This is a genomic window from Pseudomonas sp. PDM19 (assembly GCF_014852215.1).
Classification (GTDB): Bacteria; Pseudomonadota; Gammaproteobacteria; order Pseudomonadales; family Pseudomonadaceae; genus Pseudomonas.
This window is the reverse complement of record NZ_JACVBG010000004.1, coordinates 109,866-167,536: the sequence shown is the minus strand read 5'-3', so window position 1 is coordinate 167,536 and position 57,671 is coordinate 109,866. Positions and strand designations below refer to the sequence as shown.

The 57,671-nt window shown below is 64.7% G+C and carries 49 protein-coding genes (2 of these 49 cut by a window edge); 13 read left to right on the top strand and 36 right to left on the bottom strand.

The genetic code is table 11. The features are described from left to right. The 3 genes from IB273_RS23050 to IB273_RS23040 all read left to right on the top strand — a co-directional run. Nucleotides 1-87: the 3' end of an extracellular solute-binding protein gene (locus IB273_RS23050; protein WP_192225109.1), read on the top strand. 963 nt of this gene lie to the left of the window's left edge; 87 of the gene's 1,050 nt are visible here — the last part of the coding sequence; the start codon falls outside the window, past its left edge; the stop codon is at nt 85-87. A gap of 387 nt (nt 88-474) precedes the next feature. Continuing rightward, nucleotides 475-1,872, top strand: a complete 1,398-nt coding sequence (locus IB273_RS23045) for an APC family permease (RefSeq protein ID WP_081515259.1) — start codon at nt 475-477, stop codon at nt 1,870-1,872. A 54-nt stretch (nt 1,873-1,926) separates the two neighbouring features. Further along, on the top strand, nt 1,927-2,958 hold the full coding sequence (locus IB273_RS23040; RefSeq protein ID WP_017520827.1) for a histone deacetylase family protein: 1,032 nt from the start codon (nt 1,927-1,929) through the stop codon (nt 2,956-2,958). A gap of 75 nt (nt 2,959-3,033) precedes the next feature. On the opposite strand, the gene IB273_RS23035 is transcribed toward IB273_RS23040, so the two are convergent. From IB273_RS23035 to IB273_RS23020, 4 genes are all read right to left on the bottom strand, one after another. Further along, nucleotides 3,034-3,411, bottom strand: coding sequence for a NirD/YgiW/YdeI family stress tolerance protein (locus IB273_RS23035; protein ID WP_138213752.1), 378 nt, complete (start codon nt 3,409-3,411; stop codon nt 3,034-3,036). A gap of 118 nt (nt 3,412-3,529) precedes the next feature. After that, nucleotides 3,530-4,447: an SdiA-regulated domain-containing protein gene (locus IB273_RS23030; protein ID WP_081515256.1), complete on the bottom strand. Its 918-nt coding sequence runs from the start codon at nt 4,445-4,447 to the stop codon at nt 3,530-3,532. 84 nt (nt 4,448-4,531) lie between these two features. Continuing rightward, nucleotides 4,532-5,197 carry a fumarylacetoacetate hydrolase family protein gene (locus IB273_RS23025; RefSeq protein ID WP_192225108.1) on the bottom strand — a complete coding sequence of 222 codons (666 nt, stop codon included), beginning with the start codon at nt 5,195-5,197 and terminating at the stop codon, nt 4,532-4,534. A 160-nt stretch (nt 5,198-5,357) separates the two neighbouring features. Continuing rightward, nucleotides 5,358-6,752, bottom strand: a complete 1,395-nt coding sequence (locus IB273_RS23020; protein ID WP_138213750.1) for an FAD-binding oxidoreductase — start codon at nt 6,750-6,752, stop codon at nt 5,358-5,360. Nucleotides 6,753-6,942: 190 nt separating this feature from the next. On the opposite strand from IB273_RS23020, the gene serA reads away from it, so the two are divergent. Next, complete coding sequence (gene serA / locus IB273_RS23015; RefSeq protein ID WP_081515253.1) at nt 6,943-8,172, top strand: phosphoglycerate dehydrogenase; 1,230 nt, start codon at nt 6,943-6,945, stop codon at nt 8,170-8,172. 62 nt (nt 8,173-8,234) lie between these two features. Here serA and IB273_RS23010 read toward each other — a convergent pair whose 3' ends face one another. Together IB273_RS23010 and IB273_RS23005 are read right to left on the bottom strand one after the other, a co-directional pair. Next, nucleotides 8,235-8,666, bottom strand: a complete 432-nt coding sequence (locus IB273_RS23010) for a DUF4399 domain-containing protein (RefSeq protein WP_151188682.1) — start codon at nt 8,664-8,666, stop codon at nt 8,235-8,237. 143 nt (nt 8,667-8,809) lie between these two features. Next, a complete protein-coding gene (locus tag IB273_RS23005; RefSeq protein ID WP_045215561.1) occupies nt 8,810-9,304 on the bottom strand; it encodes a DUF523 domain-containing protein in 495 nt (164 codons plus the stop codon). A gap of 266 nt (nt 9,305-9,570) precedes the next feature. On the opposite strand from IB273_RS23005, the gene IB273_RS23000 reads away from it, so the two are divergent. Next, nucleotides 9,571-10,119, top strand: coding sequence for a DUF6160 family protein (locus IB273_RS23000; RefSeq protein WP_151188683.1), 549 nt, complete (start codon nt 9,571-9,573; stop codon nt 10,117-10,119). Between the two features lie 11 nt (nt 10,120-10,130). Here IB273_RS23000 and IB273_RS22995 read toward each other — a convergent pair whose 3' ends face one another. Further along, nucleotides 10,131-10,754 (bottom strand): 2OG-Fe(II) oxygenase, encoded by a 624-nt coding sequence (locus tag IB273_RS22995; RefSeq protein WP_081515250.1) that lies wholly within the window; start codon nt 10,752-10,754, stop codon nt 10,131-10,133. Nucleotides 10,755-10,854: 100 nt separating this feature from the next. On the opposite strand from IB273_RS22995, the gene IB273_RS22990 reads away from it, so the two are divergent. Next, a complete protein-coding gene (locus IB273_RS22990) occupies nt 10,855-11,592 on the top strand; it encodes a hypothetical protein (RefSeq protein WP_081515249.1) in 738 nt (245 codons plus the stop codon). 157 nt (nt 11,593-11,749) lie between these two features. On the opposite strand, the gene IB273_RS22985 is transcribed toward IB273_RS22990, so the two are convergent. Then, entirely contained in the window at nt 11,750-12,688 is a 939-nt protein-coding gene (locus IB273_RS22985) for an alpha/beta hydrolase (protein ID WP_081515248.1), read from the bottom strand. Between the two features lie 123 nt (nt 12,689-12,811). Between IB273_RS22985 and IB273_RS22980 the strand changes: the two genes are divergently transcribed. Together IB273_RS22980 and IB273_RS22975 are read left to right on the top strand one after the other, a co-directional pair. Next, the gene (locus IB273_RS22980; RefSeq protein ID WP_192225107.1) at nt 12,812-13,387 is read left to right on the top strand and encodes a DUF6436 domain-containing protein; all 576 of its coding nucleotides are present in this window, start codon (nt 12,812-12,814) and stop codon (nt 13,385-13,387) included. 88 nt (nt 13,388-13,475) lie between these two features. Beyond that, nucleotides 13,476-13,988 carry a transcriptional regulator gene (locus IB273_RS22975; protein ID WP_081515246.1) on the top strand — a complete coding sequence of 171 codons (513 nt, stop codon included), beginning with the start codon at nt 13,476-13,478 and terminating at the stop codon, nt 13,986-13,988. Nucleotides 13,989-13,991: 3 nt separating this feature from the next. Here IB273_RS22975 and IB273_RS22970 read toward each other — a convergent pair whose 3' ends face one another. Next, nucleotides 13,992-15,041: an AraC family transcriptional regulator gene (locus IB273_RS22970; RefSeq protein WP_081515245.1), complete on the bottom strand. Its 1,050-nt coding sequence runs from the start codon at nt 15,039-15,041 to the stop codon at nt 13,992-13,994. Nucleotides 15,042-15,148: 107 nt separating this feature from the next. Here IB273_RS22970 and IB273_RS22965 point away from each other — a divergent pair, with 107 nt between their 5' ends. Beyond that, complete coding sequence (locus IB273_RS22965; protein ID WP_192225106.1) at nt 15,149-17,536, top strand: penicillin acylase family protein; 2,388 nt, start codon at nt 15,149-15,151, stop codon at nt 17,534-17,536. Between the two features lie 422 nt (nt 17,537-17,958). Here the strand turns inward: IB273_RS22965 and IB273_RS22960 are convergent, their stop codons facing one another. The 8 genes from IB273_RS22960 to IB273_RS22925 form a co-directional block, all read right to left on the bottom strand. Further along, nucleotides 17,959-18,831 carry an ABC transporter permease subunit gene (locus IB273_RS22960; RefSeq protein ID WP_081515243.1) on the bottom strand — a complete coding sequence of 291 codons (873 nt, stop codon included), beginning with the start codon at nt 18,829-18,831 and terminating at the stop codon, nt 17,959-17,961. Then, nucleotides 18,828-19,709, bottom strand: a complete 882-nt coding sequence (locus tag IB273_RS22955; protein WP_138214270.1) for an ABC transporter permease subunit — start codon at nt 19,707-19,709, stop codon at nt 18,828-18,830. Before IB273_RS22955 ends, IB273_RS22960 begins: the two co-directional genes overlap by 4 nt. 26 nt (nt 19,710-19,735) lie before the next feature. Continuing rightward, nucleotides 19,736-20,890 carry an ABC transporter ATP-binding protein gene (locus tag IB273_RS22950; protein WP_081515241.1) on the bottom strand — a complete coding sequence of 385 codons (1,155 nt, stop codon included), beginning with the start codon at nt 20,888-20,890 and terminating at the stop codon, nt 19,736-19,738. A gap of 149 nt (nt 20,891-21,039) precedes the next feature. Next, nucleotides 21,040-22,110, bottom strand: coding sequence for a polyamine ABC transporter substrate-binding protein (locus IB273_RS22945; RefSeq protein ID WP_225594893.1), 1,071 nt, complete (start codon nt 22,108-22,110; stop codon nt 21,040-21,042). 251 nt (nt 22,111-22,361) lie between these two features. Next, complete coding sequence (locus IB273_RS22940) at nt 22,362-23,462, bottom strand: polyamine ABC transporter substrate-binding protein (RefSeq protein WP_081515239.1); 1,101 nt, start codon at nt 23,460-23,462, stop codon at nt 22,362-22,364. A 117-nt stretch (nt 23,463-23,579) separates the two neighbouring features. Beyond that, a complete protein-coding gene (locus IB273_RS22935; RefSeq protein WP_045215532.1) occupies nt 23,580-24,947 on the bottom strand; it encodes an aspartate aminotransferase family protein in 1,368 nt (455 codons plus the stop codon). 61 nt (nt 24,948-25,008) lie between these two features. Continuing rightward, complete coding sequence (locus IB273_RS22930) at nt 25,009-26,367, bottom strand: glutamine synthetase family protein (RefSeq protein WP_081515238.1); 1,359 nt, start codon at nt 26,365-26,367, stop codon at nt 25,009-25,011. 40 nt (nt 26,368-26,407) lie between these two features. Next, nucleotides 26,408-27,157: a gamma-glutamyl-gamma-aminobutyrate hydrolase family protein gene (locus IB273_RS22925; RefSeq protein WP_081515237.1), complete on the bottom strand. Its 750-nt coding sequence runs from the start codon at nt 27,155-27,157 to the stop codon at nt 26,408-26,410. Between the two features lie 278 nt (nt 27,158-27,435). Here IB273_RS22925 and IB273_RS22920 point away from each other — a divergent pair, with 278 nt between their 5' ends. From IB273_RS22920 to aguA, 4 genes are all read left to right on the top strand, one after another. Continuing rightward, nucleotides 27,436-28,815, top strand: a complete 1,380-nt coding sequence (locus IB273_RS22920; RefSeq protein WP_024762139.1) for a glutamine synthetase family protein — start codon at nt 27,436-27,438, stop codon at nt 28,813-28,815. Nucleotides 28,816-29,064: 249 nt separating this feature from the next. After that, nucleotides 29,065-30,126: a polyamine ABC transporter substrate-binding protein gene (locus IB273_RS22915; RefSeq protein ID WP_081515236.1), complete on the top strand. Its 1,062-nt coding sequence runs from the start codon at nt 29,065-29,067 to the stop codon at nt 30,124-30,126. A 55-nt stretch (nt 30,127-30,181) separates the two neighbouring features. Then, nucleotides 30,182-30,823, top strand: coding sequence for a TetR/AcrR family transcriptional regulator (locus IB273_RS22910; protein ID WP_081515235.1), 642 nt, complete (start codon nt 30,182-30,184; stop codon nt 30,821-30,823). A 274-nt stretch (nt 30,824-31,097) separates the two neighbouring features. After that, the gene (gene aguA / locus IB273_RS22905) at nt 31,098-32,207 is read left to right on the top strand and encodes an agmatine deiminase (RefSeq protein ID WP_192225105.1); all 1,110 of its coding nucleotides are present in this window, start codon (nt 31,098-31,100) and stop codon (nt 32,205-32,207) included. A gap of 181 nt (nt 32,208-32,388) precedes the next feature. On the opposite strand, the gene IB273_RS22900 is transcribed toward aguA, so the two are convergent. The 19 genes from IB273_RS22900 to desA form a co-directional block, all read right to left on the bottom strand. Further along, nucleotides 32,389-33,765 (bottom strand): OprD family porin, encoded by a 1,377-nt coding sequence (locus tag IB273_RS22900; protein ID WP_192225104.1) that lies wholly within the window; start codon nt 33,763-33,765, stop codon nt 32,389-32,391. Between the two features lie 527 nt (nt 33,766-34,292). Continuing rightward, the gene (locus tag IB273_RS22895) at nt 34,293-35,654 is read right to left on the bottom strand and encodes an OprD family porin (RefSeq protein ID WP_081515232.1); all 1,362 of its coding nucleotides are present in this window, start codon (nt 35,652-35,654) and stop codon (nt 34,293-34,295) included. A gap of 845 nt (nt 35,655-36,499) precedes the next feature. Next, entirely contained in the window at nt 36,500-37,621 is a 1,122-nt protein-coding gene (locus IB273_RS22890; RefSeq protein WP_192225103.1) for a polysaccharide biosynthesis/export family protein, read from the bottom strand. 31 nt (nt 37,622-37,652) lie between these two features. After that, entirely contained in the window at nt 37,653-39,053 is a 1,401-nt protein-coding gene (locus tag IB273_RS22885; protein WP_081515230.1) for an undecaprenyl-phosphate glucose phosphotransferase, read from the bottom strand. 102 nt (nt 39,054-39,155) lie between these two features. After that, entirely contained in the window at nt 39,156-40,031 is an 876-nt protein-coding gene (gene rfbA, locus IB273_RS22880; RefSeq protein ID WP_081515229.1) for a glucose-1-phosphate thymidylyltransferase RfbA, read from the bottom strand. Then, nucleotides 40,028-41,146, bottom strand: a complete 1,119-nt coding sequence (locus tag IB273_RS22875; protein WP_192225102.1) for a glycosyltransferase family 4 protein — start codon at nt 41,144-41,146, stop codon at nt 40,028-40,030. Before IB273_RS22875 ends, rfbA begins: the two co-directional genes overlap by 4 nt. Before the next feature lie 20 nt (nt 41,147-41,166). Next, nucleotides 41,167-43,782: a GH39 family glycosyl hydrolase gene (locus tag IB273_RS22870; RefSeq protein WP_192225101.1), complete on the bottom strand. Its 2,616-nt coding sequence runs from the start codon at nt 43,780-43,782 to the stop codon at nt 41,167-41,169. Continuing rightward, complete coding sequence (locus IB273_RS22865; protein ID WP_192225100.1) at nt 43,751-44,983, bottom strand: glycosyltransferase family 4 protein; 1,233 nt, start codon at nt 44,981-44,983, stop codon at nt 43,751-43,753. Before IB273_RS22865 ends, IB273_RS22870 begins: the two co-directional genes overlap by 32 nt. Continuing rightward, nucleotides 44,980-45,978, bottom strand: coding sequence for a glycosyltransferase (locus IB273_RS22860; protein ID WP_081515225.1), 999 nt, complete (start codon nt 45,976-45,978; stop codon nt 44,980-44,982). The genes IB273_RS22865 and IB273_RS22860 overlap by 4 nt, the downstream gene beginning before the upstream one ends. 44 nt (nt 45,979-46,022) lie before the next feature. Beyond that, nucleotides 46,023-46,550 (bottom strand): transcription/translation regulatory transformer protein RfaH, encoded by a 528-nt coding sequence (rfaH, locus tag IB273_RS22855; protein WP_192225099.1) that lies wholly within the window; start codon nt 46,548-46,550, stop codon nt 46,023-46,025. Then, nucleotides 46,547-47,296: a WbqC family protein gene (locus IB273_RS22850; protein ID WP_081515223.1), complete on the bottom strand. Its 750-nt coding sequence runs from the start codon at nt 47,294-47,296 to the stop codon at nt 46,547-46,549. The genes rfaH and IB273_RS22850 overlap by 4 nt, the downstream gene beginning before the upstream one ends. 28 nt (nt 47,297-47,324) lie before the next feature. Next, nucleotides 47,325-49,538, bottom strand: a complete 2,214-nt coding sequence (locus IB273_RS22845) for a polysaccharide biosynthesis tyrosine autokinase (RefSeq protein ID WP_151188693.1) — start codon at nt 49,536-49,538, stop codon at nt 47,325-47,327. 31 nt (nt 49,539-49,569) lie between these two features. Next, nucleotides 49,570-50,499 carry a glycosyltransferase family 2 protein gene (locus tag IB273_RS22840; RefSeq protein WP_192225098.1) on the bottom strand — a complete coding sequence of 310 codons (930 nt, stop codon included), beginning with the start codon at nt 50,497-50,499 and terminating at the stop codon, nt 49,570-49,572. Nucleotides 50,500-50,501: 2 nt separating this feature from the next. Beyond that, a complete protein-coding gene (locus tag IB273_RS22835) occupies nt 50,502-52,022 on the bottom strand; it encodes a lipopolysaccharide biosynthesis protein (RefSeq protein WP_081515220.1) in 1,521 nt (506 codons plus the stop codon). A gap of 10 nt (nt 52,023-52,032) precedes the next feature. Further along, on the bottom strand, nt 52,033-53,127 hold the full coding sequence (locus IB273_RS22830) for a DegT/DnrJ/EryC1/StrS family aminotransferase (protein ID WP_081515219.1): 1,095 nt from the start codon (nt 53,125-53,127) through the stop codon (nt 52,033-52,035). A 57-nt stretch (nt 53,128-53,184) separates the two neighbouring features. Further along, nucleotides 53,185-54,606, bottom strand: coding sequence for a hypothetical protein (locus tag IB273_RS22825; RefSeq protein ID WP_192225097.1), 1,422 nt, complete (start codon nt 54,604-54,606; stop codon nt 53,185-53,187). After that, nucleotides 54,606-55,073 carry a hypothetical protein gene (locus tag IB273_RS22820; protein WP_192225096.1) on the bottom strand — a complete coding sequence of 156 codons (468 nt, stop codon included), beginning with the start codon at nt 55,071-55,073 and terminating at the stop codon, nt 54,606-54,608. Before IB273_RS22820 ends, IB273_RS22825 begins: the two co-directional genes overlap by 1 nt. 576 nt (nt 55,074-55,649) lie before the next feature. Further along, nucleotides 55,650-56,618 carry a sensor domain-containing diguanylate cyclase gene (locus tag IB273_RS22815; RefSeq protein ID WP_081515216.1) on the bottom strand — a complete coding sequence of 323 codons (969 nt, stop codon included), beginning with the start codon at nt 56,616-56,618 and terminating at the stop codon, nt 55,650-55,652. A gap of 137 nt (nt 56,619-56,755) precedes the next feature. Beyond that, a protein-coding gene (gene desA, locus IB273_RS22810; RefSeq protein ID WP_081515215.1) for a delta-9 fatty acid desaturase DesA crosses the window boundary here: on the bottom strand, nt 56,756-57,671 show its 3' portion. The gene runs 266 nt beyond the window's last position; the window shows 916 of its 1,182 coding nt (coding positions 267-1,182); its start codon lies off the right edge, out of view; the stop codon is at nt 56,756-56,758.

Genomic DNA, 57,671 nt, shown 5'->3' with positions numbered 1-57,671 from the left:
AAGCTGGATCGTCTGAAGCCCTTCAAGCTGTGCTCGCCCAAGGCACTGCAACTGCGCTCCAAGGTCTGGACCAAGCTGAAGAAATGACCCGCAGGTCACCCGGCGCGGCGGTGCGCGCCGGGTGGCTCTGACAGCCAATTTGGCCATTTCGATCCCTTTTTGACCCTTTGCAGGGTTCTGCCCGGCACCCCCGGTTGCTAGAGTCGGGCGGCTCGCGCAGGGAGCGGCTGGAAAGGCGGCCAGCCCTTGCCCCATCACAGATGGCGCAAGGATTTCCCGAGGGAACGCGAGCGCGTTATCCACAAGAACAAATGCCCCGAGAACGCCCATGACCAGCTTTTGCGTCACCCTGCAGCAAACACCCTCATTCCTCGCGCGTCGTCAGCGCTGCGGCTGAGCCGTAGTCGACGACATCAGGACGGCCACCGAACGCCGCCCGCCCGCAAGATCACATAAAAATCGCGAGGAATCCCCATGGCCAGCCAACACAGCGCCAGCACCACACGCACTCCACAGAGCACCCAACAGGGCACCCCGGCCAACGCCGACGCCCGCCTGAAACGCGTCCTCGGCCTGCCCGCCCTGGTCTTCTTCGGCCTGGTCTACATGGTCCCGCTGACCATGTTCACCACCTACGGCGTGGTCACCGAAATGACCGGCGGCCGCACCGCCACCGCCTACCTGATCACCCTGCTGGCGATGCTGTTCACCGCAGCGTCCTACAGCTTCATGGTGCGCAAGTACCCGATTTCCGGCTCCGCGTACTCCTACACCAGCCTGAGCTTCGGCCCGGTGGTCGGCTTCCTGTCCGGCTGGTCGCTGCTGCTCGACTACCTGTTCCTGCCGATGATCAACTACCTGCTCATCGGCCTGTTCATGAACATCGCCTTCCCGGAAATCCCGGCCTGGATGTTCGTGGTCGCCTCCATCGCCCTGGTCACCGTGCTCAACGTGGTCGGCATCAGCCAGGTCGCCGGCATGAGCAACGTCATCGTCGGCGCGCAGCTGGTGTTCATCGTGGTGTTCGTGGTCATGTCGATCAAGAGCCTGGCCGGCGGCGCCGCGATCGACTTCTCCTTGCCCTTCGTCGGTGACGGCACCCAGCCCGGCTTCGCCCCGCTGATGGCCGGCGCCGCCGTGCTGTGCCTGTCGTTCCTGGGCTTCGACGCGGTCTCGACGATGGCCGAGGAAACCCGCGACGCCCGCCGCGACATCCCCCGCGCGATCATCATCACCACCGTCATCGCCGGCCTGATGTTCACCCTGCTGGCAATCATCAGCCAGCTGGTATTCCCCGGCAGCGTGTTCCAGAACGCTGACTCGGCGGCCAACGAAGTGATGCTCAAGGCCGGCGGCCAGTTCCTCGGCAACTTCTTCACCTCCGCCTACATCGCCGGCTGCATCGGCTCGGCGCTGGCATCCCAGGCTTCGGTGTCGCGCATCATCTTCACCATGGGCCGTGACGGCATCCTGCCGCGCAGCCTGTTCGGTGTCCTGCACGCACGCTTCCAGACCCCGGTCGTGGCGATCCTGGTGGTCTCCGCCGTGTCCCTGCTGGCGGTCGTGCTGGACCTGACCACCCTCGCCTCGATGATCAGCTTCGGCGCGCTGGTGGCCTTCTCCGTGGTCAACCTGGCGGTGATCCGCACCTATCTGGGCGTCGAGCGCCGCCGCGGCGCCAAGAACGTCCTGCTGTACGGAGCGATTCCGTTCATCGGCCTGTGCCTGACCCTGTGGCTGTGGACCAGCCTCTCGCAGCTGACGCTGGTCGTCGGCCTGAGCTGGTTCGCAGTCGGCTTCGCTTACCTGGCGGTGCATACCGGCGGCTTCCGTCGCAAGGCACCGAGTGTGAATTTCGAGGAAAACGCCTGACGGCAGAGCTACTAGAACCCAACGGGCGCCCGGAGGCGCCCTCAGGAGCGCGTGATGTTGACGATCTATACCGACGACCATCGCTTGCACCACGGTCAGCACGAGCTGATCGGCGGCCAGTTCACCCCCTGCTTCGAAAAGCCCAGCCGCGCCGACATGGTGCTGGACCGGGCCAAGGCGGTGAAACTGGGCGACATCCAGGCCCCGCGGGACTTCGGCCTGGAACCCATCCTGAGGGTGCACAGCGAAGGCTTCGTGCGGTTCTTGCAGCACGCCTGGCGTGACTGGCTGGCCACCGGCCGGACCCACGACATGCTGCCGATCTGCTGGCCTACCCGCCGCCTGCGGCAGAAGGAACCGGACAGCATCGACGGCCGGCTGGGTTACTACAGCCTGGACGCCGGCGCTCCGATCACCGCCGGCACCTGGCAGGCGGTGCTCAGCTCGGTGAACGTGGCGATGACCGGCCAGGCCGAACTGGCCAAGGGCGCGCGCTCGGTGTTCTCGCTGTGCCGCCCGCCGGGTCACCACGCCTCGGCGGACTTCATGGGCGGCTACTGCTTCTTCAACAATGCGGCCATCGCCGCCCAGTCGATCCTCGACCAGGGCGCCAACCGCGTGGCCATCCTCGACGTCGACTACCACCACGGCAACGGCACCCAGGACATCTTCTACGACCGCGCCGACGTGCTGTTCACCTCGATCCACGGCGACCCGCGCTTCGAGTATCCCTACTTCCTCGGCTATGCCGACGAAAAGGGCCAGGGCGTGGGCGAAGGCTTCAACTTCAACTATCCGCTGGCCTCGGGCAGCGACTGGTCGGTGTGGAGCCTGGCGCTGCAGGCGGCGATCCGGCAGATCTCGGCGTACAAGCCGGACGTATTGATCGTGTCGCTGGGCGTGGATACCTACAAGGAAGACCCGATCTCCCAGTTCAAGCTGGACAGCCCGGACTACCTGCGCATGGGCGAAGCCATCGGCAAGCTGGGCCTGCCGACGCTGTTCGTGATGGAAGGCGGTTACGCGGTGGAAGAGATCGGCATCAACGCGATCAACGTGCTGCAGGGCTTCGAAAGCATCGGTTGACGCCGCTCCTGCGGAACGCTGAAAACAAGAAAGCCGCACCGGGGTCCCCGGCGCGGCTTTTTTTGTGGCGTTGGATTACTGAAGGATTTCCACGCGGTCCACGTCGATATCGGTGGCCTTCAGCTTGTGATGGTCGACCTCGCCAGTCAGGCGCACCTTGGTGTTCTCAGAGACAGCCGCGCCAGCGGGCCAATCATCGTTGTCGATCTCGACCTCGATGCTGCCGGTGGCATCCTTGAACTCGTAGTGTTCACCGCCGATGCGCTTGGTGATCACGCCCTCCAGCACCACCGGGGTGTCGTCGTGGGCGGACTGCGCCTGCTTGACTGTGGTGACCTGGGCGGCTGCGGCAGCGGGCTTGGCGTCGCTGCCCGGACCGGTGTAGCCGGCAGCCAGGGTGATGGTGGAGAACAGGCCAGCGGCAGCGATCAGGGGGAGATGAGTCAGTTTCATGGATGAGCCTCCTGGGGCGTTTTCGATGGGTTCAGCTTAGAACCGGTGGCTGAAACCAGCCTGAATCCGGACTTAACCCAACCTTAAAGCCATCCGACCCGCACTCCCCCGCTCTGGATCAATCTGTTTTGACGGTCGCCTCGCGCTTGAACACGTAGAACAGGTCCGGCTCGCTCACCATGTAAATGGTGCCCTGCTCGTCGATGGCCACGCCCTCGGCGCGCGGGATGCGGTCGTCCAGGCCGTTGAGGCCGCCGAGCAGACTGATGAAGCTGATCGGCTCGCCCTTCTCATCCAGTTCCAGCAGCAGGTGCGACTCCGCCGACAGCACCAGGGTATGGCCGGTGCGCGGGTCGATGCTCAGCGCCGACACGTTGGTCATCAGCAGGTCGCTGGGCAGGGGCTGCAGCGCACCGCTCAGGCTGGCCCCACCGTCGCTGGGCAGGCTGAACAGCGCCAGCGGATCACGCTCCTGGCCCAGCACCAGTCGATGCTGGCGAGGGTCCCAGGCGATGCCCTCGATACCCTTGTTCTTCTTGCCGCGCGGACCGAGGTCGAAGCTGGACAGCTTCGCGGTGCTCAGTTCGCGGGTCTGCGGGTCGACATGGAAGATGGTCAGGGAGTTCTGGCGTTCGTCGGTCACGGCAACATTGCCGTTCTCCAGTACCGCAACGCCCTCGGGGTTCGACATGCCCAGCAGCGGGATCACCCGCAGCACATCACCGGTAAGCGACAGCTCGGCCAGCAGCGGCTTCTTGCCGGTAACGGTGAACAGGGTGCGGGTCACCGGGTTGTAGGCCAGATCGGAGGTTTCCTGCCCCTCGAGGCCACCCTTGAGCGGCTTGGCCTGGATCACTGCACGGTATCCGGGCAGCCAGACGCTTTCCGAGCGCGCCTGAGCGCTGGTGTCCTGTTCACGCAGCCAGAGGCGCGCGCGGTCATCCCAGTGGAAGCGGGAGGTCAGGTAGCCGAGCACCACGAGGAGGAACAGCAGGGCCAGCAGCAGCCAGCGGGGACGAAGGATGGACATGGTCATGACGACTCTTGTTGGTCAGCACGGCAAGGTGCCCCGCAACAAGCGAAGGCCGCACAAACGGCGGCCTTCGGCGGGACAACGGGGCTAAAGCACGCGGCTTTCGAATCGGCTGGCACCGGGAAGTTCCAGCACCACCTCGCTGCCGCTCGTGAGCGGGCCGACGCCGACCGGGGTGCCGGTGGAGACCACGTCGCCCGGCTGCAGCGAGAAGTGCCCGCAGATGTGCTGGATCAGCGGCACGATGGGGTTGAGCATGTCGCGGCTGTTGCCGTCCTGGCGGACTTCGCCGTCGATCACCAGGCGGATGCCGATGTCGGTCGGGTCCGGGAAGTGGTCGGCGCTGACGAAGGGCGCCAGCACGAAGGCGCCGTCGAAGGACTTGGCCAGCTCCCAGGGCAGGCCCTTTTCCTTCAGCTTGGCCTGCACGTCACGCAGGGTCAGGTCCAGCGCCGGGGCGTAGCCGGAGATGGCGTCCAGCACTTCCTCGGTGCTCGGCTTGCGCGACAGCGGCTTGCCGATCAGCACGGCGATTTCCGCCTCGTAGTGCACCGAGCCACGATCCTCCGGGATGGCAAAGCCGCCGGCCTGCGACACGGTGCAGGAGCCGGGCTTGATGAACAGCAGCGGCTCGGTCGGTACCGGGTTGTTCAGCTCCCTGGCGTGCTCCGCGTAGTTGCGGCCGACGCAGACCACCTTGCCCAGGGTGAAATGGATCGGGGTGCCATCGACGTACTGGTGCTGGTAACTCATGACCGACTCCTGACAACGCATGGAAGAGATGATCCGCGCGGGGCTCGTGATCCCGCACGGTTGCCCGCGTCCTGCCGGCGTACGCGCCACTTCCCGTGACGCTGACGTGCGAAGGGCCGGCCCCTCTATCCAAAGAACCGGCCCTTCTGGATACAGCAGCTTATTCGGCGAAGATCTTGCCGGGGTTCATGATCCCGTTCGGGTCGAACACCGCCTTGACCGCCTTCATGTAGCCGATTTCAGCCTCGGAGCGAGAGTAACCCAGGTAATCGCGCTTGGTCATGCCCACGCCGTGCTCGGCCGAGATGGAGCCGTTGTACTTCTGCACGGTCTCGAAGACCCACTTGTTGACGGTCGCGCACTTGGCGAAGAACTCGTCCTTGGTCAGGTTCTCGGGCTTGAGGATATTCAGGTGCAGGTTGCCGTCGCCGATGTGGCCGAACCAGACGACTTCGAAGTCGGGGTAGTTGGCCGCGACGATATCGTCGATGTCCTTGAGGAAGGCCGGGACCTTGCCGACGGTGACGGAGATGTCGTTCTTGTAGGGCGTCCAGTGGGAGATGGTCTCGGAGATGTACTCGCGCAGCTTCCACAGGTTCTGCAGCTGCTGTTCGCTCTGGCTCATCACGCCGTCGAGAACCCAGCCCTGCTCTACACAATGTTCGAAAGTGGCCAGCGCCTCGTTGGCCACTTCCTCGGTGCTCGCCTCGAATTCCAGCAGGGCATAGAACGGGCAGTCGGTCTCGAAGGCCGGCGGCACGTCGCCACGGGCCATGATCTTGGCCAGGGCCTTGTCGGAGAAGAACTCGAAGGCGGTCAGGTCCAGCTTGTTCTGGAAGGCGTGCAGCACCGGCATGATCGAGTCGAAGTCCGGGGTGCCGAGGACCATCGCGGTGAGGTTCTTCGGCTGGCGCTCCAGGCGCATGGTGGCCTCGACCACGAAGCCCAGGGTGCCTTCGGCGCCGATGAACAGCTGGCGCAGGTCATAGCCGGTGGCGTTCTTGATGAGGTCCTTGTTCAGTTCGAGCAGGTCGCCCTTGCCGGTGACGACCTTCATGCCGGCCACCCAGTTGCGGGTCATACCGTAGCGAATGACCTTGATACCGCCGGCATTGGTGCCGATGTTGCCGCCAATCTGGCTGGAACCCGACGACGCGAAGTCCACCGGGTAATACAGGCCGTGCTCTTCGGCGAAGGTCTGCAGCTGCTTGGTGATCACGCCCGGCTGGCAGACCACGGTGCGGTCGAATTCGTTGAATTCCAGCACCTTGTTCATGTAGTCGAAGGCCACGACCACTTCGCCATTGGCGGCGACAGCGGCGGCGGAGAGACCGGTACGGCCACCCGAGGGAACCAGCGCGACCTTGTGTTCATTGGCCCAGCGGACGATGGCCTGGACTTGCTCGGTGCTCTTGGGGAAGGCGATCGCCAGGGGCGCCGGGGCGAAATGCTTGGTCCAGTCCTTGCCATAGGTCTCGAGGGAATCGGCGTCTGTCAGCAGCTTCCCGGCATCCAGCAGGGGCTTGAGCGATTCGATCAGGGCGTCGCGGGTCATTGGAGGAACTCTCAAATGGTTCATGGTCGTCCTGAGAACAGCTCAGGTCGCAACCGGGCAAGGAAAAGGGAGAACATGCTAGCATACGCACCCCACGCAGATCGCCACCTGGCGCCAAGCTTGGCACCGGCCGGTCCGGCCTGAGCTGTTCAATTTCTCGCCACATCCCGGGACTACAGGTTCAAAGCAGATGAGCAAGACTTCTCTCGACAAGAGCAAGATCAAATTCCTTCTCCTTGAAGGCGTGCACCAGAACGCCGTCGACACCCTCAAGGCGGCCGGCTACTCCAACATCGAGTACCTCAAGACCGCACTGTCCGGTGACGAGCTGAAGGAAAAGATTGCCGATGCACACTTCATCGGTATCCGCTCCCGCACCCAGCTGACCGAAGAAGTCTTCGACGCTGCCAAGAAGCTGATCGCCGTCGGCTGCTTCTGCATCGGCACCAACCAGGTCAACCTGAACGCGGCCCGCGAGCGCGGCATCGCCGTGTTCAACGCGCCCTACTCCAATACCCGTTCGGTCGCCGAACTGGTGCTGGCCGAGGCCATCCTGCTGCTGCGCGGCATTCCGGAGAAGAACGCCTCCTGCCACCGCGGCGGCTGGATCAAGTCCGCTGCCAACTCCTTCGAGATCCGCGGCAAGAAGCTGGGCATCGTCGGCTACGGCTCGATCGGCACCCAGCTCTCGGTCCTGGCCGAAGCACTGGGCATGCAGGTGTTCTTCTACGACACCGTGACCAAGCTGCCGCTGGGTAATGCCCAGCAGGTCGGCAACCTGCACGAGCTGCTCGGCATGTCCGACATCGTCTCGCTGCACGTACCGGAACTGCCGTCCACCCAGTGGATGATCGGCGAGAAGGAAATCCGCGCCATCAAGAAAGGCGGCATCCTGATCAATGCCGCCCGTGGCACCGTGGTCGAACTGGACCACCTGGCCGCCGCGATCAAGGACGAGCACCTGATCGGCGCCGCCATCGACGTGTTCCCGGTCGAGCCCAAGTCCAACGACGACGAGTTCGAAAGCCCGCTGCGCGGCCTGGATCGCGTGATCCTGACCCCGCACATCGGCGGTTCCACCGCCGAAGCCCAGGCCAACATCGGCCTGGAAGTGGCCGAGAAGCTGGTCAAGTACAGCGACAACGGCACCTCGGTTTCTTCCGTCAACTTCCCGGAAGTGGCCCTGCCGTCGCACCCGGGCAAGCACCGCCTGCTGCACATCCACGAGAACATTCCGGGTGTGATGAGCGAGATCAACAAGGTGTTCGCCGACAACGGCATCAACATCTCCGGCCAGTACCTGCAGACCAACGACAAGGTCGGCTACGTGGTGATCGACGTCGACGCCGAGTACTCGGACCTGGCGCTGGAGAAGCTGCAGCACGTGAACGGCACCATCCGCAGCCGCGTCCTGTTCTAAGCGCTGCCCGGTGACAAGAAAAAAGGAGGCCTCGGCCTCCTTTTTTCATGCCTGGGAAAAGATCACTTCACGTTGACAGTGATCTGCTGCGATTCCACCGGCGGGTCGAACGGCACGTGGTTCTTGTCGCCCACCAGCAGCTGCAGGGTGTGCTTGCCCGGCGGCAGGGTCACCTGGGTCTCGGTCTGGCCCTTGCCGAAGTGCTTGATCTGGTCGGTCATCGGCAGCGGCATGTTCATCGCCGGCTGCTCCTTGAGGTCGATCAGCAGGTGGTGGTGGCCGGTGGCCGGCGAATCCACCCCCGCCGGCGCGACACCCATGCCCTTGAGGCCGAATTTGACGGTGAAGGTCTTGTCCACCGTGGCGCCGTCAGCCGGCTCGATGAAGTACACCTTGGCGCCTTCCGGGGCCGGGGTGCGCGGGATTTCCGCGGCGATGGCGGAAGTACCGGCAAGCAGCGCGGCAAGGCCGAGGCAAGGCAGCATGGTTCTCATGTTCTTCTCCTTCTGCATGACAATCGCAAAGGCGAAGGACCCGCTCAGGCCGGCCCGCGCCCTTGCGCATGGAACGCACAAGCATAGGCGCCAGGGCGCCGGGCTCAAGGAAAATAGTGCGTCTTCGAGTGTCGGCAGCCGCTCTAGCCTCCGGCTTCCAGCCCGGCCAGACAGACGGCAGCGGCATCCAGCTCTTCCTCGCTGAACACCAGCACGCCCATACGCTTGAGGGCGGCGGCAGTGACGCCTTCACCAGCGACCTTCTGGCCGCTGAAGCTGCCGTCGTAGTTCTCGCGGTTGCCGCAGGAGGGGCTGCGCGCCTTGAGAACCGCCAGGCGGATGTCGTGGCGACGCACCAGCGCCATGGCTTCCTCGGCGCCGAGCAGGAAGGCGTCGCTGACGTCCTCGCCCTCCACCGTCATCACCGGGCGGGCGCGCTCCAGCACGGCCATGCCCTGGCCGCCAGGGATCTCCGCCGGAGCGCGGGGCGTCGGCAGGCCGCCGGCGACTTCCGGGCACAGCGCGACCACCCGCCCCTGGTCCAGCCAGCGCGAGAGCAGGTCGAACGGCCCGTGCGCGCCGCCGTCATAGCGGACGCGATGGCCAAGCAGGCAGCGGCTGACGAGAACCTTCTGCATGGGCGAATCACTCCCTTTTGGAAGGGGACAGACTAGCCGCTCGCCGTTTGCCGGTCACGCCGGGTAACGCAACTTTCATCGGCGCGTCTGTCGCAACAGGTTTCCGGCCCGCCGAAAGTCGGGTCCTTGAGCGGCGCGCCGGTCGTCGGCGCCCATCCGGGCACAGGCCGAGCACAACCTTCGACGGGAACAGCCGTCCGGCACTGGCTGCCTGGCAGGCCGCCACCCAGACTCGCGCATCGGCCAATCGCCATGGAGCCTCCGTCATGCCTCGCCTCTTGCTCTGCACCGCCACCTTCGCCGCGCTGTCCTACCTGCCGCTGGCCTTCGCCGAACTCCAGGCGCTGGACAACGAGCGCCTGGGCGCCGTGACCGGCCAGGATGGCATCAGCATCCGCGCCGACGTGCTCGCGCACATGGACAGCGTGGCGTGGAAAGACGACGGCGGCAGCGTCTCGCTGCGCAACGTGTTCATCGACAATGGATGCGTGAGTGCCGGCGATTGCCCCGATGGGCGTGGCGGCAGCCTGCCCTACGGGCCCGCGCAGCTGGGCCTTAGCCTGCCGATCTTCGGCATCGAGCAGCCGACCTTGCAGGTGGACGTGGTTCAGGGCGCCGGCGGCCAGCAGCAACTGGCGCTGACCCTGCCTGACCTGACCACCATCAACCAGCAGCTCAATGCCAGCGGTCTGCCGTCGCAGACCATCCGCCTGCGCGTGGCCGGCGATCTCTACGTGGGCGGCGGCAAGCTGGGGAGCATCGAAGTGCGCGACATCCAGGACATCAGCGGCACCCTGAAGATCTGGGGCCACTGATCCCGCACCACTCAGAGCAGCGCGTCACCGCGGCGACGGAACCAGCCGGTGAGCGACAGACGGTCATGACTGGCCGGCAGCACCTCGTGGGGGAACTCGCCGGAGAGGAACACCACCAGTCGGCTGGCCAGCGGCGACAGGTCCAGCGTCCGCTCGTCGGCGAAGTACATCCGCAGTTCACCGCCCTGCGTCACCGGCCAGTCGTGGTTGAGGTACAAGACCGCGGAGATGGCGCGCCGATCATCGTCACGGAAGCGGTCCAGGTGCTTCTGGTAGAACGCTCCCGGCGGATAGAGCGCGAAGTGCCCTTCGAAGTCCTCCAGGCCCAGGAAGAGTGCGCGATTGATCTGCAGGCGCAGCGCGTCCAGCGCACCCAGGTAGAGGTCGCAGGCCGCGGACTGCCCGGGCTCGATCCACTGGATGCGGTCACCGCGGATGCCTTCGCGCACCGCCTGTCCCTCACCCCGGCCGATGGCGGCAGCGGCCAGCTTGCCGGCCGCGTCGCGGGCACGGCATTCCGTCGCCAGTTGGGCGATCAGGGCATCGGGAAGGAAGGCGTCCTGCTGCGACCAGCCCTTGTCGGCGAGGTCATCCACGATGCGGTGCAGGACGGGAGAATCGGCGTCGAAATACATCGCGCATTGTAACGTCCGGCGCCAGTGTCTCGACAAGCGGGGCAAGCCTTGCCGACAATAGCCCCCGGCGAGCGATCCCTGCCGCCCAAAAGGAGTTGCAATGCGCGTACTGCTGGCCCTCACCCTTCTTGTACTGGGCATGCCTGCCCTGGCCGACAACTACCAGCGCCTGTACCAGGCCGCCGGCTGGCCGGAACAGCGAGCGCACTTCAATGACGCCCTGCACGCCGCGCAGAAGCGCTACCAGGGCAACCTGCCACCGGCGCTGTACCAGACGCTGGTGGACAACAGCAACCAGCGCTTCGCCCCTGCAGACATCGACCAGCGCGCCCTCAATGGCCTGCGCCAGAACCTGCCGGACAGCGCCGCAGCGGTGAACTTCTTCGAATCCCCGCTGGGCCGCAAGGTCGCCGGCGCCGAGACCCTGGCTACCCGCAGCGACCAGTTGCAGAAATACGCCAACGGCCTGCCGCGCCAGCAGGCCAGTGATGCACGCAAGCAGATCGTCCATCGCCTGAGCCAGATTCTGCCGGCCCGCGAGGCCGGCGCCGAAGTCAGTCTGGCTCTCGCCAGCGTGGCTGCCGACAGCCTCAGCCAGATGCTCCCCGGCCTGCTCGGTGGCGGCAGCGCCCAAGGCATGCTCGAAGGCCAGCGGCAGAAGCTGATGAGCCAGATCGGCGCCGATCTCGACAACACCCTGCTGTACGTCTATCGCGGCCTGAGCGATGCCGAACTGGGCCAGTTCGCCGACTTCAGCGAGTCGCCGGCCGGCCGCACTTACTACCGCGCCGCCCTGGCTGCCCTCAAGGCTGGCTTGGCCGCACCATCGGGCGAGTAGTGATCGGAAAATACCGACCACGCTTGAGGACCACTCCGAGGAACGCTCCTCCTAGAATGGCACCCGCTGTACAGAGGGTGGCGCCTGAGGAGCATGGCGCAAGGAGTGTAGGGACACACCCTCGACCACAGCGGCTCCCTTCCCCGCATCATCCCCGCTAGGCCATCCGCTCACTGAGAAAATCGAAGTAACGCCGGCGCAACGTCTCGCTCTCGTTCGCCAGGTGGTGCCGCGCGCCGGTGAGCAGCAGGCACTCGATCTTCTCGAACTTGTCCTCCAGCACCTTCAGGTTGTAGCGCCAGTCCACCGTCTCGTCGGCATCGCCCTGCACCACCAGCAGGCTCTGCGCGCCGTGGCCGGCCGCCTCGATGCGCGGAATCCAGCGCGCCAGCGCGCCGACCCAGGCCGTGGGCAGGATCTTCGGCTGCAGCGGATCGCGGTCGCGCAGGAAGGAAAGGAATTCGGCGTCGTTGGAGTTCTCGCTGAAACGTCGCGGAATCGAATCCACGAACGGCCGCAGCATCTGGTAGCTGAACTTCGACCAGCCCCAGGCCCGTGGCCGTACCAGCGGCGCCAGCAGGATGGTACGGCCCAGCTCCGGTCGCGGTGCGCCGGTGAGCAGGTAGTCCAGCAGGATTGCCCCGCCGGTGCTCTGCCCGCAGAGATGCCAGGGTTGCGGCAGGTCCAACGCCTGCGCCTGGCCCAACAGCGCGCCCAGCACCACCTGGTATTCGGCGAAGTCGCCGATGCTGGCGGCGGCGCCACCCGACAGGCCGTGGCCCGGCAGGTCGCAGGCCAGCACCGCGAAGCCCATGCCCAGCGCCCAGTCGATCACATGGCGGTACAGGCCCATATGGTCGTAGTAGCCGTGCAGCAGGACGACGGTTCCCCGCGCCAGCACGGGGCGCCAGTACTGCGCGGCAATCTGGTAGCCGCCGGCCTCGAAAGTGCCCAGCCGGCTCTGCAGGCCGGGGTGCCGGGCGTGCAGGTCCAGGCCGTAGAAATGCTGGTACAGCGCGATGCCGACCTCGTTCGCCTCTGCGGTCAGAGGTCGCAGCAGGGTGCGCAGCAGATCGGGCTGGAAGGCTTCAGGCATGGGCATTTCGCTTCTGGCAGGCGGGTGACGAAGGGAGCGCGTGCAGCAGCGGGATATTCTGCCGCGCTCGCCCCCGTGGCAAGCTTGTCGGCTATCTTACCGACTCTGTCACTGGTCGCCGCCATGTCCTCACGCCGAAAATCGCTGCTCACCTGGCTGATCGCCGCGCTCTGCCTGGGCGCGCTGCTCGCCACCTACTGGTGGTACGAGAACCGCTTCATCCGCCCGTTCAGCCACCAGCCGCAGCTGTTTTCCGGCGACCACCTGATGCTGCCCGCACAATTGGCCGGCCCCGGCAAGATCCGCCTGGTGCACTTCTGGGACCCGGCCTGCCCCTGCAACGTCGGCAACCAGCAGCACCTCGCCGAGCTGATCCAGCGTTTCGGCCCGCAGGGTGTGGAGTTCTTCGCCGTGCAGAAGCCCGGCAGCCACGGGCACCTGCCCGATACGCTGAGCGCCATGCGCGCGCTGGACTCGGTGCCCGGTGCCGAGCAACTGCCCGCCAGCCCCGCCGTGGCGATCTGGGACGCCCAGGGCAAGCTGGCCTACTTCGGCCCCTACAGCGAAGGAGCGGTCTGCACGTCGGGCAACAGCTTCATCGAGCCGATCCTCGACGCCCTGGTGGGCGGCCGCCCGGTCAACGCGACCCACACCCTGGCGGTGGGCTGCTATTGCCCCTGGGATGGCGCAAAGCACTGAGCCGCATCAACGAAGCCGATGGCCAATCCGTGACTACACTTGGATCGCCGGCCCATGAAGGGCCGATCGCCACCAAGGAGCTTTTCGCATGCGTCTTCCTTCCGCCCTCGCCTTCTGCGCCGTTCTCTCCACCGGGCTGGTGCTGCCGCTGGCCGCCCACGCCGAGGATGCCCCCAACAGCCAACAGGTGATGGAGCAACACAAGCAGGCCATCAACAACCGCATCGCCGACATCGACTACAAGCGCAAGCGCATCGTCGAAGCCAACATGAAGCTCACCCCGCAGGAAACCGAGAAGTTCTGGCCGATCTACAACAGCTACCGCACCGAGGCGGACAAGCTGAGCAAGCAGACTCTGGCGATCATCATCGACTACGCCAACAGCTATAACACCGGCTCGGTGAGCAACGACGACGCGGCGAAGCTGCAGAAGCAGGTGCTGGAGTTGCAGGACGACCGCCAGGAGCTCAAGGAGAAATACCTCAAGCGCATCGCCAAGGAAGTCTCGCCGCAGCGCGCACTGCGCTTCCTGCAGGTCGAAGACCAGCTCGACGCCATGGCGCTGCTGGAAGTCAGCCGCGAAATCCCGCTGGCCGAGTAATCCTCAGCCTTCGGTGCCGCCCTGCAGGCGCTGGCGATAGCGCTCGGGCGGCACCGAATACCAGCGCTTGAAAGCCCGATAGAACGGCGACAGCTCGGCAAAACCACAGGCCCGCGCCACCTCGCGAATTGCCTCGCCCTGCTCCAGTAATTGCGCGGCACGCTGCCGGCGCACCTCCTCCCGCACTTCCCTGAACGTCTGTGCCCGGCTCGCCAGATTGCGCTGCAGCAGCCCCGGCCGCACGCCCAGCTCACGGGCGCAGCTTTGCAGGGTGCACTCCTCCTCCCCCAACCGCATGGCGATCAGGTAGCGCAGGCGATTGAGCAGGTCGTTCTCGTCCAGCGTTCCCAACTGTTCCCGCGCATGCTCGGTAAGCAACCGGTGCAGCACCGGGTTGCCGGTGCGCGACGGCCGGGCCATCTGCGCGCGATCGAACAACAAGGCGTCATTGGCCTTGCCGAAGCTCGGCGTCAGGCCGAACAGCCGCCGGTGCTCGCTCAAGCGGCGCGGCTGCGGATGGCGGAACTCGATGGCCTGCACGCGGAACTCATCGTCGGTAATCAGCGCCAGTAGCTTGAGGAACAGCAGCATCAGGCACTCCATCTGCTGACGCAGGTTGCTGGTACCCAGGTAGTTGAGGTCGAGGATCAGCCGCACCTGCTCGCCCTCCTCGCGCATCTGCGCCGCGAAGCCACCGGAGAGGATGTGCTGGAAGCGCAGGAAGCTGTTCAGCGCCTCGCGCAGGTCGCTGCTGGCCATCAGCAGGTAGCCGACCACGTCCAGCAGGCGCGGCTTCATCGCCTCTCCCAGGTGCAGGCCGATATCGGCATCGCCGGTAATTTCGTCAAGGGTCGTCCAGAACAATGGGGCGTCGTCGTGCACCAGGCGACCACTCTGCGCCGGCGGCGGCAGGCGCACCTTCTGCAGGGCCTGGCGGTAGATATCGGTGGGGTCGAAGCCCAGCACCGAGAGCGCCTCGTACAACTGGCGGCGCAGGGTGGCGGACTGGGTCAGCGCCGGGGTTGCGGGGAAGTTCAGCTCGGGGGCGGCCATGGTCACTCCTGGGATTGACCGGAGAATTCCAGTAGCGAGACGTTTGGTCAATGAGCGACGTGCGCTATCCACTGCAGAATCGCCGCATAACAACAAGGAGTTGCTGCATGAAACGCACTTTGACTGTCCTCGCTGTCGTCATCGCCGCTGCAACGGCCGGTGCCGGCTGGTACCTGCATGGCAAGCAGCCGGTACGCGACGGACAACTGCCCCTGGCGGGCCTGGCCAGCGAAGTCACGGTTCGCTACGACGAGCGCGGCGTGCCGCACATCAAGGCCGGCAGCGAGGAAGACATGTACCGGGCGATCGGTTACGTCCACGCCCAGGACCGCCTGTTCCAGATGGAAATCCTCCGTCGCCTGTCCCGTGGCGAGCTGGCCGAGGTGCTCGGGCCCAAACTGGTGGACACCGACCGCATGTTCCGCAGCCTGCGCATCCGCGACCACGCCGCCGAATACGTGGCCAGGCAGGACAAGAACTCCCCGGCCTGGAAGGCGCTGGTCGCCTATCTCGATGGCGTCAACCAGTTCCAGGACAGCCACCCGCGCCCGGTGGAATTCGACATCCTCGGCATTCCCAAGCGCGCCTTCACCCCCGAAGACACCGTCAGCGTCGCCGGCTACATGGCCTACAGCTTCGCCGCCGCCTTCCGCACCGAACCGGTGCTGACCTACGTGCGCGACGAGCTGGGCGCGGACTACCTGAAGGTCTTCGACCTCGACTGGCATCCCGAAGGCGTGATGACGCCCAAGGCGCTGGCCGCCGCCGACTGGCAGGACCTGAGTGCCATCGCCCGCCTGAGCCATGCCGCGCTGGAAAAGGCCGGCCTGCCGCAATTCGAGGGCAGCAACGCCTGGGCCGTCTCCGGCAGCCGCACGAAGAGCGGCAAGCCGCTGCTGGCGGGCGACCCGCACATCCGCTTCTCCGTGCCGGCAGTGTGGTACGAGATGCAGGCCAGCGCGCCGGGCTTCGAGCTGTACGGCCACTACCAGGCGCTCAACCCCTTCGCCTCGCTCGGCCACAACCTGCAGTTCGGCTGGAGCCTGACCATGTTCCAGAACGACGACGTCGATCTGGTCGCCGAGAAGGTCAACCCGGACAACCCCAACCAGGTCTGGTACCACGGCCAGTGGACGGACCTGAAAAGCGAGGAGCAGAGCATCGCGGTGAAGGGCGAGGCACCGGTGAAGATCACCCTGCGCAGCTCGCCTCACGGCCCGCTGGTCAACGACGCGCTGGGCACCGCCGCGGGCAAGACGCCGGTCTCCATGTGGTGGGCCTTCCTGGAAACCCAGAACCCGATCCTCGACGCCTTCTACGAACTGAACCGCGCCGACACCCTGCCCAAGGCGCGCGCGGCAGCCGCGAAGATCCAGTCGCCAGGCCTCAACGTGGTCTGGGCCAACGCTCGTGGCGACATCGGCTGGTGGGCCTCGGCGCAACTGCCGGTGCGTCCGGACGGAGTCAATCCGAACTTCCTGCTCGACGGCGCCAGTGGCCAGGCCGACAAGAGCGGCTTCTACCCCTTCAGCGAGAACCCGCAGGAAGAGAACCCGGCGCGCGGCTACATCGTCTCCGCCAACTTCCAGCCGGTGCCGGCCAACGGTCGCCCGGTGCCGGGCTACTACAACCTGCCTGATCGCGGCCAGCAGCTGAACAAGCGCCTGTCCGACACTTCCGTGAAGTGGGACCTGCAGAACAGCCAGGCGCTGCAACTGGACACCGCCACCGGCTATGGCCCGCGCTTCCTCAAGCCGCTGCTGCCGATTCTGCGCGAAGCCGCCGCGACCGACGAAGAGAAGGCGCTGGTGGAGAACCTGGCCAACTGGCAGGGCGACCATCCGCTGGACTCTGTCACCGCGACGGTGTTCAACCAGTTGCTCTACCAGGTCGCCGACGGCGCCATGCGCGACGAGATGGGCGACGCCTTCTTCGACAACCTGCTATCCACCCGCGTGCTCGACGTGGCCCTGCCGCGCCTGGCCGCCGACGAGAACTCGCCCTGGTGGGACAACCGCAAGACGCCGCAGAAGGAAACCCGCGCCGATATCGTCAAGGCCGCCTGGAAGGACAGCCTGGCGCACCTGCGCGCCACCCTCGGCCAGGACTCGCAGCAGTGGCAGTGGGGCAAGGCGCACACCCTCACCCACGGCCACCCGCTGGGCCAGCAGAAGCCGCTGGACCGCCTGTTCAACGTCGGCCCATTCGCCGCTCCTGGCGGCCACGAGGTGCCGAACAACCTGTCCGCCCGCGTCGGACCTGCGCCCTGGCAGGTGATTTACGGCCCGTCCACCCGTCGCCTGATCGACTTCGCCGACCCGGCCCACAGCCTGGGCATCAACCCGGTCGGCCAGAGCGGCGTGCCTTTCGACAAGCACTACGACGACCAGGCCGAGGCCTACATCGAAGGCCAGTACCTGCCGCAGCACTACGACGACAACGAGGTGAAAGCCAACACCCATGGCATCCTGCGGTTGATTCCCGTCCGTCGCTGAAGCGCCCTCGACAAGAGCCACCCGGAAATGAAAAACCCCGCCTCTGCGGGGTTTTTCATTGGTGCGTTGTACAGAGTGTTGCGGGAGATGCCGAAGCTCCCTGGCGCGTTATTTCCCCAAGGGATAACGATCGGGGTGTTGTATTGGGCGCCGTCTCCCGCACGGAGTGCCATAAGGCGTCACTGGAAGTTTGCCGGCTACGCGGCCCGGCCCTGGTTCGGGGGGTGGCCGGACTGCGCATCCGAACACTTCAAGCGTAGTTGGCAATCGGCCAGGGGCGAGCCTTTGCGACACACGGATTTTTCCGATAAATCCCGAGTTTCCAAGCACTTCGGAATAACGTGTGAGCAAAAAAACACGGGCCACCCGAAGGTGGCCCGTGGTTCGACAATCGCCGGATACTACCGGCCGACAAGACGGCGTCAGGCGGTGGCTGTCGAACCCTTCTGCCAATCGGTCGCGTTGGACTCCATGGCTTCCTGGATCGCACGCTTGCGACGCTCTTCGGCCTGGCGGGTGAAGTACCAGGCAAAGAAGGTGAACAGCGATACGGTCAGCAGGATCAGGCTGGCTACGGCGTTGATCTCCGGCTTCACGCCCAGGCGCACGGCGGAGAACACTTCCATCGGCAGGGTGGTGGAGCCAGGACCGGACACGAAGCTGGCCAGTACCAGGTCATCCAGCGACAGCGCGAAGGACATCATGCCGCCCGCCGCCAGCGACGGCGCGATCATCGGGATGGTGATCAGCATGAACACTTTCCAGGGCTTGGCGCCCAGGTCCATGGCTGCTTCCTCGATGGACAGATCCAGCTCGCGCAGGCGCGCCGACACCACCACCGCCACGTAGGACGAGCAGAAGCTGGTGTGGGCGATCCAGATGGTCACGATGCCGCGCTCCTGCGGCCAGCCGATCAGCTGGGCCATGGCAACGAACAACAGCAGCAGCGACAGACCGGTGATCACCTCGGGCATGACCAGCGGCGCGGTGACCATGCCGCCGAACAGCGTACGGCCACGGAAACGCGGGATGCGGGTCAGCACGAAGGCCGCCAGGGTGCCCAGCGCCACCGAGGAGATCGCGGTGTAGCAGGCGATCTCCAGCGAGCGGAACACCGAACCGACCAGCTGCTGGTTGTCCAGCAGGCCGACGTACCACTTCACCGACCAGCCACCCCACACGGTCACCAGCTTGGAGCCGTTGAACGAGTAGATGACCAGGATGAGCATCGGCACGTAGATGAAGAGCAGGCCCAACACCAGCATGATGTTGGAGAACGACCAACGCTTGTTCATACCTTGCCCTCCAACTCTTTAGCTTGGTTCTTGTTGAAGAAGATGATGGGCACGATCAGGATCGCCAGCATCACGACGGCAAGGGCGGAAGCCACCGGCCAGTCACGGTTGTTGAAGAATTCCTGCCACAGCACTTTACCGATCATCAGCGTCTCGGGACCGCCCAGCAGTTCCGGGATCACGAACTCGCCCACTGCCGGGATGAACACCAGCATGCAGCCGGCGATGATGCCGTTCTTGGACAGCGGGACGGTGATCTTCCAGAAGCTGGTGAAGCTGCGCGCGCCGAGGTCGGAGGCGGCTTCCAGCAGGCTCATGTCGTGCTTCACCAGGTTGGCGTAGAGCGGCATGACCATGAAGGGCAGGTACGAGTAGACGATACCGATGTACACCGCGAAGTTGGTGTTCAGGATCGTCAGCGGCTCGTTGATGATGCCCAGCCACATCAGGAAGCTGTTGAGCAGGCCGTTGTTGGACAGGATGCCCATCCAGGCGTACACGCGGATCAGGATCGCCGTCCAGGTCGGCATCATGATCAGCAGCAGCAGGACGGTCTGCATTTCCTTGCTGGCGCGGGCGATGGCATAGGCCATCGGGTATCCGATGAGCAGGCACAGGAAGGTGCTGATCGCCGCCATCTTCAGCGAGCCCAGGTAGGCGTCGATGTAGAGCGGGTCATCCGTCAGCATCAGGTAGTTGCCCAGGTTCATCACGACCTGGAGCGTCTGGTCGGCGTACTGGAAGACTTCGGTGTACGGCGGAATGGCCACGTCCGCTGCCGCCAGACTGATCTTCAGCACGATGGCGAAGGGCAGCAGGAAGAACAGGAAGAGCCAGAAGAACGGCACACCGATCACGGCATGCCGGCCGTTCGGCAGGCGTTTCATGAGCGATTTGCTGATGTTCATGATTGCAGTACCACACCGCTGTCGTCGTACCAGCTGATGTAAACCGGCTGGTCCCAGGTCGGGCGCGCGACGTGGCGCTCGGCGTTGGCCATGAAGGCCTGGACGATGAAGCCGGAGGCCAGCTTGATGTAGTACACCGAGTGACCGCCCAGGTAGGCGATGTCGTGGACGGTGCCCTGGGCGACGTTGAAGCCTTCGTGCTCGAGGTTTTCCGGCTTCTGCGCAGTGACCATGACCTTTTCAGGACGCAGTGCGTAGGTCATGCGCTTGTTCTCGGCACGGGTGCTGATGCCGTGGCCGATGTAGATCGGGTTTTCCAGCTGCGGGCAGGCGATGACCGCGTGGTCCTGCAGGTCCTCGACGATCTCGCCGTCGAACAGGTTGACGTTGCCGATGAACTCGCAGATCAGGCGGCTGGCCGGCGTCTCGTAGATGTCCATCGGGCTGCCGATCTGCTCGATGCAACCCAGGTGCATGATGGCAATGCGCTGGGCCATGGTCATGGCCTCTTCCTGGTCGTGGGTCACCATCACGCAGGTCACGCCCACGCGCTCGATGATCTCCACCAGTTCCAGTTGCATCTGCGAACGCAGTTTCTTGTCCAGCGCGCCCATGGGTTCGTCGAGCAGCAGCAGCTTCGGACGCTTGGCCAGGGAGCGGGCCAGGGCCACGCGCTGACGCTGGCCGCCAGAAAGCTGGTGCGGCTTGCGCTTGGCGTACTGGGTCATCTGCACGAGCTTGAGCATCTCGTCGACGATCTTGTCGATCTCCGCCTTGGGCAGACCGTCCTGCTTCAGGCCGAAGGCGATGTTCTGCGCCACGCTCATGTGGGGGAACAGGGCGTACGACTGGAACATCATGTTGATCGGCCGCTCATAGGGCGGCAGGTCGGTAATGTCCTGGCCATCGAGGAAGATGCGACCTTCAGTGGGACGCTCGAAACCAGCCAGCATGCGAAGCAGGGTCGACTTGCCCGAACCCGAACCACCCAGCAGGGCGAAGATTTCGCCTTTCTTGATGTCCAGGGACACGCTGTCCACAGCCAGCGTTTCGTCGAACTGCTTGCTGACCCGGTCGATTTTTACCAGAACCTCTTTAGGCTTCTGGTCGCCACTCAAGGCTTTCTTGTAGGCACCGGAGGCTATTGCCATTACCACAACTCCCAAATCATAGAGGCCCGGCCCCCGCGGCCGGGCATGCTTGGTATTACAGGGCTGGCGCAGTTTACGTGCGCCGCCGGGCCTTTCGAGGGGCCCTGCGACGCTCCGTGCCCGCGCGGACGGATTTGGGGAAAACCGTCTTACTTGCCCGACTTGATCTTGGTCCAGGAACGGGTCATGAGGCGCAGGATCTTCGGCGGCAGCTCATGCTGCACGAAGAGTTTGTCGAGAACCTCCTGGGATGGGTACACCTCAGGATTGTTGCGCACGGACTCATCCATGAATTCGCCAGCCTTGGGGTTCGGGTTGGCGTAACCGACGTAATCGCTGACCTTGGCGATCACTTCGGGCTTGAGCAGGTAGTTGATGAACGCGTGGGCCGCCTTCGGGTTGGAGGCATCCTTCGGCACGGCGAGGATGTCGAACCAGAGGTTGGCGCCTTCCTTGGGAATGGCGTAGGCGATGTTCACGCCCTTGCCGGCTTCCTTGGCGCGGTTGGCGGCCTGGAACACGTCACCGGAGAAACCGGCCGCAACGCAGATGTTGCCGTTGGCCAGGTCGGAGATGTACTTGGAGGAGTGGAAGTAGGTGACGTACGGACGCACCTTCATCAGCTTGTCCTCCACCTTCTTGTAGTCATCCGGGTTGGTGCTGTTGGGGTCCAGCCCCATGTACTTGAGCACAGCCGGCATCATCTCGTCGCCCGAATCAAGGAAGGCGACGCCGCACTGGCTGAGCTTCTTCATGTTCTCGGGCTCGAAGAGGACGGCCCACGAATCGATGGTGTCGACACCCAGCACGGCCTTGACCTTCTCGACGTTGTAGCCGATGCCGTTGGTGCCCCACAGGTACGGCACGCCGTACAGGTTGCCCGGGTCGTTGGCCTCGAGCTGCTTCATCAGGTGCGGATCGAGGTTCGACCAGTTCGGCAGCTGGCTCTTGTCCAGCTTCTGGAACGCGCCGGCCTTGATCTGGCGACCGAGGAAGTGGTTGGACGGCACGACCACGTCGTAGCCGGTACGACCGGCCAGCAGCTTGCCTTCCAGGGTTTCGTTGGAGTCGAAGACGTCGTACACCGGCTTGATACCGGTTTCCTTCTCGAAATCGGCGAGGGTGGTTTCACCGATGTAGTCCGACCAGTTGTAGATGTGGACGGTCTGTTCCGCCTGGGCCAGCGAAGTCAGGCCGAAGACGGAGACTGCAGCGATCAGGGTTCTGCGGAAGGGAATGCGCACACGTGAGTCCTCTCGTTGTTTTTGACTACTTCAGTCGGTTGCTGCCGGGGTTTCGACGGCCGGTCCGTGGATAGCGCCGAACCCTTTACAGCACGAGAGCGCCGGGGCTTGCGCAGCCATTCCACCGATGGAAGCTGTTTGTTGCTACCGGTAGCGGGCGAGGGAGCGCACTCCCCCGCCGCTGTCCGGACCATCCGCTGGCGCGCCAGGCGACAGCGATTACCCGATTACTTGCCGGACTTGATGGTGGTCCAGCTGCGGGTCATCAGACGCTGGGTCTTCGCCGGCAGGTCCGGGAAGGCGTACAGCTTCTTCATGGTTTCCGGAGTCGGATACACGCCCGGGTCGTTGCGGATCGCCTCGCTCACCATCGGGGTGGCTGCGGCGTTGCCGTTCGGGAACTGCACGACGTTGGTGATCTCGGACATGACCGCCGGCTCGAGCAGGAAGTTGATCCACTTCAGCGCGGCTTCCTGGTTCTCGGCATCCTTCGGAATGGCGACGGTGTCGAAGAACGCGCCAGCACCTTCCTTCGGAATGTTGTACTTCACAGTGACCTTGTTCTTGGCTTCTTCAGCGCGGGACTTGGCCTGGTACACGTCACCCGAGTAACCGATAGCCACGCAGATGTTGCCGTTGGCGATATCGGAGATGTACTTGGAGGAGTGGAAGTAGGAGACGTACGGGCGAATCTTCAGGAACAGCGCTTCGGCTTCCTTGAGTTCTTTCGGGTCCTGGCTATCGGGCTTGTAGCCCAGGTAGTGCAGGGCAGCCGGCAGCATTTCGGTCGGCGAATCGAGGAAGCTCACGCCGCAGGCCTTCAGCTTCTGGATGTTTTCCGGCTTGAACACCAGGTCCCAGGAGTCCACCGGGGCGTTGTCGCCCAGCGCGGCCTTGACCTTGTCCGGGTTGTAGCCGATGCCGATGGTGCCCCACATGTAGGGGATCGCGTACTGGTTGCCCGGGTCGCTGATTTCCAGCGTCTTCATGATGTCCGGGTTCAGGTTCTTCCAGTTCGGCAGCTTGGACTTGTCCAGCGGCGTGTACACGCCGGCCTTGATCTGCTTGGCCAGGAAGGAGTTGGACGGCACCACGATGTCGTAGCCCGACTTGCCGGCCAGCAGCTTGGCTTCCAGCACTTCGTTGCTGTCGTAGACGTCGTAGACGACCTTGATTCCGGTTTCCTTGGTGAACTTGTCGACCGTGTCCGGCGCGATGTAGTCCGACCAGTTGTAGACGTGCAGCACCTTGTCATCTGCCTGCGCCATACCAGCCACAGCGCCTGCCAGCGTTACAGCGAGCAGGGATTTGCCGAAGGTCTTGAACATGCGGGTAGCTCCGTTTGTTTTTTTGATGTTCCGGGTGGCGTGGACATCTCCTTCCGTCACCACCCGGTGAGCCTGGCCAACGCACAGGCGCAGTCTGTCAAAGGTCCGGTGAAAGACTCAAGACAGAACGGCTGCGGCGGTTTGATCGAGGCACTTGCGCGCCAGGGTGATCAGGTCATCGATCTGCGATTTCTCGATCACCAGCGGCGGCGAGATAATCATAGTGTCTCCCACCGCGCGCATGATCAGACCGTTGCGGAAGCAGTGCTCGCGGCACAGCATCCCGACACCCTTGCCTTCGAAGCGCTCGCGGGTCTTCTTGTTCTTCACCAGCTCCAGTGCTGCCACCAGGCCTACCCCGCGGGCTTCGCCTACCAGGGGATGGTCGGCCAGCTCTTGCCAGCGCTGTTGCAAATACGGTGCCGTTTCGTTCTTCACACGCTCGACGATCTTCTCTTCCCGCAGGATTCGGATGTTCTCCAGCGCCACCGCAGCGGCTACCGGGTGACCAGAGTAAGTGAAGCCGTGGTAGAACTCCCCACCCTCATTCAGGGTATGGACGATCTCGTCACGAACGATCACGCCGCCCATGGGGATGTAGCCGGAGGTCAGGCCCTTGGCGATCGGCATCAGGTCCGGGGCGTTGCCGAAGTACTGGCTGCCGAACCATTCGCCGGTACGGCCGAAGCCGCAGATGACTTCGTCGGCGATGAACAGGATGTCGTACTTGGCGAGGATCTCGCGGATCTTCGGCCAGTAGGTTTTCGGCGGAATGATCACGCCGCCCGCGCCCTGCAGGGGCTCGGCGATGAAGGCGGCGACCTTGTCTTCGCCGACTTCGAGAATCTTCTTCTCCAGTTGCTCGGCCGCCCAGACGCCGAACTCTTCCGGGTCCATGTCGCCGCCTTCGCCGAACCAGTACGGCTGGGCAATGTGCTCGATGCCGGGGATCGGCAGGTCACCCTGCTCGTGCAGCGCCTTCATGCCGCCCAGGCTGACGCCGGCGACGGTGGAGCCGTGGTAGCCGTTCCAGCGGCCGATGACCACTTTCTTCTGCGGCTGACCCTTGATGGTCCAGTAGTGGCGAACCATGCGCAGCACGGTGTCGTTGGACTCCGAGCCCGAGCCGGTGAAGAACACGTGGTTCATGCCTTCGGGGGCGATGTCGGCGATAGCCTTGGACAGCTCCAGCACCGGCGGGTGGGCGGTCTGGAAGAACAGGTTGTAGTAGGGCAGTTCCTGCATCTGCTTGTAGGCGACTTCAGCAAGTTCCTTGCGACCGTAGCCGACGTTCACGCACCACAGGCCAGCCATGCCGTCGAGGATCTTGTTGCCCTCGCTGTCCCACAGGTATACGCCTTCGGCCTTGGTGATGATGCGCGCACCCTTCTCGTTCAGCTGCTTGTAGTCGGTGAACGGAGCCAGGTGGTGATCGCGGCTGAGCGCCTGCCAGTGTTGGGTGTTGGCGCTGGTCTGGTTAGTCATCTTGATAAAACCTCTTCTCTAAGAAACACGGGGCCCGGCCACGCGCCGGCCCCCACGCCGATCAGACAGAAAGCAGAAGGAACTCACGCTCCCAGGAACTGATTACTCGCTTGAAGTTCTCGTGCTCGGCGCGCTTCACCGCAACGTAGCCCCGAATGAACTTGTCACCCAGGTATTTCTCCAGGGTCTTGCTGCCTTCCATGCACTCCAGGGCGGCTTCGATGGTCAGCGGCAGGCGCAGGTTACGCCGTTCGTAGCCACGGCCTTTGACCTGGGCACTGGGTTTGAGGCCTTCGACCATGCCGATGTAGCCGCACAGCAGGCTGGCCGCCAGGGCCAGGTAAGGGTTGGCGTCGGCGCCGGCCAGGCGGTTCTCCACGCGGCGGTTGTCCGGGGTGGAATCCGGTACGCGCAGGCCCACGGTACGGTTCTCCTCGCCCCACTCCACGTTCACTGGCGCCGAGGTATCGGGCAGGAAGCGGCGGAACGAGTTGACGTTCGGCGCGAACAGCGGCAACGCCTCGGGGATCAGCTTCTGCAGACCGCCGATGTGGTGCAGGAACAGCTCGCTCATGCTGCCGTCGGCGTTGGAGAAGATGTTCTTGCCGGTCTTGAGGTCGACGATGCTCTGGTGCAGGTGCATGGCACTGCCCGGCTCGCCGGTCATCGGCTTGGCCATGAAGGTGGCGGCGACGTTGTGCTTGAGGGCGGCCTCGCGCATGGTGCGCTTGAACACCACGATCTGGTCGGCCAGGTCCAGGGCATCGCCGTGACGGAAGTTGATCTCCATCTGCGCGGTGCCTTCTTCATGGATCAGGGTGTCCAGATCCAGGCCCTGCAGTTCGCACCAGTCGTACATGTCCTCGAACAGCGGGTCGAATTCGTTCGCCGCGTCGATGGAGAAGGACTGGCGACCGGTCTCCTGGCGACCGGAACGGCCGATCGGAGCCTGCAGCGGGTAGTCGGGGTCGTCGCTGCGCTTGGTCAGGTAGAACTCCATCTCCGGCGCCACGATCGGTTTCCAGCCCTTGTCGGCGTACAGCTGGAGAACGCGCTTGAGCACGTTGCGCGGCGACAGCTCGATGGGGTTGCCCAGCTTGTCGTAGGTGTCGTGGATGACCATCGCAGTCGGCTCGATGGCCCAGGGGACGAGGAACACGGCATTCTCGTCCGGGCGGCAGACCATATCGATGTCGGCCGGGTCCAGCAGGTCGTAATAGATGTCGTCTTCGACGTAATCACCGGTCACGGTCTGCAGGAGAACGCTCTCCGGCAGGCGCATGCCCTTCTCGTTGAGGAATTTCGCGGTCGGCGCGATCTTGCCCCGGGCAATCCCGGTCAGGTCGGCGATCATGCATTCCACTTCGGTGATCTTGCGTTCTTTCAACCAGCCACTGAGCTGGTCTAACTTGCTAGTCATAAAGACCTCAGGGTTTGAGAGCCCGGCCCCAACGCCGGACTCAGCGGTTCCCCGCCCTCTTGCTGCAGGCTTTGCCGAATGCCTGGAAGATAGCGAGATAGTTGGGGTTCGTTTCGACCTGCCACTCCGGGTGCCACTGCACCCCGACGGCAAAGGCCGCACCTTCGACGGAGAAGGCTTCAACCAACCCGTCAGGCGCCAGAGCTTCTACACGAAGGCCGGGCGCCAGACGATCAACGCCCTGGCCGTGAATAGAGTTGACCTGGAACTGCGAGGGTAGCCCGATACCGGCGAAAACGCCGCCCGGCTGCACGTCGACGACGTGCCGCAGACCATATTGGATTTCGATCGGCTCACCCGCGGGTTCGCGGTGGTCCATCAAGCCTTCGACTTCGTGCACTTTCTGGTGCAGCGAACCGCCAAAGGCGACGTTCATTTCCTGGAAGCCGCGGCAGATGCCCAGCACCGGAATCCCGGCCGCGACGGCGCGGCGAATCAGCGGCAGCGTCGTACTGTCGCGCTCGGGATCATGAGGGGTGCCTGCAATGCTGGCGGAGCCACTATAATGATGGGGTTCGACGTTCGACGCCGAGCCTGTGAAGAGCAGGCCGTCGAACGCGGCCAACATGTCTTCCTGGTCGATGGCATCGCCCAGGGAGGGAATGATCAAAGGAATGCCCGAGGCCCCGGAGATCAGCGCTCTGAGGTATTTGTCGCCAGCAACATGGTAGGGTTTGGATGCGATCTGCTTGATGCAGGCGGACACGCCGATTAACGGCAGGCGAGACATGGGACACCCGTGTTTGTAAGTGTTATGGGCTTGAGGCCGAGCTTAGCCTTGTTCATTTTTTTACACAATAGCCATGTAAAAAATCAAACACGCCCCACTGAACAGCCCGCCACCAAAGGCTCTCCGCTCATCAAAAGCGGCTTGAAACGCCCCAAAAACGGCCCATCACGACAGGTGCGCCCCACTTTGGTGCGACATTGACAACCCTTGCCAATTCGGATTGACTCACACCTCAGCTTTCGAATGATTGAAATTTTTAACAATAAAGGTGTTACATCATGTCGGTACCCCAGAGTGCCGTGTCGCTCGAAGAAGCGAGTGAGTTCCTGAAGGAACACCCCGAGGTCCAATTCGTCGACCTCCTTATTGCAGACATGAATGGTGTGGTCCGCGGCAAGCGCATCGAACGCACCAACCTGCCCAAAGTCTATGAGAAGGGCATCAACCTCCCCGCCTCTCTCTTCGCTCTCGACATTACCGGCTCCACCGTAGAAAGCACCGGCCTCGGCCTGGACATTGGCGACGCGGATCGCGTCTGTTTCCCAATCCCCAACACCCTCTCCATGGAACCCTGGCAGAAGCGCCCGACCGCGCAGCTGCTGATGACCATGCACGAGATGGAAGAACGCACGCCGTTCTTCGCCGACCCGCGTGAGGTGCTGCGTCAGGTCGTACAGAAGTTCACCGACATCGGTCTGACCATCGTCGCGGCCTTCGAGCTCGAGTTCTACCTGATCGACCAGGAGAACGTGAACGGCCGTCCGCAGCCGCCGCGCTCGCCGATCTCCGGCAAGCGTCCGCAATCGGTCCAGGTCTACTCCATCGACGACCTCGACGAGTACGCCGACTGCCTGCAGGACATCATCGACGGCGCCCGCGCCCAGGGCATTCCGGCCGACGCCATCGTCAAGGAAAGCGCCCCGGCCCAGTTCGAAGTCAACATGCACCACGTTGACGACGCCCTGAAGGCCTGCGACTACGCAGTCCTGCTCAAGCGCCTGATCAAGAACGTCGCCTACGACCACGAGATGGACTCGACCTTCATGGCCAAGCCCTACCCGGGTCAGGCAGGCAACGGTCTGCACGTCCACGTCTCGCTGCTCGACAAGGACGGCAAGAACATCTTCACCAGCGAGGATCCCGAGCAGAACGCCGCGTTGCGCCACGCGATCGGCGGTGTGCTCGAGACCCTGCCGGCGTCGATGGCGTTCCTTTGCCCGAACGTCAACTCGTACCGCCGTTTCGGTTCGGCCTTCTTCGTGCCGAACGCGCCGAGCTGGGGCCTGGACAACCGTACCGTCGCCCTGCGCGTGCCGACCGGAGCGCCGGAAGCGGTGCGCCTGGAGCACCGCGTCGCTGGAGCCGACGCCAACCCGTACCTGCTGCTCTCGGCGGTACTGGCCGGCGTCCACCACGGCCTGACCAACAAGGTCGAGCCGGGCGCGCCGATCGAAGGCAACGCCTACGAGCAGCTGGAACAGAGCCTGCCGAACAACCTGCGCGATGCCCTGCGCGAGCTGGACGACAGCGACGTGATGAACAAGTACATCAGCCCCGAGTACATCGACATCTTCGTCGCGTGCAAGGAGCATGAGATGCAGGAGTTCGAGTATTCGATCTCCGACCTCGAGTACAACTGGTACTTGCACACCGTATAAGTGGTAAACGAAACGCCGGCCCTCGTGCCGGCGTTTCCTTGTGCCTCTGGCACACCCGGGGAACTGCGACATCGCAACGGCGAGGAGGGGCGCCGCAGCGAGTCACATCCGTCGTTCCTTCCTGCCCGCGATGTCTCCATCCGCCTGTCCGGGCGTGCATCGCGTCTGTCGTGTCTTTGCTGTCGCGCTATCGAGCGGCGAATGAATGCCGCATCCGCTGATTACGTGGTTCATTCAGGGAGATCGCCAATGCCACGCCTGTACGCCTTGATTCTGATGCTGTTGTGCCCGCTGTCCGCCTGGGCCGACCAGGTCATCCGCGTCTACAACTGGAACGACTACATCGCCCCCGAAGTGCTCAAGGACTTCGAGAAGGACACCGGCATCCGGGTCGAGTACACGACCTACAGCACCGCCGAAGAGGTCAAGAAGGCCCTGGAGAGCGGCGAGAAGTTCGACGTCGCGGTGCCCTCGCACAACGACCTGCCGGCGCTGATCCGCGACAAGCGCATCCAGGCGCTGGACTTCAGCAAGCTGCCCAACCGCAGCCACCTCGACACCCAGCTGCTGAGCAAGCTGGCCGCCGTCGACCCCAACAACCAGCACGCCGTGCCCTACCTGTGGGGCGCCGTGGGCCTGGCGATCAACGAACCCGAAGCGGAGAAGGCCTACGGCGGCAAGCTGCCCGACAGCTGGAGCATCCTGTTCGACCCGCAGCAGAGCCAGCGCCTGAAGGCCTGCGGCATGAGCCTGCTGGACGCGCCGGATGAAGCCTTCTCGGTGCTGATGAACTACCAGGGCCGCAACTTTGCCCGCAGTGCGCCGTCACAGATTCGCCGCGCCGGCGAGGTACTCGCGCAGCTGCGCCCGAACCTGCGCTACATCGACAGCGAGCGCTACATCCAGGACCTCAATGCCGGCAAGCTGTGCGTCGCCATGGCCTGGGTCGGCGACGCCCTGGGCGCGGCCAACGCCGGCCAGCCGGTGCGCTTCGTGGTACCGCAGGAAGGCTCGGTGCTGTTCATCGACAACCTGGTGATCCCCAGCGCATCCGAGCACCCGGACCTGGCGCTCAAGTTCATCGACTACCTGATGCAGCCCAAGGTCGCCGCGCAGATCACTGCCGCCACCCTCTACCCCAACGGCAACAAGGACTCCGCGCAGTTCCTCGACGCCGCCCTGCGCGACCAGCCGGGTCTGTACCCGGACCAGGAGACCAAGCGTCGCCTGTTCGCCCTGGAAACCGCGCCGGAGAAGACTGCCCCGGTGATCACCGACGTCTGGGCCAAGCTGCGCGACGGCGGCAGCTGACTTGCCGAGCACCCCGGAGCTGGCGTCCAATAGCCGCCCAGCTCCGGAGGTCGTCATGCCCGCACCCTCTCCCACTCGCAAGCCCCGCGCCAGCAGCCAGGCACGCATCGCCGTGATCCTCGAGGCTGCCCGCGCCCTGCTGGCCGAGAGTGGCGCGGCGGGGCTGTCGATCTACGCGGTAGCCGAGCGCGCGGACATCCCGCCCTCCTCCGTCTACCACTTCTTCCCCAGCGTGCCGGCCCTGCTGCAAGGGCTGACCAGCGACGTCCACGCCGCCTTCCGAGCCTGCCTGGAACAGCCCGTCGACCACGCCGCCCTGCGCGACTGGCGCGACCTCGCACGACTGGTCGAGCAGCGCACCCTGGCCGTTTACGCCGAAGACGCCGCTGCGCGCCAGCTGATCCTCGCCAGCCACGGCCTCGCCGAAGTCACCCAGGCCGACAGCCAGCACGACGTGCAACTCGGCCAGGCCATGCGCGAACTGTTCGAACGCCACTTCGAGCTGCCGCCGCTACCGCAGGACATCGAGGTCTTCAGCCTGGCCATCGAGCTGGGCGACCGCGTCTACGCCCTCTCCGTGCAGCGCCATGGGCAGATCACCGGGCGCCTGGCCGAAGAAGGCATGCGGGTGATCGATGCCTACCTGTCGCTGTACCTGCCACCCTGCCTGCCGAAGCGTCCCTCGCCGCTGAAATAATCGATTTTTATCCGATTAATATCCCGATGAATGGGCAGATTATTTCTTAATCGCCCTTCATAAACCGATTTTTATCGGATATAAATTCTCCCACCCTGGGAGAGTCCTGACGCGAGGCAGTGACTGGCGGCCTATACTGGACCGCTCTTGCGGCGCTACCGGCGACGATCTCCCGAATGACACAACCCCCTCCGTAGGATGGGCGGAGCGCAGCGATACCCATCGAGGGCTATCGGCTCGCCCCTTCCACGAAGCACTGACCAAGGACCGCCCCATGACCACGCTGACCAGCACTCCCCGCGCCGATGGCTTCCGCATGCCGGCGGAATGGGAACCCCAGACCCAGACCTGGATGGTCTGGCCCGAGCGTCCGGACAACTGGCGCCTGGGCGGCAAGCCCGCGCAGGCCGCGTTCAGCGCCGTAGCCCGCGCCATCGCCCGCTTCGAGCCGGTGACCATCGGCGTCTCCGCCGGCCAGTACGAGAACGCCCGCGCCCAGCTGGCCGACGCGGCCAACATCCGCGTGGTGGAAATCAGCAACGACGACGCCTGGGTGCGCGACACCGGCCCGACCTTCGTCATCAACGACCAGGGCGACGTGCGCGGCGTGGACTGGACCTTCAACGCCTGGGGCGGCCTGGAAGGCGGCCTGTACTTCCCCTGGCACCGCGACGACCAGGTGGCGAGCAAGATCCTCGGCATCGAGCGCACCGACGGCTATCGCACCGAAGGCTTCGTGCTGGAGGGCGGCTCGATCCACGTGGACGGCGAAGGCACCCTGATCACCACCGAGGAATGCCTGCTCAACCACAACCGCAACTCGCACATGAGCCGCGAAGAGATCGAGGCCGTGCTGCGCGAACACCTGGCCATCGACACCGTGATCTGGCTGCCGGACGGCCTGTTCAACGACGAGACCGACGGCCACGTCGACAACTTCTGCTGCTACGTGCGCCCCGGCGAAGTGCTGCTGGCCTGGACCGAAGACCAGAACGACCCGAACTACGAGCGCTGCCAGGCCGCCATGCGCGTGCTGGAATCTGCCCGTGACGCCAAGGGCCGCCAACTGACCGTGCACAAGATCATCATCCCCGGCCCGATCCACGCGACCCAAGCCGAGTGCGAAGGCATCGACCTGGTAATCGGCACCCAGCCGCGCGATCCGTCGATCCGCCTGGCCGGCTCCTACGTCAACTTCCTGATCGTCAACGGCGGCATCATCGCCCCGCGCTTCGACGACCCGGCGGACGCCGAGGCCGAAGCCACCCTGAAGCGCATCTTCCCCGAGCACGAGATCGTCATGGTGCCGGGCCGCGAGATCCTGCTGGGCGGCGGCAATATCCACTGCATCACCCAGCAGCAACCGGCGCCGCAGAAGCGCTGATCCGCTGCAGACAAAAAGGCCGTCGCTCCCACCGGAACGACGGCCTTTTTCATTGCCCGAAACCTGCAGGAGCGGGCCACGCCCGTGACCGCGGACAAAGTCCGCGCCTCCCTGATACCAGCGGCCCGTGGACCCTGCTCACGGATCGCGGGCGTGGCCCGCTCCTACAGAAGTCGCAGCGTTACAGCAGCGGAATGCTGTAGCTGACGATCAGGCGGTTCTCATCCTGGTCACGCTGGCTGGCGGAGCCCGGCGTGCTGGCCGCCGGCAAGCCGCTGCGCAGCGAAGCGTTCTTCCAGGCCACGCCCAGGTTCTTCAGCGGGCCGTCCTGGATGGTGTAGCCCAGGCTGATGTCGCGCTCCCACTCGGTCTGCTTGCCGTAGGCGGTGTCGATACTGTCGCCACGCAGGTAGACGGTCTGGAAGTTCAGGCCGGGCACACCCAGGGCGGCGAAATCATAGCCGTAGCGCGCCAGCCAGGTCCGCTCGCCGGCATGCTGGAACTTGCCGATCTGCGAATCGGTGATCAGGTAGGACGAAGCACCATCGCCGTCGTTGATGAACGGGAAGTCGCTGTCGCCAGAGAGGCTCTGGTGCCCGATTCCGAAACTGTGGCCCTGCAGGTTGTAGGTGAACAGGCCGCTGAAGGCCTGGTTGTCCACCTCGCCACGGGTCACACCGCTACCGTAGTAGCCGGTGGTGGAATAAAACGGATCATGGCTGCCGTTCTTGCCATCGCTGCTGCTGTGGAAGTAGCGCAGGTCGCTCTTCAGTGTGCCGACACCGACATCCCAGTTGTGCTGCAGGCCGAGGAAGTGCTGCTTGTAGAAATCCTTCAGGTTGCCGTAGTAGTACTGGACGGTGGTGTCTTCGTTGATCCGGTAGTCCGCGCCGCCGTAGTAGAACTTGTTGCTGTACTGGGCGAATTGCGACTTGCCACCGGCGTTCGCCCCGGCGATCGACAGCCCCTGGTCGGAGTTGCTCGAGTTACGACCTTTCATGTGCTCCAGCTGGCCGGCAACGAAGGTCAGGTCCTTGAACTCGTTGGATGTAACCTGCCCACCGCTGAAGGTCTGGGGCAACAGGCGACCGTCGTTGTAGGTCACCACCGGCAGCTTGGGCTGCAGGGTGCCATAGCGCAGTTCGGTCTGCGAAACCTTGGCCTTGGCGGTCAGCCCCAGGCTGGCGAAGTCATCCACCGCACGACCATCGCTGTCGGTGGGGAAGACGATGCCGCCCAGGTTGCTGCTGTCCGGGTTGTACTGCTTGCCCTTGCCGCTATCGAGTTTCACGCCCAGCAGACCGAGCGCATCGACACCGAAACCCACCGTGCCCTGGGTGAAACCTGAGGCGTAGTTGAGCAGGAAGCCCTGCCCCCACTCCTCCTGCTTGCTCGGCGCGGCGGAGCCGTTGCGGTTGTCCTGATTGATGTAGAAGTTGCGCAGGCCCAGGCTGGCCTTGCTGTCTTCGATGAAGCCATCGGCCAAAGCGGCCTGGGCGATACCCGTGGCGGCAATCGCCGCGGCCAGAGTCGAAAGCTTGAGTGTGCGGTAATGCATTACGGTTCCCCATCACATCTTCGTGAGCGCGCCATCGGCAACGGGCGCAGTGCTCGGTGCGATGACGGCAGTCCTGATCACGACGGTGGGGAGAGGACGGGAAACGACGCCAGCCCGGGAGTCCGGATAGGCGGTCTGCGCCGCCTTGCCGCTCCGCTGATGGCCCACCGCACTGCATCATCGAGGCACGCGCCGGGCAGCATCCGCTGCGTCGCCCCATCACCGGAGGGCGTGCTCAACGCCTTTCCCCGGGTCCGCGCGACCGTCGCCACGATAAGAGAAGGTCCGTCGGCACGAAGGAAATAGCCGCCAGGGGCGGCACCTGTTGCGCGATCCTTGACCAGGCTCACGTCGGAAAAATCAGCGGCTCATACGTCGCGATTGAAATGAAGGAGAAACATCCGAAGCCGGATAGCCGAACACCGATTGGGGCAAGGTTTTTTCACCGGCCGCAGGCCGCGCCGGCCACCCACGAAAAAGCCGCCGCCTCTGACGAGGACGGCGGCTCTTGTTCAGCCCGCGGAAGGTTACAGCAGCGGGATGGTGTAGCTGACGATCAGGCGGTTCTCGTCCTGGTCACGCTGGGCAGGCGAGCCTGCGGTAGTACCGGCCGGCAGGCCGCTGCGCAGCGCAGCGTTCTTCCAGGTGAAGCCCAGGCCCTTGAAGGTGCCATCCGGGATCACGTAGGCCAGGGAGATATCACGCTCCCACTCGCTCTTGTCGCCGTACTTGGTGTCGATGTTGTCGCCGTGCAGGTACAGGGTCTGGAAGGTCAGGCCCGGCAGGCCGGCCTGGGCGAAGTCGTAGCCGTAACGGACCTGCCAGGTGCGCTCGCCGGCGCGCAGGAACTTGCCGATCTGCACGTCGGTGATCAGGTAGGCAGTGGCGCCGTCGCCGTTGTTGATGAACGGGAAGTCGCTGTCGCCGCTGAGCTGCTGGTAGCCGGCGCCGAAGCTGTGGCCGCTGACGGTGTAGGTGAACAAGCCGCTCCAGGCGCGGTTGTCGACTTCACCCTTGGTCACGCCGTTGCCGTAGTAACCGCTGGTGTAGAAGTTCTTGTCGTGGCCGTTCTTGCCGTCATCGCTGCTGTGGAAGTAGCGCAGGTCGCTCTTGAGCACGCCCGGGCCGATTGCCCAGTTGTGCTGCAGGCCGAGGAAGTGCTGTTTGTAGAAGTCCTGCAGGTTGCCGTAGTAGTACTGCAGCGTCAGGTCCTTGGTCAGCTTGTAGTCGGCGCCGCCGTAGTAGAACTTGTTGACGAACTCGCCGGTGCGCGCGTTGTTGGCGCCGGCGATGGACAGCCCCTCGTTGTTGCTGGAGCTGCGGCCCTTCATGTGCTCCAGCTGACCGCCGAGCAGGGTCAGGTCCTTGAACTCGTTCGAGGTGACCTGGCCACCCTCGAAGGTCTGCGGCAGCAGGCGACCGTCGTTGTAGGTCACGACCGGCAGCTTGGGCAGCAGGGTGCCGTACTGCAGCACGGTGCTGGAAACCTTCACCTTGCCGGTGGCGCCCAGGTGGGAGAAATCGTCGACCGCGCGACCGTCACCATCGGTGGGGAAGACAGTACCGGAAAAACTCGAGCTGGTCGGGTTGTAATGTGTGCCCTTGCCACTGTCCAGGCGCACGCCCAGCAGGCCCAGGGCGTCGACGCCGAAGCCCACGGTGCCTTCGGTGAAGCCGGAGGTGTAGTTGAGCAGGAAGCCCTGGCCCCACTCTTCCTGCTTGCTCGGCTCGGCGGTGCCGTTGCGGTTGTCGGTGTTGATGTAGAAGTTGCGCAGGGTCAGGTTGGCCTTGCTGTCTTCGATGAAGCCACCGGCGACGGCGGATTGGGCGAGGCCTGCGGCAGCGATGGCGAGCGCGAGGCTCGATTGCGTGAGAGTGCGGCGTTTCATTGGAATTTCCCCATTTTATTGATCTTGGAAAGCAGGCCATTCAAGGCGACCACTGGCTCCAGCGGAGCCCGACCGAACGGCAAGCAGCGGCCATGGCGTGTCAGGCACGCTCGGCATGCGGTAATTCGGCGGTGTTCGGCGCTCCCCTATGCGGGGATCGAGCGCAGGCAAGCAGGCGGGAGGGCAGCAGAAGAATGGAATGGCATGGATCGGATCTCGTGTCTTGTTGTTGTGGCAATGCGCGGGGCATGCGTCAGTGGCTAGGCAATCCCCAGGCCAACCGGCCTTACCTGCCTGACACGCCCGCCATTTCCGACACTCGGAACGATCTGCAAGCAAATTCCTTCAGAAAAATCAGCGGAAAACCGCCACGAGCCCCCTTCATCCTGGCGGATAACCGCCATTCCCCTTTCGCTGTCACGGCAACGCTGGGGGCCACGATAAAAGAAGCTCTATAAATCAAAAAAGAATTAATTATTACTATGTAATTTCTTTTGGGAATATATGGTAGCACGCCGACTGCCCGGCGCCGCCTCCCTGAGGAGGTACCTAGTTCGTGTGAAATGACTGATCAATAGGAAGCGGCGTAAGGACCAGGCCCGAGCTGCCGAACGCCAGACAAAAAAAACCCGCCAGCGCTGCAACGCGGGCGGGTTCGGGACCCTGTGCTAGGGGAAGGTCCCAAAGGAGAGCGGCGGAGTGGAGCCCGCCTAGGAGTGGTGCGTCCCTGCACACGATGGCGGCGATGATGGCCACCACACGGTGCGGAGTCGATTCCAGCGATCCGCCCGCAGCGGTAGGAAATTTCCCAACGCCGCGGGCATTGCCGGAGAGTGCGGTCGCGATCAGTTGCCGCCGACGGCGGCGCTGGTGCCGATGAAGTTGGCCGATGGCAGCAGCTGGCTGATGAAGCGGTTCCAGCGGGTGATGTTGGCCGGGCCGATGAACACCACGTCCTGCGGCTGCATGGCGAATTCCTTAGCCAGGGCGTAGGCGGTCGGGCGCTTGGCTTCCAGGTGGAAGACCTGCGCCTGGAAGGTCCCCGGCGCGGTGCCGGCGACCGGTTCCGGGTTGCCACGGATCACGTAGACCGAGTCGCCGTCGGAGGTTTCCGGGGCCAGGCCGCCGGCGTTGCCGAGCACTTCCAGCAGGGACAGACCGGTGGTGCGATAGGTGACCACCTGCGGACGTTCCACTTCACCGACCACGTAGACTTTCTTGCGGTCGTTGTAGGGCAGGTGGATCTGGTCGCCGTTCTTCAGGTAGATGCCGGTCAGGGTCGAACCGGAGCGGTTCAAGGCGTCGACGTCGAGCACGTACTCGCGGCCATCACGCTTGAGGACCAGGCCGGACAAGTCCGCTTCCCCGGTGACCACCCCCGCCTTGCTGACCGCCTGCACCAGGGTGGTCGGCGTGTTGTTCAACTCGACCTGCCCGCCGTTCTGGAAGGCCCCGGAAAGCACCACGTGCTGGCTGGCATAGCGCAACACGGTGACGTCCACCTGCGGGTCGACGATGCCCTTGTTCGCCAGCCGCCGGGCCAGGCTCGTGCGCAACTGCGCCGGGGTCTGCCCTTGCGCGCGCACCACGCCGGCATAGGGGAAGAAGATGTTGCCGTCGGCGCCGACCACGCGACCGTTGGCTTCCATCTGCTGGGTGGAGCCGGGGCTGGTCAGCTCCGGGTGGTCCCAGACGGTGACCAGCAGCACATCGCCGCCGCCGATCACGTAGTCCTCCTGCGGCGGGCGGTAGTTCAGCAATTCTGCGGGCACACCGGGTTGGGCGGCGAACGCGGCCTCCTGGCGTTGCAGCACCTGGGGCGTGATGGGCACGAGGGTGATGTTCATCCCCTCTTTCTGTGCCTCGCGTTGGATATCGGAATCCGTCATGTGCTGACCGGGGGAGAACACGCAGCCTTGTAGCGCCAGACTGCCGACTACAAAGCTGAAAGCGAGCAGGTTTTTCATGGCAATCCTTCCTTGAAGCTTGTGTGGAAACTCAATAGGCATTGCGGTGTACGAAACCCTTGAACAGGGTCAGCAAGACGATCTTCAGGTCCCACCAGACGGACCAGTTCTCGATGTAGTCCAGATCGAACTCGATGCGCTTCTGCATCTTCTCCAGGGTGTCTGTTTCGCCACGCCAGCCGTTCACCTGGGCCCAGCCGGTAATGCCTGGCTTGACCTTGTGACGCAGCATGTAACGGCTGACCTGACGCCGGTATTGCTCGTTGTGCGCCACGGCGTGGGGGCGTGGGCCGACCACGGACATGTCGCCGAGCAAGACGTTGAAGAACTGTGGCAATTCATCCAGCGAAGTGCGCCGCAGGAAGGCGCCCAGCGGGGTGATGCGGCAATCGTTGCGCGAGGCCTGGGTGACGGCGGCGCCGTCCTCCATGACCGTCATGCTGCGGAACTTCCAGACGCGGATGGGCCGACCGTCCATGCCGTAGCGGGTCTGGCGGAACAGCACCGGGCCGCGCGAAGTGAGCTTCACGGCCACCGCGATGAACAGCATGGGCACGGCGATCAGCAGCAGGATCAGCGAGGCCAGCACCACGTCCTCGATGCGCTTGAGCACGGCGTTGGGGCCGTCCATGGGCGTGTCGAAGATGCTGATGGTGGCCAGCCCGTTGATGCTCTCGCTGCGCGCGTGCAGCAGGTCGAACATGAACAGGTCGGGGATCAGGTAGACCGACACCGTGGTGTCGGAGAGCTCGCGGATCAGCTCGTTGAGCAGCGGCTCGCGCGACAGCGGCAGGGTCAGGTAGACCTTGTCGATCTGCCCCGAGCGGGCGGCCTCGATCAGCGCCAGGCGATCGCCTTTTACCGGTACCCGTTCGCCCAGTTCCATCTGCTGCGGGCGGTCGTCGTAGAAGCCGACCAGGCGCAGGCCCATCCAGGGCGCGGCGAGGATGGTCTCGGCCAGTCGCGCGCCGACTTCGCCAGTGCCGTAGATGGCCACGTTGCGGCTGTTGAAGCCGTGGCGGCGGGCGACGCGCAGCAGCATGCGGATCGCCAGCCGGTAGCCGCCCATGATCAGCAGCGCCGCGGCGAACCAGCCCAGGCGCCGGGGTTCTTCCAGCTCCACGTGGCGCAGCGAGATGTCCAGCAGCAGCACGGCGAAGAACGCCAGCGACCAGTACAGGGTGACGCTCAGCGACTCCCGCAGCAGCGACTCGCCACGCCAGGAGCCGTAGAGCTGGTTCAGCTCGCCGAGCCAATGGAACAGCATCACGCAGAGCAGCACCGAGACCCAGATCTGTGCATCCAGCACGCCATTGCCAGCACCGAGCAGCACGACCCCGGTGAGCACGATCACCAGGATGTCGCTCAGGCGGTGCGCCAGCGAGATGAGTGACTGGTGCGCACGCAGAATTCCTTTCGTCTTGTTGGGCATGATGACCTCACGACTGCCGGCGTCGCTCCTGGCGCCGCTGCATCGCAGTCCGTTATCGGGCGCAGTGCCGGCCAGCCCTCCACGGGCTCGCCGGGTGCGGGTTCACTGTCGCTTGTCCAGCAGCAGTTGCTGCAGGTAGCGGCCATAGCCGGTCTTGCTCAGGCGCTCGGCCTGCAGGGCCAGCCGGCTCTCACTGAGCCAGCCCTGCTGGAAGGCGATTTCCTCCAGGCAGGCGACCTTCAATCCCTGGCGTTCCTCGATGGTCTGCACGAAATGACCTGCCTCCATCAGCGATTCGTGGGTGCCGGTGTCCAGCCAGGCGAACCCGCGACCCAGCAGGCTGACGTGCAGTTCACCCAGTTCCAGGTAGAGGTTGTTGATGTCGGTGATTTCCAGCTCGCCACGGGCCGAAGGGCGTATCTGGCGAGCCATCTCCACCACCCGGTTGTCGTAGAAATACAGGCCGGTGACGGCGTAGTTAGAGCGCGGCATGCGGGGCTTTTCCTCGATGGAAAGCACGCGGCCCGCGGCGTCGAACTCGACCACGCCGAAGCGTGCCGGGTCCGCCACCTGGTAGCCGAACACGGTGGCGCCCCGAGTACGCGCGGCTGCCTCGCGCAGGGTTTCGGTGAAGCCCTGGCCGTAGAAGATGTTGTCGCCCAGCACCAGGCACACCGAGTCGTCGCCGATGAATGACGCACCGATCAGGAAGGCCTGCGCCAGCCCGTCCGGCGAGGGCTGCACGGCGTACTGCAGGCGCACGCCGAATTGCTCGCCGTCACCCAGCAGGGCGCGGAAGTTCGGCAGGTCGGTGGGCGTGCAGATCAACAGGATGTCGTCGATGCCGGCGAGCATCAGCACCGATAGCGGGTAGTACACCATCGGCTTGTCGTAGATCGGCAGCAATTGCTTGGACACACCCAGGGTAATGGGGTGCAGGCGGGTGCCGGAGCCACCGGCGAGGATGATGCCCTTCATGATCTGCCTCCTTGCTTGGCGATCTGTTTGGCGTCGAAGCGCGCCGGGTAGTCCGAGCGCTCGGTCAGAAAGGAGTCGATCAGGCTGGAAAGCCGCAGCGCGGAAATGTCCCAGGAGTAGCGCAGGACGTTCTCCTGCCCCAGGCGGCGCAGGTCGGCACGCAACTTGTGGTCGAGCAGCACGCGGCGCAGGGCGGCGGCAATGCCAGGCGGATCGAGGGGGTCGAAGTACAGCACCGAGTTGCCCAGCACTTCCGGGATCGAGGCACTGCTGGCCGCCACCACCGGGCAGCCGCAGGCCTGCGCCTCCAGCGGCGGAATGCCGAAACCTTCGTACAGCGACGGGAAGGCAAAGACGGCGGCGTTGCGGTATTGCTCGATCAGCTGATCGTCATCCAGCCGGCCCAGCCAGCGCACCCGGTCGCCCTGCCCGCTCTGCTGCAGTTGCGCATCGACGAAGCTGCGGTTGGCGGCGCCGACGATGCGCAGTTCCACGTCCAGCTCGCCGAGCAGGCGGAATGCTTCGATCAGCCGGGAGAAGTTCTTGTGCGACGCCGGCGAGGACACCGCCAGGACATAGGGGCGTTCGAGCAGGGTCGGCTCGAGGCCGGTGCAGAACTCGGCGGACACCGCATTGGCGATCACATGGATGCCCTTGGGATCGAGGCCATAGTGCGAGGCGATCTCCTGGCGGGAGAACTCGCTGACCGTGACCTGTGCCAGCGAGCGACGCAGCATCAGCGGAATCATCAGGCGGTACAGCGCGCGGAACTTCCAGGAGAAGCTTTCCGGGTGGCGCACGTAGGTGATGTCGTGGTGCGTGACGACCTGCTTCGAATAGGCCAGCGGCGCCGTGCTGCACAGCGAGACCAGCAGCGGCCGGCCGTGACGGGACAGCCACAGCGGCAGGTCGATCTGCTCCCAGAGGTGCCCGTCGCGACGGCCGACCTGCTCGACATTCAGCTGGCTGGCGATTTCCCGGCGGAGGATTTCGCCGGGCGGCGCGACGAAATGGAGGTCGCTGCGCAGCCGCGCCAGCGACAGCGAAATCTGTTCGGCGAAGCGCTGCACACCACTGACCTGCTGGGTGAGGAAGCGCGCGTTGATCACGATCATGAAGGTTCTCCGCGATGGAGTCAGCGCAACGACAGTTGCGGGGCCGACGCGCTGCGCACCAGGGTGGGCGAGGCGTCGATGCGGATGCTGGCCTGGCAGTCGCCGCCCCCAGCGGGGCACTGCCAGGGCACCGGCCGGCCCTCGCGGCGGGCGATCCCTTCGACGGCGTCCAGGCGCCAGAGGGTGTCGCTGCTGCCGGGCTTGCTGGTGATGTTCAGGGTCTGCTCATGGCCCAGGGTCCAGGCCACCAGGATTTCCTCGCTGGCCTTGGCGAAGCGCAGCAGGTAGACGTTCGGGTCCTCGTTCGGCACGCGGCCGACGAAGCGGTAGCGACCGATGATGTCGGCAATGCTGGCCATCGCGTGGTACGCCGGCTTGGGCTGCCCGCCGGCGGTGAGCAGGCCGAAGTTGTGCTCCATGTCCGTGCGGTCGATGCCGTCGTCCACCAGGTCGTACCACCAGGCGCCTTTCACGTTCGGCAGGCTGCGCACCAGCACGTAGGCGCGGGCCAGGTAGGCGGCCTGGCGCTCGCGGCTGATGCCGCAATCGCCTTCGTGGGCCGGCCAGCTGAACTCGGTGAAGTACAGTGGGACTGGTTTGCCGGCGGCGTTTTCCAGCTTCTGGTTGACGCCCTGGAACCAGTTCAGCCAGGCCTCGGGAGTGGACATCTCGCGCTCGCAGTACACCGAGGGATGCAGCGAGATACCGTCGACGATATCCAGTACGCCGCCACCGGCGATGCGCTCGGCGAAGCCCTGGCGGATGCCCTTGAGGGTGACGGCTCCGGCGAGCACCTTGGCTTGCGGGTCTTCCTCGCGGATCACCTTGGCGGCCGCGCGCACCAGGGTCAGGTAGTCGTCGCTGAAGTCCTTGTCGGTGGCGTTTTCCGAGTCCCACTCGTTCCACACTTCGTAGAAGGCGACCTGCCCCTTGAACGCGCGCACCACGTAGCGCACGTAACGCAGGTAGCCCTCGCGGGAGGCGTCGTCGCGCGGCTTGGCGTTGCCGTAGAACTGGTTCTCGTTGCCCAGGATCAGCAGCGTGTCTATCCCTAGGCTACGGGTGCTACGCAGCTGTGCGCGCCAGGCGGCGTCGATGGACAGCACGCCGCGCTCGCGCTCGACACTGGACCAGTAGGCATCGTCGCGGAACGACAGGATGCCGGCCTCGCGGGCCAGGCGATTGATGCCGTCGCGATTGCCCGCGCGGATGTTCTGGTGGGTGCTGGCGCCGACGATGAATTCCGCCGCGCCGAGGTTTTCCACGGGCGCTTCCTTGGCCAGGCTGCTGGGCGATTGCAGCAGGCCGCCGATCAGCAGCGCGCAGGCCAGCAGGCTGAGCATGCCGCCCTGCAGGCGCAGAGTGCGCGGCGTCGGTTGTGGTGCGGTCTCGCCCGGCAGGCGCAGGGCACGGCCGATGGCCAGGCCGAGGAACAGGCTGGGGATCGGCGACTCAAGCACGTCGCTGGTCCAGGCGATGAGCAGGATGCAGTAGGCGATGCCAAGCAGCGCGCGGGCTTCGCGGCCGGGCTGGCGTTGCAGGCGCATCAGCATCGGCACCGCCAGCAGGTACAGGGCGACGCCGGCCACGCCGAACAGGCACCAGAGGTAGAGCAGCGAATTGTCCGCCACCGCCAGCTGCTCGACGCCGAAGATCGGGAAGGCCGCATAGGCGCTACCGGTCATGCCCAGCCCGGCGCCGGTATAGATCCAGCCGTTGTAGTCCATCACCTTGATCAGGTTCGGCCAGGTGTTGACCAGACGATCGACCATCGAGCCCATCAGGTTGTCGCCGGTGGCGGTGGCCAGGTAGGGGTCGACATGGCCGTACAGACCGTACAGCGGCAGCGCCAGCGCGCCGAGCACCACCAGCAGCGTGGCCAGCAGGAACAGCAGGCGCTGGCGGCTGATGCTCATCACCAGCAGGGCGAAGAAGAAGGCACCGGCGGAGGACTTGTTGGTGGTCAGCACGATACCGACCAGCGCTATCAGGTAGATCAGTCCACGCACCGGCAGCGTCAGGCGGAAAGAGCCCAGGTACAGGCTGAACACCGCCAGCATCATCGCCAGGCTCGAGGACATCCGCGAGAAGCCGGCGATGCGATCCAGGCCATAGGCGCTCCAGGATCGGTTGCCGCTGATCTCGACGCCGCCCATGGAGTAGGTGTAACCCTTCCACGGCACGTTGATGGCGAGGTCCAGGGCGATGCCCAGCAGAGAAGCGATCAGGCAGAAGAAGATGATCCAGCCAACGGCCTTGCGGTGCATCTCCAGGTACTGGCCACAGAGCAGGCCGAACAGCAGCGGCGCGTAGATGAAGACGGAGAAGAAGCCGCTCTTGAACTCGGCGCCGTGCAGCCGGCCGAGCAGCAGCGAGGCCGCCGCGAGGATCAGCAGCAGCCACAGCCCGCGCTGTTGCGGACGGGTGAACAGTTCCCAGCCCACCGCGACGATGCAGGCCACCTTGGGCAGGTAGACGATGGCCGACAGGCCGGCCTGGTCGGTGTAGAAGCGCAGTGCGCCGTTGAAGGTCTCCACCAGCAGCAAGGCCACCAGTACCCCGAGCGCCAGCAAGGAGCGGTCGAAGGTCACGCGGCGGTCGACCTCAAAGCGTGGATACGGGGATTGCAGTTCCATGCTGGACTCCGCGGGTAAGCAGGGTGTGGCGCAGGATGGCTTCGTATTCGTCGAGCATCCGTTCCACGCTGAGCATCGGTGCCACGACTTCACGGGCGCGCGAGGCCAGGCGCTGGCGCAGCGCCGGGTCACGCACCAGGCGATCGATGGCGTCGCCCAGCGAGTCGCTGTGGTCGGGCGAGCAGAGCAGGCCGTTGATTTCGTCCAGGACGATTTCCGTCAGGCCGCCCATCCGCGAGGCGATCACCGGCAGGTGATGGGCGCAGGCTTCCAGCGCCACCAGGCCGAAGGATTCCGGGGACAGGCTGGGCACTACGGCGACATCGATCTCGCTGAAGAACTCGGCCGCCTTGCGGTAGCCGACGAAGTGCACGCGCTGGGGATCGGCGAGGGACTTCAGTTGGTTCACGTAGGCGCCGTCGCCCCGTCCTGCGATCAGTAGCGAGGCATCGTCAGCGCGTGCCTGGAACTGCTCGATCAGCCACTCCACGCCCTTGTTCGGGGTCAGCGCGCCGATGAAACCGAAGCGCAGCGGGCGACGCCCGCTTGCCGGCGGTGCGACGGGCACCTCCGCCATCGGCGAGCCGTTGTAGACCACATGGCTCTGGCTGCCGGCGAAATACCCGGCATCGAGCAGCGCATTGAGCTGGTAGCGACTGACGCCGACCACCGCATCGACGTCGCTGGAAGCCGATGCGTGGGAGCGCCGCAGCAGCGCACAGGATGCGCACTGCCGCTCGCAGTGGCGGCCCTTGTGGAAGCGCACGCCGCGCGGGCAGGTCAGGTACTGGTCGTGAAGGACCTGTACGAGCGGCAGGCCGGCGTCGCGGATCGCATCCCAGGCGGAGATCGACCAGCCCGACAGGTTGTGGCAGACCACCACGTCCGGCTCGATCTCTTCCAGCACCTTCGCCAGCACACCGCGCATGCCGCGGTTGTAGCGGTCCAGCCCGTGCCAGGCGAGACGCTTCAACGGGCCGTAGCTGTTCCCGTCGAACGGCCAGTAGAGATTGCGCAGGCCGGCGCGCAGCACCGTTACACCGTTCAGCGTCTCGCGCTGCAGGCCCGCGTCCGGCCCGGTGCAAAGCACCTGCACGTCGTGGCCACGGCCGCGCAGGCCCTCGGCCATGTGCTGCAGCATGACTTCCGCCCCGCCACCGATGTGCGGGGCGTAGAGGGTGTTGAGCAGCAGCACTCTCATAGCGGGTAGGCCCGGTTCATGCCGAGGCTGCCGGCCTCGCCATCGCGGATCGCCTGCAGCAGCAGGGCCAGGCGGCTGGCGCGGCCGTGGCGGCGGGCAAAGAAGTGCAGCAGGCGGATGAACACCCAGCGGTTGAAGCGGTACATCAGCGGCGAGGTGACCCACAGGTTCTTGTCGAACCAGGCCTGGTTGCGCGCGGCGTAGTAGGCGCGCAGGTCGGAGCTGCCGAGCAGGTAGGTCTCGTAGATATTGGCGGTGCGCTGCTTGATGTTCCAGGAATGCTCCAGGTCATCCAGGCCGGCCTCGGGCACCAGGTAGAGGTGGCCGCCCAGTGCGCCGATGCGGAAGGTGTACTCGGTGTCGTCGGCGTAGAGCACCAGGTCGCGGCGCGGCAGGCCGATGCGGCGGAACAGGTCGGCATGTCCGAGCAGGCCGCCGTAGTAGGCGAACGGCAGCTCCAGCAGCGGCTGCGCCGGGCGCGGTTTCGGCTTGCCCCAGGGCGTGCGTCGCCACAGCTTGTAGGGCAGCTGGCGGACGTGGAAACCGAAGTAGCTGGAGCGCGGCGGCGCGATGAAACGGGTCGGCACGCCGGAGGCGACGTCAGCCTGGTGGGTCGGACGGAAGCCCAGCACGGCGGTGTTGTCGGTGCCATGGCGCAGCGCGCAGTCGATCAGGCGCTGCTTGAGCAGGGGGAAGGAGCCCGGTGTCGGCGCGTTGTCGTCATCCATCAGCCAGATGAAATCGCAGCCGGTCTTCAGCGCGGCCTCGATGCCCACGGCATAGCCGTTGGCCGAGCCGGTGTTGCTGTCCAGTTCGATCACCTGCACGCGATTGGGCCAGAGCATGAACAGCTGGTCCAGCTCCGCCACCGAGGCATTGCTCACGACGATGGCGCGGGTGATGTCCTTTTCGCGGAAGGCGCGCGCCAGCAGTTCCTGCAGGTAGTCCAGGCGATCGCCATAGGTCAGCGTCACCAGCACGGTCGATCCATTCATCTCGCCACTCCTCCTTGTACCTGGCCTTGTCTGGGGTGTGCGCCTCAGGCGCGCCAGCCGTCGTTGCCGCTCAGCGCCGAGAGCTGGCTGAGCGGGATCCGGATGCGTTGTTCGCGTTGCAGCAGGTTGAGCAGGATCAGCGCGCGTTCGGTGCCGTCGTCACAGAGGAAGATGGCCTCCACTTCGCAGTCGCCGGAGCACTTCAGGCGCACTACCTGGCCTTCGTGGAAGCCACTGGAGGGCCGCTCGGGCATCGCCGCCAGGCGCTCGCGGATGCCTTCCACCAGGTCGTCTGCCACCGCCAGCGGCTGTGCGCCGAAGCTGACGATGCGCGCCACGCCACGGGTGGAGCGGATCGGGAACCAGTTGTCGTGCTGCTGATCGAGGCGGATGAACAGGTAGCCGGGGAACAGCGGCTGCGGCCGGCTGCCCTGCTTCACCAGCGGGCGATAGCAGGAGAAGCCCTGGCGGCCGAGGTTCTCCTCGGCGCGCAACTCCTGGTGTGGTTTGGTCTGGATCAGGTACCAGCGATACTGCGCGGCTTGCAGGCCAAGGCTGACTGCGGAATTCATGACTCGTACTCCCCAAGAAGGTCCGACGAGGGAGCGGGTCGCTCCAGGGTGTAGCGGCCTAGCAACCGCTGCATCTCGTCCGGCGGGTTGAACATCAGCACGTCGATGATCGACAGGCTGGGGACGAAATCCGGGCTGAACTGGGGGTAGCTCAGCTCGTCCATGCGCAGGAACTGCAGCTCCAGGCCATGGGCCTGGAACACGTCGGGCGAGTACAGGTGGCGGCCGCCCTCCGGGTTCAGGTAGATGTCGCCGCCGCTCTGCTTCACCGCCTCGATCAGGCGCTGGTCACGGCCGATGTCCTCGGCCAGCTCCAGCTCCGAGGCCCGCACCATCGGTGTGTCGATGCCGATGTAATGGCAGATGCGGCGGATCGAGTGCTCGGCGAAGTGCGACAGGTTGCGTTCGGGGTGCTCGAGGATTTCCTCCAGCAGCGGCATCACCTGCTCGTAGCACGGCGCGCGGTGATAGGCATGGCGAATGGTGTGCAGCAGCCGCCGGTTGCTCAGCTGCATCTGCTCGCTCAGCCTGCGCTCGTTGATCGCCTGGGTCTGCGAGCCCTGCTCCAGGGGAAAGCTGAACTGCCAGATCTTCCCGCCGACCAGCAGGCGATTGCGGTTGATCCACCCACGCCGGGTGTACTGCAGGCTGTCGCCGAGAATGAACAGGCCGCTCGCGGCGATCAGCTGGAAGTACCCCAGGTAGGGGAACAAGTACGGCTGCATGAGGCTGACGATATGGACCATGGCTGCATCCTTTCCCTAGTTTCCCTTTTCAGTCCTTGGCGTCGTAGCGGTAGGCGTAGGCGCCGTAGTCGTACGCCGCCGTCGAGGCCTTGCGTTTCACACCGTTGAGGATGGCGCCCTGCAGGTGGATGCCGCTCTGCCCCAGGCGCCGCCGCGCCGTGTCGATCTCGCTCGCCGGGCTCTGGCCGAAACGCGTCACCAGCAGGCAGATGCCACACAGCCGGCCGACCAGCGCGGCGTCGGTCACCGCCAGCACCGGCGGGGTGTCGACTATCACCAGGTCGTACATCGACGAGGCATCGCGCAGCAGCTGGGCGAAGTTGTCGTGCATCAGCAGTTCGGACGGGTTGGGTGCGGCAAATCCACAGGAGATGAAGTCCAGCTCCGGCACCTCGGTGGGGAGGATCACTTCGCTCAGCGGACGGTGCGAACTCAGCGCGTCGGACAGGCCGTGGCGCGGGGTCAGGCCGAACACCCGGTGCAGGTAGCCCTTGCGCATGTCGGCATCGATCAGCAGGGTGCGCAGGCCCGATTGCGCAACGATGGCCGCCAGGTTGCTGGAGACGAACGACTTGCCGGCGCCCGGCGCCGGGCTGGTGAGCATCACCACGTTGTTGCGCGCTTCGAGCAGGGCGAAGTGCAGGTTGGTGCGCAGGCTGCGGATCGCCTCGTTGGCCAGGTCGCCGGGGGCGGATGCGGCAAGCAGCTTGGGCGTGTGGCCGAGGATGTCGCTCTTGCGCTCTTTCTCCAGGCGCTCCTGCTGCCGCGAGTACGGAACCGCGGCGAGTACGGAGAGGCCCAGCTGTTCGATCGCCTCGGGATTCTCCACGCCACGGTAGAAGGCCTGGCGCAGGAACAGGATGCCCAGGGCAACGCAGAAGCCGAGCAAGGTCGCGAGCAGCACGATGACCTTGCGCATGGGCTTGGCCGGTTGCTCGACGTTGGCCTGGGCGGTGTCGATCACGCGCACATTGCCGATGGTGCCGGCGCGGATGATGTCCTGCTCCTGGGCCTTGTTCAGCAGGCTGGTGTAGGTCTGCCGGGTGACCTGCATGTCACGGGACAGGCGCAGCAGTTCCTGCTGGGTGGCCGGCAGGGTCTGGATGCGTTTCTGCAGTTGCGCCTTGCGGTCTTCCAGGCTGCCCATCTGCTTGTTCAGCGCCTGGTACAGCGGGTGCGTCGGGGTATAGAGGCGGTCGTATTCGGCGCGCTTGAGGCGGAGTTCGGAGAGCTGGTTGTCGATGCCCACCACCTGGTCCAGCACTCCGCGGGTCTCGACGCTGATGTCGGCGGACTTGGCGGTGGTCTGGTAGGCGTTGTAGGCGTTTTCGGCGCGCTCCAGGTCCAGGCGCACCACCGGCAGCTGCGAGCGCAGGAACTGCAGGCGTTGGGAAGCTTCGGCGGAGCTGCGTTCGACATTCTGCAGCACGTAGAGGTGGCTGATCTTGTCGAGGATGCGGTCAGCCTGCAGCGGGCTCGGATCTTCCAGGGTCATGTAGATGATCCCCGAGTCCTTGCCGGCCTCGACCACCTTGAGCAGCTTCTGGTAGTTCAGGGTGGTGGTCAGCAGGCGGTTCTTCGCCACGATGAATTCGGTGCCGGGGCGCGCCACCAGTTCGTCCACCTCGATGCTGAAGCCCTTCTCCAGCACCGGCTTCTTCAGCTCGCCGCGCAGGATCAGCTGGTCGTCGGCATTGAGCAGGTGGTAGGCGTCGCCGCCATCGGCCACCAGGGTCAGCGGCTCGCCCAGGTACTCCTCCGGCACATCGAGGGAGAACACCTTGATCTGCTCGCCACCCCAGCCATAGGAGCCCATGCCCAGCCATGGCGCGGACAGGGCCTCACCGGCTTCGGGCTGGTAGCGCCGCGCCAGGTAGTCACCGATCAGCGGCAGGTGTTTGGGCTTGGCGATGATGTCCAGCTTGAGCAGCTCGACCGCCTTGCCGAGCACCGCGCGGGACTTCAGCAACTCGATCTCGGTAGCGGCGATGGACACGGAGTCGGGGCGGTTGATCACCTCCGGCGTGCCGTTCAGGCCGTTCTTCTTCTGCTCGATCTGGATCATCGCGCCGGAGACATAGATCGGTGTGGCAATCACCGCATAGAAGAGCCCGAGCACGGCGAACAGGCCGGTGACGGCGAGGATCATCTTCTTGTGATCGAACAGCAGGCGCAGCAGGCCGGCGACATCGATGCGGGTGTCCTGGAGCGTTTCCAGGGACGAGCGGGGCATGACACTCATGGACTTCCATCCTCCATTGAGGTGGCGCGGCTCAGCGCGCCGAAATCGGGTTCAGCCGCTTGAGCAGGTTGGCGCCGTGGTTGCCGATCAGCAGCAGGAAGGCCTGCACCTTGCGCATGGGCGAGACGGCGGCCATGGACATCCGGCAGACCTGCATCAGGAAGTACTCGTTGAGCTCCTGATTGCCCAGGCGCTGGTAGTAGCGCGACAGGCAGTAGTAGGTGTGCAGGGTCATCTGCTGCTGCACGCGATCGGCCTGCATGGAGAAGATCCCGCCCAGGTGCACGCGGTAGGCCGCCGGGCGGATTTCCTCGATGAAACGGCCCTTGCCGAAGGCGCCCAGCAGCGACCACCAGCACAGGTCGACCATGCGCGTGGTGCGCAGCTCCTCGGGCATCTCGGTGAGGACATTGCGAAAGCAGGTGGTGAGGGTGGAGATCGGCCGGGCCTTCTGCAGGTCCAGGCGGCTGGCGTCGCGGCGGTACTTGCCGGTGAGCTGCCGGGGCTTGATCACACCGTCCTCGTTGTAGGTGTAGGCGTCGTGGTAGGTGATCACGTAGTCCGGGTTCTTCTCCAGGAAGTCGACCTGGATCTGCAGCTTGCGCGGGTCGGTCCAGAAGTCGTCGCCCTCGCAGTAGGCGATGTAGCGGCCCCGGCATTTGCGGAACACCGGCAGACCATGGGAGACGCCCTTGGAGTACTGGTTTTCCTTGTGGAAGATCGGCTTGATGATGTGCGGGTAGCGCGCGGCATAGTCGGCGATCAGCTCGCTGGTGCCGTCGTTGGAAGCGTCGTCATTGACCAGCACTTCAAAACGGAAGTCGGTGACCTGCTCGAGGAAGCTGTCCAGCGTGCGGCCGATGTAGTTCACCTGGTTGTAGGCCAGGCAGACGATGCTCAGAAGAGGCTTGGGGTCTTCCGGCCAGTTGGAGAGGATCTGCAGCTCGGAGCGGATATCCATGTCTAGACACTCGGCTTGTGGGACGGTTTGAACAGGCGCAGCAAAGCCGGGGCAGAGCCCGCGCCCACGAGGAACAGGGTGATCAGGCCGCACACGGCCAGTGCCGCCAGCAGCCACAGGCGCTCGCCGGAGCGGGCCAGCAGCGCGTAGAAGGGCTCGCTGAGCAAAAGACCGGCAGCGCTGAGCGCGGCGATCTGCAGGGTGTCGCGCAGCCACGGGCCATGCAGGCCGGGAGCGAAGGCCTGGTGCACGATCGCCGGCCAGATCAGGAACGACACCAGGCGCAGGCCGAACCAGCACAGCGCCACGCCGAGCACGCCGTAGAGGTAGGCGCTGGCGATCACCAGCGGCACGGTCACCAGGGTGGAGATGACCGTGTACCAGACGTGCATGCGCAGCAGGCCATGGGCGTACTGCAGGTAGAACTGGAAGCTGGCCACCGCCAGCAGGCCTGAGCCGAGTACGTACCAGGCCAGGATCGGCCGGCACCAACTGGCGGCCACGGCATCGCCGCTCCAGGCCAGAACCAGGTCATGACCATGAGCGGCGATCACCGCGACCATCGGGAACAGCAGCACACAGACGAAGCGGTTCGCCTTCAGATAGAGCTGCTGCATGTCTTCGTGGCGTTGCTCGGCGACCAGCACGGTCATGCGCGGCAGCAGCGACTGCGCCAGCGGATTGACCAGTGTGAGAACGCCGCCGGAAATCAGCGCCACCAGGGAGAAGTAACCGTACTGCTCAAGCGGCAGCAGGTTCGACAGCAGGACCTTGTCCAGCTGGGTGAGCACGATCCACAGGCAGGAGGTGAAGGACATGCCCAGGGCAAAGGGCAGCACCGGGCGCACCGTGTCCCAGCAGAAGCGGGTCAGCAGGCGCACGTCCATCCACAGGTAGGCCTTGCCGCCCAGCAGCAGCGCCTCGATCAGCGACACCGCGACCTGGAACTGGAAGAACACCAGCGGGTCCTGGCTGACCTGCGCCACCAGCAACAGGCCGCCGAAGTAGCGCAGGGTGGTGATGAACACGTTCACCGCATTGATGTAGCCGTGCAGCTCCTGCCCCTGCAGCGCGCTGCGGTACAGGGTGGCGTACAGCCGCAGGGCCACCAGCAGGCCCATCAGGCTGATGCACTGCGCCACCAGCTCGGGCGAGAGTTGCTGTACGTTGAGCCACTGCCCGGCGACCCAGTGGCTGCCGCCCCAGACCGCCAGGCTGCTGAGCACCGTCAGCGGCAGCAGGATCAGCTCGAAGGAGCGCAGCAGGCGGGCCTGCTCCTGGCCCTCGCCGCTGAGCCCACGGCCGTGGGCCACCTGGCGCACCAGCGCCGGCGACAGGCCCATGTCGAGCAACAGCAGCCAGCTCTGCAACACCGCGAAGAAGCCGATCAGGCCGTAGGCCTCGGCCCCGAGATGGCCGAGGTAGAACGGCTGGATCAGGATGCCGATGACGATGGCGTACGCCTGCCCTGCGTAATTGATCAGGGTGTTGCGGACCATCGACAGCGAGCGTGCGGTGCGCATGATCGTCCCCTTACACCGCGACGGCGACGCGGCCGCTTTCCAGCAGCAGCACTTCGATCACCGCGCGCTGGATCTCCTGCGGCAGGCCCGGGTACAGCGGCAGGCAGAGGATGCGCTGGCTCAGCTCGCGGGACAGCACTTGCGGCACCTGCGGGGCGAGGTAGTCGAGGGTGTCCAGCGACGGGTAGAAGTAACGCCGCGGGTTGACCCCGATCTCGTTCAGCGCGGTGCGCACGCGCAGCACCTGGGCTTCGTCGCGCAGGCCGATGGGGTAGTAGCTGTTGTTCAGCCGCGCGTAGCTCTCGCTGGCCTGCAGGTCGTAGTAGCCGCTGAGCGCTGCGGTGTAGCGGGCGGCGATCTCCTCGCGCTGGGCGAGGATGCTGTCGATCTCGTCGAGCACGCACAGGCCCATGGCGGCGGAGAACTCGTTGAGCTTGGCGTTGATCCCCAGGCCGACGATCTGGTCGACGCCGGCGATACCGAAGTTGCACATCAGGCGGATCTGCTTCGCCAGCTCGTCGTCGGAGGTGACGATGGCGCCGCCCTCGATGGTGTGGAACAGCTTGGTGGCATGGAAGCTCAGGGTGGTGGCGTCCCCCCAGGCCAGCACCGACCGGTCGCGGTAGCGCGAGCCGAAGGCGTGGGCGCCGTCGTAGATCACTTTCAACTGGTTGCGCTGGGCCACCGCCTGAATCTCCTCCACCGCACAGGGATTACCGAACACGTGGGTGGCGACGATGGCGGTGGTATCCGGCGCAAGGCTGGCTTCGATGCGCGCAGGGTCGAGGTTCCAGGTCCGCGGATCGATGTCGGCGAAGCGCGGGCGGATGCTCTCCCACTGCAGCGTGCTGCTGGTGGCAACGAAGCTGAAGGGGGTGGTCACGGCACTGCCGGTCACGCCCAGGGCCCGGTAGGCCACTTGCAGGGCGATGGTGCCGTTGTTGGTCAGAATCACATGGCGAACGCCGAAGTAGTCCTGCAGGCGCTCTTCCAGTTCCGTGACGAAGGGGCCGTGGTTGGTGATCCAGCCGGAGGCATAGATCTGGTCCACGTAGGCCTTGAACTTCTCCGGGTTGCCCAGGTAGGTCTTGGTCACATTGATCACGGTCGCATCCCTCTCTTGGATGGAAAGTCCGTTAGCTGTCGAGCCGGCACGCGCCGCTCAACCCAGTGCCGACAGCGCAAAGGGCGCGTCGTCGATGCCGGTGTGGCTGTGGTCTTGAGAAACCTGCTCGGCTTGCGTTGCGCGGTTGGCCAGGTGCTCCTGCAGGGCCTCGATGACCCGGCCGCTGGCGTCGTTGTGGAACTGCCAGACGCCGTAGATACGGCTGTCGAAGGAGCGCTCGCTGCCCAGCATCGGGTTGGCCGCAAGGCCCGATCCGAGACCGAAGCTGTAGAGGCCGGGAATCGGCCGGCCGGTGTGGTCACGCAGGCAGCCGGCGGCGTCGGAGTCCAGCCCGCCCTTGCTCTCGCGCACCTGCAGCGGCTCGCCGTTGGCGCGGCGCAGGGCCGGCAGGCACGGCTGGTAGCCGATGGCCTGGACAAACACGCCGTCGTCGCTGCAGCACTGCTCCAGGCGTTCGCGCGCGGCAGGTGAGCGATCTTCCAGGCACAGCAGTTCGACCTTCACCCGGGTGCCGCTGACCACGCCGTTGGAGAGCACGTCGGTGCCGACCTGGTGGGCGCGGTAGCGCAGGCCGCCGGAGCGGTTGACCCGACCGGACACCGGGCAGACATCCATGCCCTCGTCCACCCCATAGCCGGCCGCGCGAGCTTCCTCGACGCTCTCGAAGAACAGGCGGATCGGCGCGCGGTGCAGCAGGGTGATCTGCTCCAGGCCCAGGCAATCCAAGGCGCAGGCAAGGTTGTCGAGGATCGAGAAGGCGCTGTGCGAGCCACCGACCACGGTGAAGCGGGTACCCGGGGTCACGCGGTCGCCGAACAGCTCCACCAGCTCGGCGGCGTTCAGGCTCAGCAGCGCGTCGGAGGAGTAGACCGTGGGGCCGTCGTGGGACAGGTGCAGGTCCTGCTCGGCCAGGCTCCAGTTCAGGTACTCGCGGTTCTGCCGGCCGCCCAGGTTCATCACCAGCGCGCCGGCGTCGATCTGCGCGGTGTGGGAGCCGCTGCGCAGCGCCAGCTGGAAGCTGCCGTCGTCCAGCGCAGTGATTTTTTCGATACGCGTACCCAGCGCCACCTGGACGCCCAGGTGCTCGGTGACATAGCGCATGAACAGCGTCGAGGCGTGCGCCAGCAGCTCGCCCACCTGGGTGAGCATCGGCGCGCCATGGGGATCGTCCTGCAGGGCGCGGAATGCCCGCGAATGCGCCAGCGGCGCAAAGATCGGCAACAACGCCGGATCGCGCAGACAGTCGAGGAACACGTCGCCGACCGAGTTGGCCGTGATGTGGTAATCCCCCAGTCGGCCACGGCCGACCGCCAGCGCTGCGTCCACGACCAGCAGGCCGTCGCGGGCGAGGGTCGCCAGCGCGCCGGTCTTGTAGGCGTTGAACAGGAAGCCCATGCCTGCCGGGCCGGCGCCGCCGACCACACAGGCATAGTTGGAACGAAGCGATTGCTCGGCCATCAGCCTTGACTCCCAGCGCGGCGGGGCGCGCGGCTCTCGTGAGGCCGGCGCTGTCGGCCGGCAGGGTGGCAGCGCTCGCGCCGGAATTCCGTCACTCGCGGCGCAGCCGCCGTCGCGCGGACCTTCTTCGGGAAGGTCGCGGGAGTCAGTTCGGAATGGATGGCGAACGCCTGCAGAAGAACTTCGGCACGGCGCAGAAGTTGCTGTTTCAGAAATGAAACAAACACTGTCTGGCGCGGCTTAATTTCAGGGGAAAGTTCATGTTTGTTACATAACAAGGAGCCGGCATAACAAAATTTCGAACTAACGGAATCAGCTCGACTAAACTTTTCATTAACGCCTCGGGGATTGGCGTCAAACTCCCGCAGCTTCATCAGCGAAACACTTCCCGCCCGGGAAGCGTCGCTCTTTCTACTTGTTTCAACGGCGCGATAAGTGCCGTCGTTATCCATTGTTTCAGCGGCCATCGTCACTCACTCCAGTCCAGGAGGTGCTCTACGCCGGGCCAAATTGAAAATTCGAAGACAAGGCTACCGCCCGAGTTCGAATGACCCGATTCGATTAACGACAATCAACTGTTCGTCCCTGGAGTGGCCGTTACTTTTCGCTGGGCAAAGCTACCGCCCCTCGGCCAAGTTCCGAAAATCTGGAAAAACAAAAAGCAAAAATCTATCGCGCTTCCGCAGCGAGATGCTGGCGAAAGTTGTCAGGCAGCGATAGGAAAATGACAGGAAGAAGAGGTGGCAGAATCTTCCATGACCTTACTGCTCGTGCGACTGCTCCCTGAGGTGTCTCATCCGGACACCACACGATATTGCTATGTGGATAGTAATAGTGGGGGGGATGAAGGCATGTCAACGCAGGAAGCAATCCTACGCCGGGATTCCGACAGAAGGCAAATCACGACTCGCAAGTCATTGATTTATAACGCGCCATAAAGCCGACACAGGCATTTTGACAGCAGAAACATACAGACCCGAATCTGCGAGAAAGGGATTAGTCAGAAAGTATTAATGTTTCCACCGCGGACAGGCTGGAGTGTTTCATCCCTGAACTATGCGGTCCTTGCCGGTGCGTTTTGCCTGATACAGTGCCGCGTCGGAGCGGCTGTAGAGCGCGGAAAGATTCTGGTCATCGGGCTGTAACAGGGTCAGCCCCTGGCTGATGGTGACGCTGAAGAAATGCTCGGCCTCGTTGAAGCGCAGGCGCTGCACTTCCCGTTGCAGGCGCTCGCCGATCTGCCGCGCCATGCTCTCGTCGCACCCCGGCAGCAGCACGGCGAATTCCTCGCCGCCGATTCGGCCGAACAGGTCGCCGCGACGCAGCGCGCCCGCCCCGCTCTGGGCGATGCGCTGCAGGACCACGTCACCGACCTGGTGGCCGTAGACGTCGTTGATCTTCTTGAAGTCGTCCACGTCCAGCAGCAGGAACGCCAGCGGCGTGGAGGTCGCCTTGCAGTCGCGGAAGGCCTGCTCGGCACTGTCGAAGAAGTAGCGGCGGTTGCTGCTCTGGGTCAGCACGTCGGTGGTGGCCAGGCGGTGCAGCTCGGTCTCCAGGTGCTTCTTGTCGGTGATGTCCTCGGCGATGCCGACGATCATCAGCGGCAGACCGGCATCGCTGTGCTGGCTGACGAAGCATTTGTCGCTGAGCCAGCGCACTTCACCGTCGGCGCGCAGGATGCGGTATTCGCGCTGCTCGATGGCGCCGCGCTGCAGCACTTCCTGCAGGGTGCTCTGGGCGTAGTCCAGGTCATCGGGATAGATGCAGTTGCGCCACTCGTTGTAGTCCGCCAGCAGCAGCGCGGCGGAGCGGCCGAAGATGCGCTCGTACGCCGGGCTGACATAGACCATGCGCTGGGCCTGCCAGTCGAAGGCCCAGAGTACCGAGTTCACGCTCGCCAGCAGCGCGCTGAAGAGCTGTTCGCGCTCCTTCAGGCGCGTCACCTCGGCGCGGCTGTGCAGCAGTGCCAGCAGGGCCTCTTCCTGATCGGCCGGCAATTTATTCTCATCCATGTATCAGCATCCTCCCGCTCATTGACCGGGGCTATGACCGCAAACTACGCCAGGCTGCTGCAAATTAAACGAAAAGCCCGCCGAACGGCGGGCTTTTCTGAGACGCATCTCTCAACGTCCTAGGACGTTTCCGCCATTCAGACGGCCGGACGCAGGGAGTAGGTCTTCAGCTGCTCGGCAAACTCGCGCAGGGACTGGATACCGCTGGCTTCCGCCTCGTGCACCCACTGCTTGATCGCGGCGAGCATGTCGTGGCCGTTGGCGCTGGTTTTCACCCAGATCTGCTGCAGGGCCAGACGCTTCTCGTAGATCACCTGCAGGGACTGGCTCTGCGCGAGCAGGTCCTGGATGCGCGCATGGTGGCGCTCTTCCAGCAGGCTGGTTTCACGCGAGAGCAGGCGCTTGGCGCGGCGGAACAGGTGGCGTACCGACTCGTCGGCCTTGGCCAGTTCCTGCTTCACCAGCGGGCCGATCACCAGCTTGCGGTACTGGGCCATGATCTGGAAACGGTTGTTGAGGATGGCCATGGCGGTATCCATGTCCAGGTTGCCCTTGCCTTCCACGCGGTGCGCGATGGGTGCCACGCGGGCAACCTTGGCCAGGCGCAGGAAGCTGAACACCTTGATCCAGGCCCAGCCCAGGTCGAACTCCCACTTCTTCACCGACAGCTTCGCCGAGTTCGGGTAGGTGTGGTGGTTGTTGTGCAGTTCCTCACCGCCGATCAGGATGCCCCAGGGCACGAGGTTGGTGGCGGCGTCGCGGCATTCGAAGTTGCGGTAGCCCACGGCGTGGCCCAGGCCGTTGATGACGCCGGCGGCCCACACGGGGATCCACATCATCTGCACGGCCCAGACGGTCATGCCAAGCACGCCGAACAGCGCGAGGTCGATGATCGCCATCAGCACGATGCCGCCGATCGGGTAGCGCGAGTAGACGTTGCGCTCGATCCAGTCTTCCGGGCAATTCTTGCCGTAGATACGCAGGGTGTCGGGGTTCTCCGCCTCCTTGCGATACAGCTCGGCGCCGGTGCGCAGCACGGTGCCCAGGCCCTTG

Coding starts and splice junctions, on each gene's coding strand:
- IB273_RS23045 (WP_081515259.1), top strand. CDS start 475: ATGGCCAGCCAACACAGCGCCAGCACCACACGCACTCCACAGAGCACC.
- IB273_RS23040 (WP_017520827.1), top strand. CDS start 1,927: ATGTTGACGATCTATACCGACGACCATCGCTTGCACCACGGTCAGCAC.
- IB273_RS23035 (WP_138213752.1), bottom strand. CDS start 3,411: ATGAAACTGACTCATCTCCCCCTGATCGCTGCCGCTGGCCTGTTCTCC.
- IB273_RS23030 (WP_081515256.1), bottom strand. CDS start 4,447: ATGACCATGTCCATCCTTCGTCCCCGCTGGCTGCTGCTGGCCCTGCTG.
- IB273_RS23025 (WP_192225108.1), bottom strand. CDS start 5,197: ATGAGTTACCAGCACCAGTACGTCGATGGCACCCCGATCCATTTCACC.
- IB273_RS23020 (WP_138213750.1), bottom strand. CDS start 6,752: ATGACCCGCGACGCCCTGATCGAATCGCTCAAGCCCCTGCTGGATGCC.
- serA (WP_081515253.1), top strand. CDS start 6,943: ATGAGCAAGACTTCTCTCGACAAGAGCAAGATCAAATTCCTTCTCCTT.
- IB273_RS23010 (WP_151188682.1), bottom strand. CDS start 8,666: ATGAGAACCATGCTGCCTTGCCTCGGCCTTGCCGCGCTGCTTGCCGGT.
- IB273_RS23005 (WP_045215561.1), bottom strand. CDS start 9,304: ATGCAGAAGGTTCTCGTCAGCCGCTGCCTGCTTGGCCATCGCGTCCGC.
- IB273_RS23000 (WP_151188683.1), top strand. CDS start 9,571: ATGCCTCGCCTCTTGCTCTGCACCGCCACCTTCGCCGCGCTGTCCTAC.
- IB273_RS22995 (WP_081515250.1), bottom strand. CDS start 10,754: ATGTATTTCGACGCCGATTCTCCCGTCCTGCACCGCATCGTGGATGAC.
- IB273_RS22990 (WP_081515249.1), top strand. CDS start 10,855: ATGCGCGTACTGCTGGCCCTCACCCTTCTTGTACTGGGCATGCCTGCC.
- IB273_RS22985 (WP_081515248.1), bottom strand. CDS start 12,688: ATGCCTGAAGCCTTCCAGCCCGATCTGCTGCGCACCCTGCTGCGACCT.
- IB273_RS22980 (WP_192225107.1), top strand. CDS start 12,812: ATGTCCTCACGCCGAAAATCGCTGCTCACCTGGCTGATCGCCGCGCTC.
- IB273_RS22975 (WP_081515246.1), top strand. CDS start 13,476: ATGCGTCTTCCTTCCGCCCTCGCCTTCTGCGCCGTTCTCTCCACCGGG.
- IB273_RS22970 (WP_081515245.1), bottom strand. CDS start 15,041: ATGGCCGCCCCCGAGCTGAACTTCCCCGCAACCCCGGCGCTGACCCAG.
- IB273_RS22965 (WP_192225106.1), top strand. CDS start 15,149: ATGAAACGCACTTTGACTGTCCTCGCTGTCGTCATCGCCGCTGCAACG.
- IB273_RS22960 (WP_081515243.1), bottom strand. CDS start 18,831: ATGAACAAGCGTTGGTCGTTCTCCAACATCATGCTGGTGTTGGGCCTG.
- IB273_RS22950 (WP_081515241.1), bottom strand. CDS start 20,890: ATGGCAATAGCCTCCGGTGCCTACAAGAAAGCCTTGAGTGGCGACCAG.
- IB273_RS22940 (WP_081515239.1), bottom strand. CDS start 23,462: ATGTTCAAGACCTTCGGCAAATCCCTGCTCGCTGTAACGCTGGCAGGC.
- IB273_RS22935 (WP_045215532.1), bottom strand. CDS start 24,947: ATGACTAACCAGACCAGCGCCAACACCCAACACTGGCAGGCGCTCAGC.
- IB273_RS22930 (WP_081515238.1), bottom strand. CDS start 26,367: ATGACTAGCAAGTTAGACCAGCTCAGTGGCTGGTTGAAAGAACGCAAG.
- IB273_RS22925 (WP_081515237.1), bottom strand. CDS start 27,157: ATGTCTCGCCTGCCGTTAATCGGCGTGTCCGCCTGCATCAAGCAGATC.
- IB273_RS22920 (WP_024762139.1), top strand. CDS start 27,436: ATGTCGGTACCCCAGAGTGCCGTGTCGCTCGAAGAAGCGAGTGAGTTC.
- IB273_RS22915 (WP_081515236.1), top strand. CDS start 29,065: ATGCCACGCCTGTACGCCTTGATTCTGATGCTGTTGTGCCCGCTGTCC.
- IB273_RS22910 (WP_081515235.1), top strand. CDS start 30,182: ATGCCCGCACCCTCTCCCACTCGCAAGCCCCGCGCCAGCAGCCAGGCA.
- aguA (WP_192225105.1), top strand. CDS start 31,098: ATGACCACGCTGACCAGCACTCCCCGCGCCGATGGCTTCCGCATGCCG.
- IB273_RS22900 (WP_192225104.1), bottom strand. CDS start 33,765: ATGCATTACCGCACACTCAAGCTTTCGACTCTGGCCGCGGCGATTGCC.
- IB273_RS22895 (WP_081515232.1), bottom strand. CDS start 35,654: ATGAAACGCCGCACTCTCACGCAATCGAGCCTCGCGCTCGCCATCGCT.
- IB273_RS22890 (WP_192225103.1), bottom strand. CDS start 37,621: ATGAAAAACCTGCTCGCTTTCAGCTTTGTAGTCGGCAGTCTGGCGCTA.
- IB273_RS22885 (WP_081515230.1), bottom strand. CDS start 39,053: ATGCCCAACAAGACGAAAGGAATTCTGCGTGCGCACCAGTCACTCATC.
- rfbA (WP_081515229.1), bottom strand. CDS start 40,031: ATGAAGGGCATCATCCTCGCCGGTGGCTCCGGCACCCGCCTGCACCCC.
- IB273_RS22875 (WP_192225102.1), bottom strand. CDS start 41,146: ATGATCGTGATCAACGCGCGCTTCCTCACCCAGCAGGTCAGTGGTGTG.
- IB273_RS22870 (WP_192225101.1), bottom strand. CDS start 43,782: ATGGAACTGCAATCCCCGTATCCACGCTTTGAGGTCGACCGCCGCGTG.
- IB273_RS22865 (WP_192225100.1), bottom strand. CDS start 44,983: ATGAGAGTGCTGCTGCTCAACACCCTCTACGCCCCGCACATCGGTGGC.
- IB273_RS22860 (WP_081515225.1), bottom strand. CDS start 45,978: ATGAATGGATCGACCGTGCTGGTGACGCTGACCTATGGCGATCGCCTG.
- rfaH (WP_192225099.1), bottom strand. CDS start 46,550: ATGAATTCCGCAGTCAGCCTTGGCCTGCAAGCCGCGCAGTATCGCTGG.
- IB273_RS22850 (WP_081515223.1), bottom strand. CDS start 47,296: ATGGTCCATATCGTCAGCCTCATGCAGCCGTACTTGTTCCCCTACCTG.
- IB273_RS22845 (WP_151188693.1), bottom strand. CDS start 49,538: ATGAGTGTCATGCCCCGCTCGTCCCTGGAAACGCTCCAGGACACCCGC.
- IB273_RS22840 (WP_192225098.1), bottom strand. CDS start 50,499: ATGGATATCCGCTCCGAGCTGCAGATCCTCTCCAACTGGCCGGAAGAC.
- IB273_RS22835 (WP_081515220.1), bottom strand. CDS start 52,022: ATGCGCACCGCACGCTCGCTGTCGATGGTCCGCAACACCCTGATCAAT.
- IB273_RS22825 (WP_192225097.1), bottom strand. CDS start 54,606: ATGGCCGAGCAATCGCTTCGTTCCAACTATGCCTGTGTGGTCGGCGGC.
- IB273_RS22820 (WP_192225096.1), bottom strand. CDS start 55,073: ATGGCCGCTGAAACAATGGATAACGACGGCACTTATCGCGCCGTTGAA.
- IB273_RS22815 (WP_081515216.1), bottom strand. CDS start 56,618: ATGGATGAGAATAAATTGCCGGCCGATCAGGAAGAGGCCCTGCTGGCA.